Origin of the sequence: Mesorhizobium sp. CA16, from assembly GCF_020165175.1 — a bacterium.
In the GTDB taxonomy this organism is placed as follows: domain Bacteria; phylum Pseudomonadota; class Alphaproteobacteria; order Rhizobiales; family Rhizobiaceae; genus Mesorhizobium.
In genome coordinates this window covers 1-57041 of sequence record NZ_JAIUHP010000001.1, presented here as the reverse complement: position 1 = coordinate 57041, position 57041 = coordinate 1, and the positions used below count along the sequence as shown (strand labels likewise).

The window sequence follows — 57041 nt, the reverse complement described above, 5'->3', positions numbered from 1 at the left end:
TCGGAGCATCGGGCCCGAACTGGTAGAGCATCTGGTTGGCCGAGAACACGACCGCCAGCGAACGCGCCACGGACAGCATCCCGAGGGTGACCACGAAGGACGGCATTCCGACATAAGCAACAAAGAACCCGTTGACCGCGCCGCAGGCCAGACCGGAGAAAAGGCCGATGGCGAAGGCGACGTACCAAGGATAGTGCCAGGTCAGGAACAGGCCGGCGACAATGGCCACCAGGCCCATGATCGAGCCAACCGACAGATCGATGCCACCGGTGATGATCACCACCGTCATGCCGAGCGCCATGAGGCCGAAAGGTGCGAAGTTGCGCGTGACGTTGGCGACGTTTTCGGAGGTGCCGAAGCTCGGCTCGATGGCCGTCATCAACATGACGAGAGCAATGAGCGCGATTGTCACCCAGAATGGCTGACTTGAAACCACACGCTGCAGTGCCGTCTTCTCCTTGGTCGGGATGAAGTCCGCCATGGCCGGGCGGCTGGTTTCCACGAGCGACTCCCTGACGCTAACCGACTGCCGAGCACTATTCGCCACGGATGGCCCCCGTTATTAGTCCGGTGATTTCCTCGGGCGAGGTGTTGTCGACCTGCTTGTCGGCAACCTTCGAACCTCGCCTCAGCACGATGATACGATCTGCGACGGCGAAAACGTCAGGCATGCGGTGGCTGATCAACATGACCCCGACCCCTTGCGCCTTGAGGCGTCGGATCAGTTCGAGCACTTCCGCCACCTGGCGTACGGAGATTGCGGCGGTCGGCTCGTCCATCAACACCAGCTTGGCGTTCGAAAGCCGGGTTCGTGCGATGGCTACCGCTTGGCGCTGCCCACCCGACATCTTCCTGACCAGGTCGCGCGGTCGGGTTTCCGATTTGAGTTCTTCGAACAGCGCTGCCGAGCGGTCGATCATCGCCTGCTTATTGAGCACCCTGATCGGCCAGAAGCCCTTCTTGATCTCACGGCCAAGAAAGACGTTCTGCGCGGCCGTTAGATTGTCGGCGAGCGCCAGGTCCTGATAGACGACTTCGATTCCTTTGGCACGCGCCTGGACGGGTTTGTGGAATTGACAAACCTCGCCGTCCACTACGATTTCGCCGTCGTTCGGCGGGAAGTTCCCGGCCACTGTCTTGACTATCGTCGACTTGCCGGCGCCGTTGTCCCCCATGAGACCCACGACTTCGCCCCGCTCTACCTGGAAGCTGACGTCGGTCAGGGCCTGGATGGCTCCAAAGTTCTTGGAAACATGGCGAACTTCAAGCACCGGCATCGCGGTCCTCCCCGGACAACATTGCCAACCTTATCCCGGACTTATGCAAGACAGCTAATCAGCGAAACGCATTCAACACAATCATTATTAGATCAGGATTTCGGGGGGCGTTGGAGCAAGGGTGCGACTTGCGGCGCAATAGGATCTTTGATACCGCCGGCTCGACTCTGCTTTGTGCGCAACGAACGGACTCCGGGCGTGCACCGGCCAGCATGCCGTTGAGAATAGCGCAACCGATGGCAATCCGGCTTTCGGGCGACAAGGCGCGGACTCGTAGACGTCGGCCGATGTGTCCCTTATAGCGCCGAAGACGAGCACGTCTTCAATCTGCTCGCCTTTTCTTATCTCGAAGATCGAAGGAGCAGTTTACAACGGCTGCCTGAGTTTGGCGCCCAGCCTTGCGCCTGATGTCGGCCATTCAAGCAGCGCTTTTTGCCTTCGCCCGGAAGCGGGCATCGCAGGGTGAAAATGCCGGATGTCGTACGCCAGAGGCAGACGAGGCGAAATCGAATCCGCCACCCTCAGTGCGCTTGGTTCGGCGCCTCCCTACTGGTGACGCGGAGACGGATGCGTGCGCCCTGCGGATCGACCCTCAGGACGGCTTGTCGTCCGGATGGCCGAGCTCGCAGAACCAGCCGCCGAGATATTTCACTGACGGTCTTTTCGGATCGGGAACCGGCGTCTTCGCCTCGACAGCGGCGCGGAATGGCTCGGCGCTGTCCTGTGGGATAAATCCCAGATGGTTCGCGCCGCTGTTGTCGACCATCTTCAGCTTGTTGTCGGAAATGCCGTAAGAGATGGTGTGGCCGACGCGCGGCGCGGTCAGCGATGCCTCGACCAGACGCACGCAATCGGCGAAGGAGAGGTACGACCACAGCATGCGGCGGTCGGCCGGTTCAGGGAAGGACGAGAAGATGCGCAGGCATACCGTCTCGATGCCGAACTTGTCCCAATAGAGCCGGCTGAGACTCTCGACAAAGTTTTTCGACACGCCGTAGAGGCTGTCGGGACGCACCGGCGCGTCGACACCGATATGCGCCTCGACCTCGTGATAGCCGATGGCATGCACCGATGAGGCATAGATGACACGCTTCACGCCGTGTTTCCGCGCGCCTTCGTAAATGTGGTAGGAGCCCCGGATGCTGGAATCGAGGATGGTCTGCCATTCGCATTCGAGCGGCGCGCCGCCGAAATGCACGATCGCGTCGCAGTCCTTGGTCGCCGCGATCGTGGCTTCCATGTCGGCGAGATCGAAAACCGCTTCCTCTTCGTGAGGCGCGAGATCGCCGAACGGGTGGCGCCCCGCCAGGCGAATCGTCTTGGCCAGCGGCACCAGCCCCTTGCGCAGCTCCGATCCAAGCCGGCCGGCGGCGCCGGTGATCAGGATACGTTCGTAATGCGGCATCGTTTACTCCACTTGCGAGACGGCGGTATTGATCCGCGAGATCGCCTCGGCCAGCACCTCTTCGCTGGTCGCGGTCGAGATGCGGAAATAGGGTGACAGTCCGTAGGCGACACCGGGCACCGACGCTACCCGGCCTTCACTCAGCAGGTAATTCGCAACCGCGGTATCGTCTTCCAGCACGATGCCCTTCGGGGTCTTGCGGCCGATCAGGCTGGCGCAGCCGATATAGGCATAGAAGGCACCTTCCGGCGGCGACAGCGTCAGCCCGTTGATCTTCCTGATGCCGTTGACGACCAGATCGCGGCGCCTCTCGAAAGCCTGGCGGAAGCGCGCGACTTCGTCCTGCGGACCGTTGAGCGCGGCTACGGTCGCGGCCTGCGCGATCGAGCACACCGAGGTGCAGGACTGGCTCTGGATCGTCGACATCGCCTTGACGAGCGGCGCGGGTGCCGCCGCGTAACCGACGCGCCACCCGGTCATCGCGTAGGATTTCGAGACGCCGTTGACGATCAGCGTGCGGTCCTTGAGCTCGGGGCAGGCCTTGCCGAAGGAAACGAACTCGCGCCCGTCGAACAGGATGTGCTCGTAGATCTCGTCGGAGAGGACGAGCACTTGCGGGTGCATGGCTAAAATGGCGCCGAGTGCGCGCAAATCCGACTCCGAATAGACCGCGCCGGATGGATTACCCGGCATGTTGAGGAAGAGCCATTTCGTCCTCGGCGTGATTGCCTTTTCCAAGAGCGCTGGCGTCAGCCGGAAACCGGTGGTCTCCGGGCATTCGACGACGACCGGCGTGCCGCCGAGCAGCTTCACCATTTCGGGATAGGAGACGAAGTAGGGCGCCGGCAGGATTGCTTCGTCGCCCGTGTCCAGCGTTGCCATCAGCGCGTTGAAGATGATCTGCTTGGCGCCGTTGGCCACCACGATGTCATCGGCCGTGTAGTCCAGGCCGTTCTCGCGTCGGAATTTGCCGGCCACAGCCTGGCGCACCTCGGCCGTGCCGGCAGCGGCGGTGTAGAGGGTTTGTCCCGCTTTCGCTGCGAAATGCGCGGCATCGATGATGTGGAGGGGCGTCGGAAAGTCGGGCTCGCCCAGGCCGAGATCGATCACGTCCACACCCCTGGCGCGTAGCGCCTTGGCGGCCTGCGAAGCGGCCATCGAGGCCGAAGGCTTCACCACCGAAAGGCGCGAGGCAATATAGCTCATCAGTCGTTCTCCGTGATGTAACCCTTGGACCGATCATTGGCTCGTGCGGCCGCACGGCGTTTGGCCGGATCGCCATAGCCGCCGCCGCCTGGCAGTTCGAGGATCAGCCGGCGTCCCGCCGGCACATGCTGCCAGCCCTTGGGCCGCATCCTGGTGCCATCGTCGAGCTTGACCACGCCGGCAGTGCCCGGCTTGCCGCCGTTACGGCCGTGGGCCGGATGATTGACGCGGTCAAACATGGCCGAGAAGTCGAATTCGTGGCCGTCGGTCGCTGCGATCTCGATGATCTGGCCGAGGCCGCCGCGGAATTCGCCGTCGCCGCCGGAGTTCGGCCGCAGCTCCTTGCGCCAGATGACGATCGGGCCGGTATGCTCGGTGGCCTCGATCGGCATGGTGTGGACGCCGGACGGGAAGGCTGTCGCCGACAAGCCGTCTAGCCCGGGGCGTGCGCCCATGCCGCCGGAGTTGAACATCAGCACTTCCGCCCGGCGACCGGACGCGCCTGCGACAGGACGCGCAGAAATGTGGATGTTCCAGAGAGCACCGGCGCCTTCAGCGAGGATCTTGCCAGGCAGCGCCTTGGCGAAGGCGCCCAGCACCAGATCGGGGACCATGTGGCCGAAAATATGCCTGAGGGCCACCGGCGCCGGTCGCACGGCGTTCAGGATGTTGACCGGTGACGATACGGTGAAGAAGGCAAGCGAGGCGGCGTTGTTCGGGATGTCGGGCGCCACCATGCATTTCAGCGCATAGCAGGCATAGGCCTTGCTGTAGATGATCGGGCAGTTGATGCCCCAGCGGCTCATCGGATCTGTGCCGGTGAAATCGACCTCGACATGGTCGTCGCGGACCGAGACGGTGGCCGCAAGCTTGATCGGCTCGTCATAACCGTCGGTCACCAGCTCGTTCGACCAGCTTCCCTTGGGCAGCGCCTCGATGCGTTCGAGCATCGCGTCGCGGGTGCGCGAGAAGATGAAGTCGCCGAGCCCGTCGAGCGAGGTGAGGCCGATCTCCTTCATCATGTCGACGAGGCGGCGATGGCCGACCTCGTTGCAGGCTGCAAGCGAATAGAAATCGCCGACGACCTGGTTGGGCTCGCGGACATTGGCGCGCAGGATGCGGACCAAGTCAAGGTTGACCTTGCCCTTCTCGGCAAACTTCATGATCGGGATCTGGATGCCTTCCTCATAGACCGATTTGCCGTCGGCGCCGAAGCCGCGGCCGCCGACATCGACGACATGTGCGGTACAGGCGAAGAAGGCGACGAGCTTGCCATTGAGGAAGGACGGCGAGACCATGGTGATGTCGTGCAGGTGGCCGGTGCCGAGCCAGGGATCGTTGGTGACGTAAGTGTCGCCCTCGAACATTTGATCGCGCGGGATCTCGTTCATGAAATGCAGCACGGCTTCGGCCATGGTGTTGACGTGGCCGGGCGTGCCGGTCACCGCCTGCGCCAGCATTTGGCCGCGCGGATCGAACACGCCGGCCGACAGGTCGCCGGATTCGCGCACCGAGGTCGAGAAGGCGGTGCGCAAAAGCGTGAGCGCCTGCTCCTCGACCACCGAGATCAACCGGTTCCACATGACCTGCATGCGGATTTCGCCAATATCGCTCATGCCTGGCTGCCTTTGCGGGTCAGGAGGATCGCGCCGTCGCTCTGGATGACGGCGTCGAAGCTGGTGGTGACAACGGTCGATGTCTCGCGCTCGACGATGACGGCCGGGCCAGCGATGCGATCGCCGGGGCACAGCGCCTCGCGTTCGACGATGCCGTAGCTCTGCGGCGCCCCCGTTGCCGGATCGAAGACCGCGCGGGTCGTCGTCGGTTGGCTGGTCTTCTTGCCTGCGGTGAGCTCGTGCCTGGTGCCGGCCGGACGAATATCGGTCGCCTTCACCGACCAGGTGACGATCTCAATCTCCAGCCCGTCGAGCCCGTCGATGGCGCGGCCGAAGAAGCGCTGATAGCTGGTCTCGAACAGCGCCTTGAGCCTGGCGGCCGCATCGTCGCCGAACGGCTCGTCCGATACCGGCACGGGGATTTCCCAGCCCTGGCCGGCATAGCGCATGAAGGCGGTGATCTCGCAGACGATCTGGCCACTGGCGCCGGTGCGGACAAAGCCTTCGGCGGAGGCTTTGAGATCGGAGAGCAGGGCGTTGACTTCGGCCGGCTTGAAGCGCGAAAGGCGCGTCAGTTTCGAGGCCAGCGCCTCGTAGCCGAACGGCGCCTTGAGGAAACCGATCGCCGATCCAACGCCGGCGCCGCGCGGCACGATGCACTGATCGATGCCGAGCTTTTCGCAAAGCCTTGCCGCATGCAGAGGCGCTGCGCCGCCAAAGGCGATCATCAGATTGTCGGAAATGTTCTTGCCGTTCTCAACGGCGTGTACGCGGGCGGCGTTGGCCATGTTCTCGTCCACCACCTCGCAGATGCCGAAGGCGGTCGACATGGCATTCAGCGACAGGCGCTCGCCGACATCGCGCAGGATCGCCTGCTCGGAAGCGGAGATGTCGAGCTTGATCGCGCCGCCGGCGAAATTGTGCGGATCAAGCTTGCCGAGCACCAGGTCGGCGTCGGTGATCGCCGGGCGTTTGCCGCCGCGGCCGTAGCAGGCCGGGCCGGGTTCCGAGCCCGCGCTTTCCGGCCCGGTCTGGATACGGCCCATAGCGTCCACCCACGCGATCGAGCCGCCGCCGGCGCCGATCTCGATCATCTCGATCACGGGGATCGAGATCGGCATGCCGGAGCCCTTGGAGAAGCGATAGGTGCGCGCCACTTCGAAGGTTCTCGCCGTGCGCGGCGCAAAATCCTCGATCAGGCAGATCTTGGCGGTGGTTCCGCCCATGTCATAGGAGACGACCTTCTCCAGGCCGAAGCGCCGAGCGATGTCGGCGGCAAAAATGGCGCCGCCCGCGGGACCGGACTCGACCAGCCGGACAGGGAATTCAGAAGCAGTTTCCACCGAGATCAGGCCGCCGCCGGAATGGATCATGAAGACCGGGCACTCGGCGCCCATGTCCTTGAGGCGCGTCTGCAGGCGGGCGAGATAGTCGGCCATCTGCGGCCGCACATAGGCGTTGGCGCAGACCGTGTTGAAGCGCTCGAACTCGCGCATCTGCGGCGAGACCTCGGCGCTGATCGAGATCGGGATGGTGAGCTTGCGAGCGAGGATCTGGCGCGTCCGGCGCTCGTGGTCGGGGTTGGCGTAAGCGTGGATGAAGCCGATCGCCACCGAGCCGAAATTGCCGGCCAAGATCCGCTCGGCGATTGCTTCCAGCGCCGCTTCGTCGAGCGGCTGCAGTTCCTGGCCCTCGGCGCCGATGCGGCCCTTGACGGTGAAACGATCTTCACGCGGGATCAGCGGTGTCGGCAGCTGCAGGTTCAGATCATACTGCTCGAACCGGTTCTCCGTCCGCATCTCGATCACATCGCGAAAACCTTCGGTCGTGACCAGTGCGGTCCTGGCGCCGCGCCGCTCGATCAGCGCATTGGTGGCGAGCGTGGTGCCGTGGATGATGATGCCTATCTCGGCTGCCGAAATTCCGGCATCGCGGATCACCACCTCAATACCGTCGAGGATCGCCTGCTCGGGCGCCGAATAATTGGTCAGCACCTTGGTCGAAAACATCGTTCCCCTGACATCGAGCGCGATGTCGGTGAAGGTGCCGCCAATGTCCGCGCCGAGACGGATGTCGTCTGATCTGGAGGTCATGCCTTGGCCTTCTGCGAAGCGAGTGCTGCGTCGCGCATCTGGGATAGGGTCTGCCGGGGCGTGAGCGCTTCGGGCGAGATGGCGATGTCGAGAACGGCGCCGGTCGCAGACTGCTGGGCCCGCCGGAACGCCGCCGCGAAATGCCCGGTGCTTTCGACGCGCTCGGCGTGAAAACCATAGGCCCTTGCCAGCGCCACGAAGTCCGGGTTTTCCAGCGAGGTGCCGGAGACGCGGGCCGGATAGTTGCGTTCCTGATGCGCGCGGATCGTGCCGTATATGCCGTTGTTGATGATGAGCACGATTGGCTGCGCGCCGGCCTGCATAGCCGTGCCGAGCTCCTGGCAGTTCATCTGGAAGTCGCCGTCGCCGGCAAAGCATACGACGGTGCGCTGCGGAAACGCGACTTTCGCGGCGATGGCAGCAGGCAGGCCATAGCCCATGGCGCCAGACTGCGGGGCAAGCAGCCGCGCGTCCGGCCCGAACTTGAAGAACTTGTTCGGCCACACCGTGAAATTGCCGGCGCCGTTGGTGAGGATGACGTCGGCCGGCAAGGTCTCGCGCAACCAGGCGGTGACCGTGACCATGTCGACCGGGCCGGGCTGGACGGGTGCCGCGAATGTGGCTTCATAGGCCTTGCGCGCCGCCGCGCGCCAGTTGGCCCAGCCACCTTTCACCGGCGTCAGCGCCTTGGCGAAAGCGTTCGGGCCGGCATGGACGCCGATCGCGGGCACGTAGATCTTGCCGATTTCGCGGTCGGAGCCGTGCACATGGATCAGCTTCTGGCGCGGCACCGGAACGTCGAGCAGCGTGTAGCCGTCGGTCGTCATCTCGCCGAAGCGGACATTGACAGCCAAGATCACGTCAGCATCGCGGATCAGCGTCTTGACATGCGCCACCATGCCGACGCCGGCTTCGCCAACGAAGACTGGCGAATGGTTGTCGAACTGGTCCTGGTAGCGGAAGGCGGCAATGACGGGGATGTCGGAAGCCTCGGCGAAGGCCTGGAGCGCGGCGCGTCCATTTGTCGTCCAGTTGGCCCCGCCTATCAGCAGCACCGGCCTCTCGGCCGCAGCCAGCATCTCAAGCGCCGACGAAAGGGCATCCTGCGACGGAGCGGCTTCGAAAATCGAAGCAGGGCCGCTGAGCGGCGCGGCCTCGGTCGAGGTCGTCAGCATGTCTTCGGGCAGCGCGACGACGACGGGGCCGGGCCGGCCGGTCACGGCGGTGGTCCAGGCGCGCGCCAAGATTTCAGGCAGACGCTCAACGTCGTCGATCTCGACCGCCCATTTGGCGACGGTGCCGTAGACGGCGCGGTAGTCGATCTCCTGGAAGGCCTCGCGGCCCTTCATATCGGTGCCGACCTGACCGACGAAGAGGATCATCGGCGAACTATCCTGCATCGCGGTGTGGATGCCGATGCTGGCATTGGTCACGCCTGGGCCGCGGGTCACTAAGCAGATGCCGGGCGATCCCGTCAGCTTGCCGTAGGCCGAGGCCATGAACGCCGCGCCGCCTTCATTGCGGCAAAGCACATAGTCCAGCCTCCCCTTGGTGTCGTGCAGCGCGTCGAGAACGGCGAGATAGCTTTCGCCGGGCACGCCAAAGCTCTTGGTCGCGCCCAAGGCGATCAGGCATTCGACAAGAAGGCGACCGCCATTGCGGGCCATGCTTCGACATCCTCTTAAGCCGGTGGCAAGCGGACCGAGCCTGCCTTTCGGATTTATACCTGCACTGCGGCCGGTCGACGCGAAATCAAGAAATGCGATCCATACGAAAGTTTTTCTTTCGCTATGCAATCCGCACCAAAACACTGGGGTTCATCATGCCCGACGGGTCGAATGCATCCTTCAGCCGTGCCATGAGCTCCCGCTCCACCGGACTTCTGTTCCGGTCGGCCATGGCGATCTTGGCGCGGCCGAGCCCATGCTCGGCGGCGAAGCTCCCGCCCATGTCGGTGGCTGAAGCGGCCAGCGCCTCAGCGAATACCGCGGCTTTCCCATCGAAATCGGCGCGGCCCGCCGGCGGCGACAGATTGTAGTGGATGTTGCCGTCGCCGAGATGGCCGAACGGGTTGACCCGCACGCCCGGAAGAATCTCGTGGCATAGTTTCGCGCCCGCCTCGATGAAGCGCGCGATCGCGCCCGGCGGCACGGAGATGTCGTGCTTGAGCTGCTCGCCCTCCAGCCGCTGGCCTTCCGGCTGCTCCTCGCGCAGGCGCCAGAACTGCGCCCGCTGCGCGCCCGAATTGGCCAGTGCGCCATCGACGACCAGGCCTTGCTCCATGCCCCATTCCAGCGCCGAACCCAGGATGTCGTCGAGGGCAACGCGCGTCGAGCCCGACGCCATCTCGACGAGCAGATAGACGTCGCCCCGCGTCTCCAGCTGATAGGCGAGGTCTGGAAGATGCTTGAGCGCGAGCGTCAGGCCGACATCCGAAAAGAATTCAAGGCCGGTAAGGAACTCTCCGGCCTCGCCACGCAGAAACGCGCCGAACGACACGGCGGCGGCGAAGTCGGACATCACCAGGAGGGCGCTCGCCCGCTGCTTTGGCGAGGGATAGAGCCTGAGGATTGCTCGCGTCACGATGCCGAGCGTGCCTTCCGAACCGCAGAACAGCTTGCGCAGCTGATAGCCTGCATTGTCCTTCTGTACCGCGCGCATTCCGTCCCACACCGTGCCGTCCGCCATGACGACCTCGAGGCCGAGGACCAGATCCTGCATCATGCCGAAGCGGAAGGCCTGGCTGCCGCCGGCATTGGTGCCGATCAGACCGCCGATCCTGGCGCTGCCTTCGGCCCCAAGATGCATCGGGAACATCAGGCCATGCGGCTCCAGTGCCTCGTGCAGCGCGGCGAGCACGACGCCTGCCTCAACCGCGATCGAGCCGCTCTCCGGATCCGGCTCGCCGATTGCGGTCATGCGCGACAGCGAGACGATCACCGCGTCGGGCTGCTCGGCGACGGCCCCACCACACAGGCCGGTATTGCCGCCTTGCGGCACGACTGCCAATCCTGCCTGCCGGCAAGCCTTGATGACCGCGGCCACCTCCGCGGTGTTGGCGGGGCGGGCGATGCCCACGGGCCGGACGCCGTAGCGGTTGAGCCAATCGCGCTGGTAAGGTTGGGCATCATCGCCCGAAAGCCAGCCTTTCGGTCCGAGTATCCCGCGCAGGGCGACTATAGGATCGGTCATTGAAATTCCTGCTGATGTGCGCGCGAACGTTGCATCTCCCGGGATGCTGTTCAATGACCCAGCACCTGCGACAGGAACTGACGGGTTCGCTCGTTTCGGGAGGACGTGAAGAACACCTCCGGCGGCGCCTCTTCGACGATCTCGCCGCCGTCCATGAAGATGACCCGGTCGGCGACGCGACGGGCGAAGCCCATTTCGTGGGTCACGCAGATCATCGTCATGCCTTCGGAAGCGAGCGTCACCATGACATCCAGCACCTCGGCGATCATCTCCGGGTCGAGCGCCGAGGTCGGCTCGTCGAACAGCATGATCTGCGGCTGCATGCAGAGCGCGCGGGCGATCGCGACGCGCTGCTGCTGGCCGCCGGAAAGCTGGCTCGGAAACTTCATCGCCTGCTCAGGGATTCGCACCTTCTCCAGAAAGCGCCTGGCCGTCGTCTCGGCTTCCGCGCGCGGCCGCTTGCGGACGATCATTGGCGCGATCATGCAGTTCTCCAGCACCGTCATGTGCGGGAACAGATTGAAGTGCTGGAACACCATGCCGACTTCGCGCCTGATCCCGTCGATATTGCCGACGTCGTCGTTGAGCTCGGTGCCGAGCACGGCGATGCGGCCGCCGTCATGCTGTTCGAGCCGGTTGATGCAGCGGATCAGGGTGGATTTGCCGGAGCCTGACGGACCGCAGATGACGATCCTTTCGCCGCGCCCGACGGAGAGGTTTATCTTTCGCAGCGCGTGGAACGACCCGTAATGTTTGTCGAGGCCTTCGATATGCACGGCCGGGCCGGACGGGAGCGTGGAATCCATGCGCGCCTCCTACCGCTCGCCGACCGCCATGCGGCGCTCGAGGTAAGCGCCGTAGCGGGACAGGCTGAAGACGAAGACGAAATAGATGAAGGCAATGAAGGCATAGACCTCGACATAGGCGAAGCGCCATTCGCCGGTGCCATAGGCGGCGTTGCCGGAGGCCAGGATCTCGAAGAAGCCGACGATGACCACCAGCGAGGTCTCCTTGAACGAGATGACGAACTGGTTGATCGTGGCCGGCAGCGCGTTGCGCATCGCCTGCGGCAGAAGGACGCGGCCGATACGCTGCCAATAGCTCATGCCGAGCGCCATGGCGGCTTCTTCCTGCCCGGCCGGGACGCCCTGCATGCCGCCTCTGACGATCTCGGCCTGATAGGCGGAGAAGAACAAGGCGGAACCCAGGATCACCCGGTAGAGCTTGTCGCCCGCCAGCCACTGCGGCAAGGCGAAAGGCAGGACGATGGCGAAGGTGAACAGGATCGAGATCAGCGGCAACGACCGGACCCCATCGATGATGAGACCGGTGGTCCTGGATATCCATGGCAGCTCGGAGCGGCGCAGCAGCGCCAGGCAGACCGCCAGCGGGAAGCCGATCAGACAGGTGGTCACGAAGATGAAGAGGGTGAGCGCCAGCCCGCCCCAGGCTTCCTCGCCGACATAGGAAAGGCCGAGCACGCCGCCTTTCATCAGCACGTAGTACGACGCTGCTCCTGCTCCCCACACCAGCGCGATCCGGCGTCCGGTCCAGAAGGCCGGAATACAGCTCAGCACCGTCATCACCACCACGGTCAGGCAGGCGAGCGCGGAGCGCCATTGCTCCTCGAAGGGATAGAGGCCGAACAGGATGATCCGCCACCGGGCAGCGATGACCGACCAGCAGGCTCCCGCCGCCGCCTGGCACGCATCGGGTCCACCGCTGGTCGAGAACACGGCAGAAAAGACTGCCCAGTTGAGCAGTTTCCAGACGATAGAGACCATGATCGCCAGGGAGATCAGCGACAGCAGCGCCTGGAGCGGCGTCGCGAAGAAGCGGCGCTTCAGGTCTTCGAGCCTGCCCGGGGCAGGGGGGGCGACAATGACCATCTCCATCTCTGTCATCCCCTCAGTTGATTGCCCTTGAGGGCAATGGCCTTGTTGATGCGGTTGAAGACGGCGGCGAGGCTGAGATTGATGGCGAGGAAGCCTCCCATCAGGATGCCGATCACTTCCAGGGTCTGGCCGGAATGATTGATGGTCAACGCCACGATCATGAAGAAGTCGGTGAAGCCGACGGCAATGCCCATGGTCGTCGCCTTCATCAGCCAGACATACTGGTTGGCAAGGATCGGCAGCATGGCCCGCAACGCCAGCGGCAGACGCACCAGCGTGAAGACGCGCCATGGGCTCAAACCGAGCGAGAGTGCAGCTTCCATCTGGCCCATGCCGACAGATTTGAAGCCGCCGCGCACGATTTCTGCGATGTAGGAGCCGCCATAGATGGCGATTGCGATAGCCAAGGCGGAGAATTCCGGCGGAACGCGCAGGCCGCCCCTCAGGTTGAGGCCTTCCAGGGCCGGGAAATCGAGCAGCGGTGCGTCAGGCAGACGTCCTACCATCAAAACGATGGCCGCGCAGGCCAGCGCCGCAGCAGCACCGGCAAGCTGAATGGTGGCACGCTGGCCGAACGGCTGGCTGAGCCGTGACGTCCTGCCCAGCCAGACCGGCAGCGCGATGGCGGCGATCACGGCCGATGTGGCCAGCGCCATTGCCACCCCGCCGACATTCGGCGCCGGCACGTAGAGGCCGCGGCTGGTCAGCAGAAAGCCCCAGGCTTCGTGCGCAGCGCGCGGCGTCGGCAGGTGCGTGATCAAAGCGTACCAGAAGAAGACCTGGAGGATCAGCGGGATGTTGCGGAAGATGTCGACATAGGTGCGGCCGAGCAATTGCGCCAGTTCGTTGGACGAGGTCCGCGCCAGGCCGACGATCGTCCCGACTAGCGTTGCCAGGATCAGCCCCGTGCAGCCCAGGAACAGCGTGTTGATGATGCCGATAAGGAAGAACCACCAATAGGGATCATTGGCCGTGGCCGGCAGCAACGAGAAGTTCACGTCCCAGCCCGTCGACTTGTAGAGGAAATCGAATCCCGAGGTGATCCCTTGCTCCGCGAGATTCCGCCGCGCGATGATGATGCCTGCGAGCACCAGGGCCGCAAGCGAACCGACATAGACGACCTGCAACAGCGCGCTGCGGACCTTCTGATTTCTCAGCAGGCTGACCATTGACCAATCCTTCTCGAATTGCCGCCGGCTCCGCCCGGCCGAAGCCAGGCGGGAGCCTTGAGCGGTAACACCGTCAGACGTGGATCAGTCGATCACCAGCGGGAACAGGACGCCGCCATTGTTCCAGAGGTTGGTTAGCTCGCGATCCATCTTGTAGGGCGAGTCCTTGCCTAGGTCGCGATCGAAGATCTCGCCGTAATTGCCGACCTTCTTGATCACGTTGTAGGCCCAATCGTCGGAGAGTCCGAGGCCCTTGCCCATGCCGGGCGTCACGCCAAGGAACTTCGCCACCTGCGGCGAGGTCGGCTTGGCCTTGATCTCGTCGACGTTCTTGGAGGTGATACCTTCCTGCTCGGCGAAGATCAGTGTGCTCAGCGTCCAGTTAGCGATGTCGACCCAATTGTCGTCGCCCTGGCGCATGATCATGACTTCCGGCTCTACCGCGAGCACGTCGGGCAGGATGACATGGTCTTCGACCTTGCTCTTGGCGATGCGGGCGATGGCCAATGTCGGACCCCACTGCGCATAAAGATCGCAACGGCCGGAGAAGTAGGCCTGCTCCAACTCTTCCGTCTTTTCGATCAGCACCGGCTCGAGCTTGATGCCGAGCTTCTGGGCGTAGGCGGCGACCTGCTGTTCCTGCGAGGTGCCGGCGGGAATGCAGATCGTGCCGCCATTGGCATCCTTGAGCGATTTCAGGTTGAGCTCCTTATGCGCCATCACCTTGGTGGTGCCGAGATAGTAGGACATCGAGAATTGCAGGCCGAGCTCGGTGTCGCGGCTGAGCGTGCCGCCCGAGGCCTTGATGATGATGTCGACATCGCCCGACTGAAGCGAGGGCCAGCGCTGCGCCCAGCTGATCGGCACGACCTTCAGCTTCGCCGGATCGCCGAACACGGCGGTCGCCACCGCCTTGCAGAGGTCGATGTCCATGCCCTTCCAGTTGCCCTTGTCGTCCACTTCGGCGAAGCCGAGATAGGAGCCGTCATGGCCGGTGCAGTTGAGCACGCCGCGGGCCTTCACGGTCTCCAGCGTCTTGCCGCCGGCGGCTTCAGCCGGCGCCGCCAGATGCGCGAGGCCCAGGGCCATGGCGGCGGCCCCCCATTTGATCATTTTCATAGTTGTTGTCTCCACTGTTGAGGTTGTTCCGTTTCTTGTTGTTGGAGCCCCGCAAGATGTCTTCGGGACTCGGTCTCGAAGCCGCCTCTCAGTCGGAAAGCGGGGTCGGTTTCGGCAAGGAGAGTTTCAGGTCGCTCCGCCAATCCTCCTGGGCCAGCCACCGATGGAGCGCCGCCACCGCCTTCACGCGCAGATGCCCGCGCGGAACGACGAGGTAGAAACCAGGCACTTCCTCCGGCTTCATATCGGCAATGGCGTCGCGGCCGATCGGCGCTACCAGCGCGCCGGAGCGGAAATCTTCCTCGGCATCGATCACGGAAACCAGGCCGACGCCGATGCCTTGCAGGGTCGCCCGACGCATGGTCGCGGCATCGTCGAAGCTGATGCTGCGGTCACCATCCGTCAGCTCGACGCCAAGGTGCCGCAGAATATCCGGCCACAGGCGCTTCGACTTGACGGTGTCGAGCAGCGTGAACTTCGTGAGATCGTGCGCCGACTTTATCTTTTCGCCGATCGCCGGCGTGCAGCAAATGATCTTCGGATCCGGCACCAAGAGCGTGGTTTCGTAGTCCGGCCAGTTGCCGTAGCCCCACTGCACGGTCATATCGATGTCGTCGCGCCCGAAGTCAGGCAGGTCGACCATCGTCGTCAGGCGCAGATCGGCGCCCGGCAGCATCTCGCGGAAGAGCGAGAGCCTGGGCAGCAAATAGTGCGTGGCGAAGTAGGGGCTGGCATTGAGGTTGATGCGGTCGCGGTAGTTCGACTTGGTGACGCGGCGGACACCTTCGGAAAACTCCTCGAAGCCGGCCTTGACGTAGTGCGAGAGCAAAATGGCGGATTCGGTCAGCTCGATCGAACGACCCTTGCGCTCGAACAGCGTCACCTGGAGCGTGTCCTCCAGGAGCTTGATCTGCTGCCCGACCGCTTGCGGCGTCACCAGCAATTCGTCGGCTGCCTGCCTAAAACTCTTGTGCTGCGCGACGGCGTGGAAAACGCGCAGCGCATTGAGCGATGGGAGGCGAAGCTTGCCGGTCATGGGAATTCCGCCTCCTTTCGTTCGAGACTCCGTCGATCATGCACTGCTGAATGTCAGCCGGGCCGGGCTGATGAAGTTGGTTCAGGCGTAGATGTAACCACCTGAGACAATGACGTTTTCGCCGGTCATGTAGGTATTCTTGGGTCCGCCGGTCATGAGCACCCATTCGGCGATTTCGGCCGGCTCGGCGCCGCGGCCGAGCGGGCTCGCCTTGGCCAATTCCTCGAGGAAGCCGAGCGCTTTCGCTTTCTCCGTGGCCATACCGGCCGGTGCCACGGAGTTCACCAGGATGCCGTCCTTGGCGACATAATGCGCAAAGGACCGCGTCAGGCTGACGACCGCTGCCTTCGTCGCTGCGTAATGGGCGTTCTGCGGATGCGCCTTAAAAGCGTCGACAGATGTCAGGTTGACGATGCGGCCACGCACTTGGGCTTTCGGCTCTTGCGCCTGCATGTGGCGAACCGCGGCCACCATCATGTGATAGGTGCCCTTGATGTTGATGCCGTTGGAGGCGTCCCAATCGGCGTCCGTGATTTCGAGCAGCGGACGGCGCGGATAGATGGCGGCGCAATTGATCAGCGTGTCGATGCGGCCGAGCTTCGAAACGATGGCGTCGAAAGCGGCATGGCACTGCGGGCCGACCTGGATGTCGCAAGTCGCCGCTGCGGTCGGCAGGCTCTTGGCCTTTGCCGGATCGAGCGCGCTCTGCGCTGCTTCCTGGTTGATGTCGATGACACCGATCTTTGTCGCCCCGGCCTCCACGGCCATGCGGGCGAGAAGAGCGCCGAGGCCTGCGCCGCCGCCAACGATCAGAACGGAAAGGTCTTTCATCGTGTTTCCCTTACTTGGTGCCGCTCGGCGAGGTTGGCCAGGTCGGCATGATGTCAAAACGGGTAACGTCGGCCCATGCGGGGAGCGCGAGAACCGCGGTCACCATCTTGGCCACGTCATCCGGCTGCACCACTTTGCTGGCGTACATGGCCTCGCGTGCCTTGGCGTCGAGGATGTCTTCATAGAGCTGCGTCTCGACACGGCCGGCAACGATCTCGGTGACGCGTATGCCGGACGCAGAGAGGTCGGCGCGCAGCGCCCCGGCAAAGCCGGAGATCGCCGCCTTGGTGGCCGCGTAGACGGCGATGTTGGAGAATGCCGTGTGGCCGGCGACGGAACCGGTGAACAAGATGTGGCCCGACTGCCGCTCGCGCATCTGCGGCACGACGAGGCGGGTGAGCAGGATCGCGGCGCTAAGGTTCACCTCGAGCGTGGTGTCGATGTCGGCGATGTTCATATCGGCGAAATTGCCGAGCGGCGGCATGATGCCGGCATTGTTGATCAAGACGTCGACGGTGAGATCGGCCAGCACCGATTCCAGCGCCTCGCGGTCGGTAACGTCGGCGGCGATCGGCACGATGCCCGGACGCTCGGCCTGTAGCTCCTTGAGCGCGGCCTGGCTGCGGCCGACCGCATAGACGTCGTAGCCGGCGTCGCTCAGCGCAATTGCCATCGCCCGCCCTATGCCGCTCGTCGCTCCTGTTATGAAGGCTGTCGTCACCTGGGCTTCCCCGATTGCTTGGACTTCAGTTTGCGGCCTGGGCCGATGCCGCGAAACCAAGAAAAGCAGCAAAAAGGAAAGATAAAATTTCGAATGCCTTTCGGCGGCTGGAATATTTCGGCGTGCCTATGCGGCGACAAATGCTGCTATCCCAAGGAAAACAATGTCCTCAACCCGCGAAGGCGGATTTCCGATCGCCAGCTGAGAAAAAACATGGCTTTCGTAAACAACCGGCCGCCCGCGCGGGCGACAGAGGCGAACGACGTCGAAGTCGGCGAACCTACCCAGCGGTCGGCAAAGGCTTTTTCAGCTTGGTGAAAAGCGAGGCCGCCGCGGCCTTCTGCTCGGCCTCGGTTGCCTCGACGCCCGAGGCTTTGGCAAGCGCGCGCACACGTCCCAAACTGTTCTGCAGATGCTTGCGCATCGCCTGTCGGGCTTTGCTTCCGTCCTGCCTTTCGATGGCATCGACGATGGCTTTGTGCTCGCTGTGGATACGCGCGTAGTAGCTGTCCTTGAGGGCAGGCTCGACGACATAACCGAGCTGGAATCTCGGCACGATCATCGGCCCGAGATAGGCAAGGAAGCCGTGGATGAATTCGTTGCGCGCCGCCTTGGCGATCGCGAGGTGGAAGTCATAATCGTAATGGATCTGGACCGCGGCGGGGTCGGCCTGCTGCGCGTCGATGTCATCCATTATGGCGCGGATGCCGCTTGCTTCCTTGTCGGTGCGGCGTTCCGCGCAGAGCCCGGCGGATTCCACCTCGACGCTCAGTCTGAGTTCAAGTAAGGCGATGGTTTCCGGCAGGGTCCTGAGTGCCTCGTCCGGGATCGAGAAACTGCGCGGGGTCGGCGTCTCGCTGACGAACATGCCGCGCCCCTGCTGCGGAACCACCATACCCTCGGAGCGCAGCCGCGCCACTGCTTCGCGCACGACGGTGCGGCTGACGTCGTATTCGGCGCAAAGCTCCGCCTCGGTCGGCAGTTGCGCGCCGGGCTGCAATTGACCGGAGCGGATCTTTTCGGCCAAGCTCTCCGCCACCAGGGTGGAAAGCGGCTTGCGTTTCGTCATTGAGGTCCTTCCGTTCAAATCAGATCAGGGCCGTTCAAGTTCAGATTCGGGATGATGCCCGAACCGGCAGGACCATTCAAACCGCCGCGGTGACGATCAGCTCGACCAGCATGCCGGGCTTGGCCATGCGGCCCTCGCCGGAGGAGCGGGCCGGCGCGTGCTCCTTCGGCATCCAGGCATCCCAGACCGTGTTGACCTCGTCGAAATCGCGCACGTCGTCCAGCCACATTTGCACGTGAAGGATGCGGGTCTTGTCGGTGCCGGCCGTGGCGAGCAAGGCATCGATCTTGCCGAGCACCTCGCGCATCTGATCGGCCGCCGACTGGCCAGGCCGCGCGACTTGGCCGGTCAGGTAAAGCGTGCCGTTGTGGATGACGCCGTGATGAACGCGGGTGTCGAAGTCGAAGCGCTGGATGTCGGTCACGGTTCTCTCTCAGGTAGCCGGCGTCAGCCGGATGGGATTGCCTTGCAGATACTGCGCGTAGGGCGCCTGGACGAGCCAGCCGGCATCGACGGGCAGGGTCACGCCGGTTATCGAGGCAGCGCGGTCGGAGCACAGGAACAGCGCGGCCTCGGCAACGTCGCGCGGCTCGACGAAGCGGCGCAGAGCCGTGGTCGCCTGGATGGCTTCGGGGTTGCGCTCGCCCTTGGCGATCTTTGCTTTCAGCCCGTCCGACAGCGTGTAACCCGGAGCCACGGCATTGACGCGTACTCCGTGCGGACCGAGCTCGGCGGCCAACACTTGGGTGAGGGCCAGCACCGCATGTTTTCCCGGCGTATAGGCCGGCAGCGACAGCGGCGCGAAAGAGGCAAGCGAGCCGACATTGAGGATCGCCCCGCGCCCGGCCGCCGACATCAGCCGGCCGAACACCTGGCAGCCGAGCAGGGTGCCGCGATAGTTGATGCGCCACATCTTTTCGTCTTCGGCGAGATCCTGGTCGAGCACATGCTTGCCGCTCTGCAGGATGCCGGCGCAGTTGACCAGGATGTGCGGCGTGCCGAACGCGCTCACGACTTCCGTCGCCAGAGCCTCGACCGAGGAGGGGGCAGCGACGTCGGTCTGCACGAAGAGCGCACGCGGCGCGCCGGCGCTCTTGCTGGCGCCGGCCACTTCCTTGCCCCGGATGGCATCGCGGCCGGCGACCACCACCCGAAAGCCGTCCTCGGCGAAGCGCTCCGCGATGGCGCGGCCGATGCCGGACGTACCGCCGATTACGACGGCGGTCAGCGCGTCAGCCATGGTGGCGGTCCTTCCGCTCGATGTCGAAGAACGCGGCCATGGCCTCGACCTGGAAATCCATCATCGGGCGTCCGGGTTGGATGCGGCAGCCGATCGCCTTCGCCGCCTTGAGCAGGGCGGTCTCGGCCGGCTCCATGATGATGTCGACCACCGTCATGTTCGGGGTCAGCTTGCTAACATCCATCGGCAGCGGGTCGCCGGCTTTCAGGCCGGACGGCGTCGCGTTGATCGCCATGTCCATGCCGGATGGGTCGGGATCTGCGACCTCGATGCGGCAATCGGGAAAGGACTTGTTGACCAGCAAAGCGAGCTTTTGGGCGCGGTCGTTGTCGACATCGGTGAGACGGATCTCGGCCGCGCCTTCTTCAGCAAGGCAATAGGTCAGCGACGACCCCGCGCCGCCGGCGCCGACCTGGAGGATGCGCTTGCCGGCGATCTGGTGTCCGCCTGCCTTCAAGCCATCGATGAAGCCGACGCCGTCGAAATTGTCGGCATACCAGCTGCCGTCCGCCTGCCGGCGCACCGAGTTGGCGCTCTGCACGCGCGCGGCGCGGTCGTGAGCGGCCGCGCATTTGTGGTAGACCGGGACCTTATAGGGCACGGAGATGATCACACCCCTGATGTTCTCAGCCGCCGTGATGCCGGCCCAGAAAGTGTCGAAATCTTCCGGACGGCAGCTCAGCGGCACCATCAGGCTGTCGAGCCCCTTCTGCTCGAAGATCTCGTTGAATATGCCGGGGCTCTTCGCATGGCCCACGGGATGGGCCAGCATGACGAAGATGTCGGCCTTGCCGGTTCCGCGCATCGGTTATTCCTTTCCGTTTGAAAGTTCGTGATCACTCAGGATTTCGAGCGCCCGCACGAGTGACGAATGGTCGGCGTCCGCGCCGGCGGTTCGCGCTGAGCAGGCATTCATCAGCTGCTGCGCCGTTGCCGTGCCCGGCAATGCAACGCCAAGCGCGCGAGCACTTTCCAGCGCAAGACCGAGATCCTTCTGGTGCAGCCGGATGCGGAAACCCGGCGCGAAGGCGCGGGCGATCATGCGCTCGCCATGCACTTCAAGCACGCGCGATGAGGCGAAGCCGCCCATCAGGGCACTGCGCACTTTCGCCGGATCGCAGCCGGCCTTGCCGGCAAAGACCAGCGCTTCGGCAACCGCCTCGATGTTGAGCGCGACGATGATCTGGTTGGCGATCTTGCAGGTCTGGCCGGCGCCGTTCTTTTCGCTGATCAGCGTGATGTTGTTGCCGAGCTTCTCAAAGATCGGCAGCGCGCGCTCGAACTCGGCGGCCGGTCCGCCGACCATGATGGTGAGGCTCGCCGCCTTGGCGCCGACCTCGCCGCCGGAGACCGGCGCGTCGAGATAGCCGACCCCCGCTTCCGTGATTTTCGCCGCAAATTGGGCGGTGGCGATCGGGCTGATCGAGCTCATGTCGATCACCAGCTTGCCGGCGGATATCCCTTCAAGCACGCCGTTCTGGCCAAACAGGACGCGCTCCACGTCAGGCGTGTCGGGCAGCATCGTGATGACGATCTCCGCGGTCCGCGCCACCTCAGCGGCGGAGGCGACGACCGATGCTCGCAGATCTGCAGGCAGAGGCGAGCGGTTGAGCACCGTGACGACCTCATGCCCCGCGTCGGCGAGATGCCTTGCCATCGGCGCCCCCATGACGCCCAGTCCGATAAAGCCAATCTTCATTTGCAACTCCGTTGCGGCCAGAGCCATCTTGCAGGCCAAGCTTGCCATATGATATAGGACATCATACAAATTTCAATGCACCTTCTTCTCATTGGAGACCGATCGCAAAATGCAGGAGCGCATCAATTCCCTGAAGGCGGCCGTTCAGGCCGGCCGGGCTCATATCGGCATCTGGTGTTCGCTGGCTTCGGCGCTGACCACCGAGGTCGTCGCCGGCTCCGGGACGGGCTGGCTGCTGATCGACGGCGAACACAGCCCGAACGATCTGCGCAGCATCATGGCGCAGCTGCAGGTCGCGGCAGCGTTTCCTTGTGAGGCAGTGGTGCGCCTGCCGTCCGATGATGCCAACCTCATGAAGCAGGCTTTGGATGTCGGGGCCCGTAGCTTGATGATCCCGAACGTGCGCACGGCGGAACAGGCGCGTACAATCGTCGCCGCGATGACCTACGCGCCTGGCGGCTTCCGTGGCTTCTCGGTCGGTCACCGCGCCAACGCGTTTGGCCGCATCGCCGGCTATCACGCCAAGGCACGCGAGCAGCAGCTGCTGGCCGTGCAGATCGAGGACGAAACTGGCGTCGCCAATGCGGCCGAGATCGCAGCGGTCGAGGGCGTCGATGTTCTCTTCGTGGGGCCAGGCGACCTTTCAACGAACATGGGCGCGATGGGCAATCCAGGCGCTGCACATGTGCAGGAGGCGATCGCTTCGGTGCGCAAGGCCGCGGCCGCCGCTGGCAAGGCCAGCGGCATCCTGGCGCAGGTCAAGGCCGACGCCGACCGCTATGTCGCCGACGGCTTCACCATGATTGCGGTGGGCTCGGATCTCGGTTTGCTGGCGCGGGGCTCGGATGCCCTGATCGCTTCGTTCAGGCAGTAGGAAAGCCATGGCAATTCCTCCTTACAAGGCGCCTTCCCGGAACGCCTACGACATCGTCATCGTCGGTGGCGCGGTGATCGGTTCGTCGACCGCTTACTGGCTGAGCCAGGCGCTGGGCAGCGGCGCGTCGATCCTCGTGGTCGAACGCGACTCAAGCTACGAGTTCTCCTCGACGGCGCTCTCCACCAGCGCAATCCGCCAGCAGTATTCCAACCCGATCAATGTGAAGATCAGCCAGTTCGGCATCGAGATCATCCGCGGTTTTCAGGAGCGGATGGCGCCGTTCTACACCAATGAGCCCGCGCCTGATCTCGGCTTCAAGGAACATGGATATCTCTACTGCTGCTCGCCCGAAGGTGTGGACGCGGCGCGTGAGCGGGTTGAGCTGCAGCGCAGCCTCGGCGCCCACACCGTCTTCCTCGAACCCGGCGCGTTGAAGGAACGTTTTCCGTGGCTGAATGTCGACGACCTCGGCGGCGGTTCGTGGGGTTCGCGCGAAGAGGGCTGGTTCGACTCCATGGGCTTGCTTAATGGGTTCCGCCGCGCGGCGCGAGCGAGCGGCGTCGAATATATCGACAACGCCGTGACGGCGCTGGACGTCCTTGACGGTCGGGTCGTCGCGGCGCGACTTGCGACCGGCGAGACGGTCGCCTGCGGAACCCTAGTCAACGCCGCCGGTCCACGCGCACAGCAGGTCGCCGCCATGGCCGGCCTTTCCATCCCGGTCGCGCCCTACAAGCGCTACAGTTTTGTTTTCGCCAGTGCCAATCCCATCCCCGGGCGGATGCCCAATGTCATCGATCTTTCCGGCACATTCGTACGCCCCGAAGGCGAGCTCTTCCTCACCGGCAACACGCCGCAGGGCGACGGGCCGGCCGACTATGACGACTTCGAGATGCATTTTGAAGAGTTCGACGACTACATCTGGCCGGCGCTCTGGCACCGCATTCCAGCTTTCGACGCATTGAAGGTGCAGACCAGTTGGACCGGCCATTACGAATACAACATGCTCGACCACAACGGTATCGTCGGCTTCCACCCGGAGGTGACCAACTTCATGTTCGCCAACGGTTTCTCCGGCCATGGCCTGCAGCAGTCGCCTGCCGTCGGCCGGGCGGTCTCGGAGCTGATTGTCCACGGGGCTTTTCAGACGCTCGACCTGTCGCCGTTCAGCTACGAGCGCATACCGCGCAATGAACCGTTTCTCGAAGAAGCGGTGATTTGAGCCGTGTCAAACTGAGCCGACCAGCGCTCCCAATTTGATTTTAGGGAAAACGGAAACGAAGATCCTTGTGCCCGTGAAGCGGGTTGTGGACGCCAACGTCAAGGTCCGGGTGAAGGCCGACGGACTGGGCGTCGAGCTTGCCAACGTCAAGATGGCGATGAACCCGTTCGACGAGATCGCGGTCGAGGAAGCGATCCGCATCAAGGAAGCCGGCAAGGCGGAAGAAATCATCGTCGTGTCGATCGGCCCGCAGCAGGCGCAGGAGACGCTGCGCACCGCGCTCGCCATTGCCGACCGTGCCATCCTGGTCAAGACCGACAAGCAGACCGAGCCGCTGGGCGTCGCCAATTGGCTCCAAAGAGCGTCGAACAGCTCGAAAAATGGCTTCAATGACAGCGCGGAGCCGATCTGCGTCGAGATGTTCCATCGGTGTGTCGCGTCAGGTCAGAGGGTACTCTGGGTCGACCTTCAGGCTTAGAAATCGTTCGATCGATCATGCATTCTTCTGTTGCGTCGCACTGTCAAAGTCGAGCCACCCCATCGTGTCCTCAAGCCGTCTCGCTGCATGAGAAAAGGTCTTCGCCAGCGCTCGAGCTGGCAGGTCGATGACTGCAGCTTTTCGAAGCGAAGTTGAGCAACTCATTCGTAGACGAAGTTGCCGGAACTGCGCCAACGGACTCTGCCGTCCAAGTGAGTGGAACCTTCCGATCGATGCTGCCTTATCTTCATGTTTGAAGAAGCAGCGAGAGGAAGCAATTGAGCAGCATTGCCTGGCGGAGTCTGCTTTTACTGCCGGTGCTTGCACTGGCGCTGGCCTCCTGCTCCTCATCTGAAACCGTCGAACAGCAATCGAAGCTTGCCGCCTCGACGGCGGAGGCGGCGGTATTGGTGATCGATGCCTGGCTTTCGGGCGCCGCACCGCCGCACTATGCATCTGCGGCCCTGCAATCCTTTGCCGGCACGCTTGGTGACGCCGACCGGCAAGTTCAATCGGCCCCCTCATCCGATATCGCAAGGCGGGACGCGCTGAAGTCGGCGGTCGGCCGGGTGACGATCGCAGCAGCCGCGGCCGAGCGCGCCGTTAAGGCTGAACAGCAGATCCAGGCCAGACAGGCGCGGCAGGATCTTCGCGCCGCGCAAGCGGATCTCGCCGCGGCCTATCGCCAGTATTTTGCGCAGCAGCAATGAAGAAGCTGCTTGAAATTTCACTCGGTGTCGTGACCAGCGTCGGCGGCTTCCTGGAGGTCGGCTCGATGGCGACGGCGGCGCAGGCCGGTGCATTGTTCGGCTACCAGCTCATCTGGGCGGTGGTGCTCGGTACCATCTGCATCATCTTCCTGGTCGAGATGGCCGGCCGCTTCGCCGCGGTCAGCCATCACACCATCGCTGACGGCATCCGCGAGAGGTTCGGCTTCAATGCGTTCATCTGGCCGCTGCTTGCAGTCTTGCTGGTCAACTTCCTGGTGCTTTCCGCCGAGATAGGCGGTGTTGCCGTCGCTGCCGAGCTTGCCACGGGGATCAGCTTCCAGTGGTGGGCCTTGCCGGTCGCTTTCCTGGCGTGGCTGCTGCTGTGGAAGGGCACGTTCGGCCTCATCGAGAAAGGGGTGTCGATGCTTGGCCTCGTCACCCTCTGTTTCGTCGTCGCGGCCTTGATGCTGCGCCCTGAATGGAAAGAGGTGGCGGTCGGGGCCGTGCCCAGCCTGCCGCAGCACGACACGGCGACCTACTGGTTCATGGCCGTCAGCATTCTCGGCGCATCGATCTCGCCTTACCTTTTCATGTTCTATTCGTCGGGCGCGATCGAGGACCAATGGGACAAGAGTTACCTCGGCACCAATCGAGCGATTGCCGGCCTCGGCATGAGCTTCGGTGGCACGATCTCCGTGGGCGTGCTCATCGTGGCCGCGCTCGTGCTGGGCGCTCATGGCGTGAACCAGGTGGATGACTATAACCAGCTTCCGCTGATGCTGATCCCGATCTTCGGCTTCTGGGGCTTCGTCCTTTTCGTTGCTTCGCTAGGCATTGCCTGTTTCGGAGCCGCTCTCGAAGTGGCGCTGCAGCAGGCCTATCTCGTCGCGCAGGGATTCGGTTGGACCTGGGGCGAGAATCTGAAGCCGCGCGACGATCCCGGATTCAGCCTCGTCTACACATTGACGCTCTTCCTCGCCGCCGTCCCGATAGCGCTCGGTCTAGACCCGTTGAAACTCACCATCTTCTCGATGGCGCTGACCGCGGCCAGCCTGCCGCTGACGGTCGTTCCATTCCTTTTCCTGCTGAACGACGACCGCTATGTCGGCAAGCATCGCAACGGTGTCATTTCGAACGCGGCCGTGATCTTCGTCATCGCGCTCGGCTTCGTGCTGGCGGTGGTGACCATTCCGCTGCAGATATTCGGAGGCACATGATGCAGCTGCTGCGCGATATATTGGACAAGCAGGTCGTCGATCGCGAGCAGGTCAAGATCGGCAAGGTTGACGGTTTGGTTGCCGAGCTGAGGCAAGGCAAGCCGCCCAGGCTCGTTGCCGTCGAACTTGGCTCGATCGCATTGGCGCGCCGGCTTGGCGCGCAGCCAGGGCGGTGGACGGCGCGCCTCGCGGCAAAGCTTGGCGGCAAGCGCCAGGCCAGGCCGCATCGGATCGCATGGAACAAGGTGCGCGACATCGGCGTCGACATCGAATTCGATATCGACGTTCGCAGGACGAAGATCTTTGCCTGGCAGCACTGGTTGCGCGATCACGTCGTCGGCCGGATCCCGGGAGCCTGACGATGACGAATGTGAACCTCGAGCATCTGGCCGGCCGGCGCGTGTGCTCAGAAAGCGGCAAGAGCATCGGCTACATCGAGGAGATCATCGCCGAGCAGGATGGTGACGATCTCGTCGTCACCGAATTCCATATCGGCATCTTCGCGGCGTTCGAACGACTGTCCGCGTCGACCGTCGGCACCGCATTGCTCGATTTCTTCAGGCTGCGTCGCAGGTCGGGCCTCTATCGCATACCTTGGGACAAGCTCGACATTACCGATCCGGCGCACCCGCGGCTGCTCTGCTCCGATAACGAGCTTTCGGGATTAGAAGATATTGGCAATTCTCGCACAAGTCCCGCTCCCCTCCATCAGCGCGACAGTTGAGGCAGCGGTCTCCCGATGTCGTCCGAGACGCTTTGCACCGATCCGCGGGCGCGCCGTCTGTCCAGATGAGCCCGGACTTGCCGACGCCAAGGCCGCTACTCTTGCCATATTGCATTTATGCCCAAGGAAACTCCTCGTATCCGGAACGATCGAGTCCAACTGCCGTTACCGTCAAAAAGACAGGAGCGAGCAATGACTGGACGCACCACCCACGATCAGCAGATACGTGTCATCGAGAAGCGTGAGAATACGAAGAACGCGCCCAAGGAATTCGAGGCCAAAGCGGAGCTGAAGCGGTCGGCGGCGGAGCGCGAGGCACGGCGGAAGGGGTCGAGCCTCAGGGGCGATACGCCTGACCTGGTCGATCCAGACGATCGCAATATCCTTCGCGGCAAAAATCAAGAAAGTGCCCATAACAAGAATCGAGATTCCAAGTAGGACCGCCTTCCGCGGCAACCCCAGGGCCTCCCGGCCGCAATCGGTGCCTTCTCGATAATCTGTGGCAGCAGTCTTTTGCGCAACTTGCCCGGATTCTCGACGAATAACTGTGATCGGCTTCGACGTGTTCGACTGGAAAAGGTCTCCAGCCTGAATCACCGCCTTCGCTAGCGGTTGACCACCAAAAGACCGCAGCCCCGGCGCCCGCGGGAATGGAACCTCGCCCATCCTGCAAAGTTAAAGCGCGGGAGCGGTTGTCATGTCAGCAAACGCCGGCCTTCTGGTAGGCTTCGCATTTTGGTTTCTTGCCTATGCCAGCAACTGGGTCGCAGCCGAGGAACTCGGGCATCAACAAGCGAAGGTCGTCAAACCTCCGATCGAGCCCGTGATTCCGGCTGCGCCGCAATTCTCGAACCTAACCGCATCCCAAGACCCGACGGGCAGCGGGCTGTCGCTGTTCCTGAGCAACGGTTGTGGTGCATGCCATACCATAAGAGGCACCGAGGCCCGCGGGACGATTGGCCCGGACCTTTCCTATGTCGGATCGCGATCAGCGATTGGCGCCGGGGTCCTGCCTAACACCGAGGAAGCCATTGCACGTTTTGTCGCTCGCCCTGATCTGTTCAAGCCAGGCGTGAAAATGCCGGCGTTCAACATGCTGCCGCAAACCGAAATCCAGACGATCGCGCGATATTTGAAAGCCTTGCAATGACGCCTGGTTCTCGTACCGAATTCGGGACAGCGTCGTCCAATGCTACTGCCGAAGAAGACGCCGTTCGCGTGGCGAACCAGCCGATGATGATCCGCGTGAAGCATGTCGTATTCGGCGCCATCGGTTTGCCTGTCGTCCTATTGCTTGGGGCATGGATCGGCTTTTTCAACGTCGGCGCCAGCAGCGGCCATTGGAAGGTGACGGCCTGGTTCCTTCAACTCGCCATGCGCTCGGCTGTACGCACCTATGCATTGGCCGTGGACGCGCCGAAAACGCTCGACCGGCGGGGGCTCCCGGCGGCAGCCGGACATTTCGCGCGAGGCTGCGCGATCTGCCACGGCGCACCCGGCGAGCTCCGCTCGCCGGCGGTGCTGCGGATGCTTCCGCAACCGCCGGATCTTGCACTCACGGTCGGAGATTGGACCGACGCCCAGCTTTTTCGGATCGTCAAGCATGGAATACGGTTCACCGGCATGCCCGCCTGGCCGGCCCGCGACCGCGATGACGAGGTCTGGGCAATGGTTGCTTTCCTGCGGGAACTTCCAAAGCTCAATCCGAATGAATTTCGAGCGCTTGCCTTCAATGGCAGCGATGCTACCAGCAGCGATCGGCAACCCGCCACCCCGGATGTTCTCTCCGACTGCATGCGCTGCCACGCAGGCGACGGCGAGGGCAGGGGTGACGCCGTGCCCGTGCTGGCCGGGCAGAAAGAAGCTTACCTGCTCGCCAGCCTTCAGGCCTATGCCAAAGGCGATCGCACGAGCGGCTTCATGGCTCTGCCGGTGACTGGCGTCGACCCCGCCGATCTGGCTGCGCTTGCCCGGTATTTCGCGGCGCAGCCGCCGGTATCAGCGGACCGCGATCAAGTTTCGGCGGAGGTGATCAACAAGGGACAGCAAATCGCTGAGGCCGGAATTCCGGAGCGGAACGTGCCTGCCTGTTCCGGCTGCCATCTCGGCTCCGACAAAAATCCGGTTTATCCACGCCTTAACGGTCAGCGTGCTGCTTACCTGGAGCGGCAGCTGAAGCTGTTCCGGTCCGAGGACCGAGGCGGCACGCCGTTCTGGCATATCATGGCTACCGCGGCCCAACGCCTCACGGACGACGATATACAAGCCGTATCGGCCTATTTTTCCAGACGTGCTGAAGGTCCTCGGTGAGCACAATGCGCCTGCTGTACAAGGCGCCTCGAAATCGGTTCAAGGAACTTTATCCCATCCTGCCAGTTCCAACTCCGCACAGACGGCCTGAGCAGACAGCCGGCTGAAGCATCCTTTGCGGGTGAACCAGGCTGAATGCACTTCCGGCGGCGCCACGAGACATGGAATTTCGGGACTGCAGCCTGTCCCGGCCTCCTGTCGCAGCTATGGCGCGTAGATGCCGCAGAACAGAAGAACGCCGCCGATCAGGCAGAAGGCGAGGAGTGTCGCAACGTAGAACCCGTGTTCGCGAAAAATCCTGGTATCGCGTTTCAGACTCAAGGTTCGGCCCCTTCGGCACTCTACGAAGCCCACAACACGGAACGGGACCGGCGAGTTCCGGATGCTCTGTTTCCTCTGTTTCTAAGAGGAGCCCCCAATTGGCGGGCGTTGGCCGGCCTCGCGGCTGTCGCAAGCGGATCCGCTCTCGCCTCTGGCTGCACGGGTGTGCAGTCGGCCCTCGATCCACACGGCGAGCAGGCTGATGCTCTGGCTGTTCTGTTCTGGATATTCATGGCCGTGCTCGGACTTGTCTGGCTGGTCACCATGGCCGGGTTGTTCTTCGCGCTGACACGCCGGCGAGACAGTCGCGGCGAACCGGCGCAAGCGCGTCCAGCCGTCAAACGGCCGATGGGTGTCGCCTTTGCTGCGATGCTGACATCGACCGTCATCATTCTCTCCGGCTTGGCCGTGCTCAGCTTCGACGGACAAAGGGCGGTTTACGGAGACGGGGCCGGGGCGGCCATAACAATATCCGTCATAGGGCACCAATGGTGGTGGCAGGTCCGCTATGAGGGAAACAATGGTTTCGAAACGGCGAACGAGATTCGCATTCCGGTAGGCAGCGCGGTCGACGTCAAGCTCAGCACGGGTGACGTGATCCACTCGTTCTGGATACCGAGCCTCGCCGGCAAGCTCGATCTCATTCCAGGCAAAAGCAATGAGCTCCGTATCCAAGCGGATAAGCCCGGCGTGTACCGCGGCCAATGTGCCGAATTCTGCGGCCAGCAGCATGCGCATATGGCGATCTTCGTGGTGGCGCTGGAGCCGAGCGAATTCGAACGCTGGCGCGCAAAGCAGGCCGCGCCGGCAAGGCCGATGGCTCATCTTACGAAGCAACAAAATGTCTTTGCTTCCGCTGCATCGTCTCCATCCCCCGCCCTTTCGGAGCATTCGCGATGAGCCAGGCGGTCGAAGAACGTCACGAAACCCGTGACACCGATCTGGGTGACGAGGAGCTGCGCGCAAGGCTGAGCAAGACCTGGGGCACGGCGCGTGGTCTGATAGGCATTCTTTCGACAGTCGATCACAAGATCATCGGCATCCGCTATGCCGTCACTGCCTTCGTCTTCCTGTTGGCCGGCGGCATCATGGCGATCATCATGCGGCTGCAGCTCGCACGGCCGGACAGCCACTTCGTCGACGCCGAGCTCTACAACCAGCTTTTCACCATGCATGGCACAACGATGATGTTCCTGTTCGGGGTGCCGGTCGGCGAGGCGTTCGCCGTCTATCTGGTGCCGCTCATGGTCGGCACCCGCAACATCGCCTTTCCGCGTCTCAATGCCTTCTCCTACTATGTCTATCTGTTCGGCGGCCTGATGTTGTGGGGCGGCTTCGCGTTGAGTATCCGCCCTGATGTCGGGTGGTTCTCCTATGTGCCCCTCGCAAATCTGAATTTCACTCCAGGCAAGGGGCCGGACTATTGGGCGCAGATGATCACTTTTACCGAAGTCGCAGCGCTCGCAGTCTCGGTGGAGATCGTCGTCACAGTCCTGAAGCAGCGCGCGCCGGGCATGACGCTCGACCGCATTCCACTCTTCGTATGGACGATGCTCGTCCATTCCTTCATCATCATCTTCGCCATGCCGGCGATCATGCTCGCCTCGTCTATGCTGATCATGGAGCGGCTGGTCGGCACGCAGTTTTTCAATCCGGACGCGGGCGGCGATCCGCTGCTTTGGCAGCACCTTTTCTGGTTCTTTGGTCACCCCGAAGTCTACATCATCTTCCTGCCTGGAACCGCTTTCGTGTCGGCGATCGTGGCGACATTCTCCCGGCGGCCGGTCTTCGGCTATTTGCCGATGGTGCTGTCGCTGATCGCGATCGGCTTTTTGTCCTTTGGCTTGTGGGTTCACCACATGTTCGTGACGGGCCTGCCTGAAATCGGCGCCGCATTCTTCACCGCCTCCAGCATGGCTATAGCCATTCCAAACGGGGTCCAGATATTCTGCTGGATCGCGACGCTGTGGGACGGCAAGCCGGTGCTCAAGACGCCGTTGATCTTCGTGCTCGGTTTCTTCTTCATCTTTGTCGCCGGCGGGCTCTCCGGCGTGATGCTGGCGTCGGTGCCAATCGATACGCAGGTGCACGACACCTATTTCGTCGTCGCTCATTTCCATTACGTGCTTATAGGCGGCACCGTCTTTCCGCTTGTCGCGGCCGTCTACTACTGGTTCCCGAAAGTGACGGGCCGGCTCATGGATGAGCGGCTTGGCAGATGGCAGTTCGCCCTCGCCTTCACTGGTTTCAACGTCACGTTTTTTCCGATGCACCTGCTCGGCCTGCATGGCATGCCGCGCAGGGTCTACACTTACCCTGCGGAGATGGGCTGGGGCGGACTCAACCTGCTCGCCAGCGCCGGCGCGCTGCTGTTCTTCGCAAGCTTTCTACTCATGCTCTACAACATGATTGCCAGCGCCCGCTCGGGCGCCCTTGCCGGCGACAATCCTTGGGGCGCCGACACGTTGGAGTGGGCGACCAGCTCGCCGCCCCAGCCGCAGAACTTCGATCGCATTCCCTGCGTCACAAGCGGCTCGCCGCTATGGGATCAGGGCGACGACAAGGCGGTGGTCGGCGGCCTCAAGGTTGATGAGCGCGAACTGCTCGTGACGAGCGTCACGGAGGCCCGGCCTGACATTCGCGAGGAATCGCCGGCGCCCTCGATCTGGCCCTTTCTGGCGGCGTTTGCCACAGCCGTCGCGTTCATCGGCTCGATCTACACGCCCTGGGCGGTTACTTGGGGTTCGCCCGTCGTCGCCATCGTGCTGGTCGCCTGGTTCTGGCCGAAAACCATCGAGGAGAATGTCTAGATGGCCCGCAGCGTCATCGATGTCTCGGGTTTGCCGACCTATGCCTTCGGTTCGCGTGTCACCCCCTGGTGGGGGACCTTCTCGTTCTGCCTGCTGGAGGGAACTGGCTTCGCCCTCGGCATCGGAGGCTATCTCTACCTGGCCGTTACCAACAAGGACTGGGCGAAGGACGCGGTGCCTTTGAGCCTGCTCTGGTCGGCGCTCTTCACGCTCGTCCTTGTCGTCAGCGCACTGCCGAATTTCCTGATCAAGCGAGCAGCGATGCGGGAGAGCTTGCGCTCGGTCCGTCTGCTGCTGCTAATCATGAGCGCGATTGGGCTGGTGCTTATCGGGCTGCGCATCATGGAATTCTCGGCCTTGCCGGTACGCTGGAGCGACAATGCGTATGGCTCCTTTGTCTGGCTCCTTCTCGGCCTGCATGGCGTGCACGTGCTCACTGACGTCGCCGACACGTTGGTCCTGGCCGTGCTGATGTTTACGCGGCATGGAACGGGCAAACGCTTCAGCGATGCCGAAGACAATGCTTTCTACTGGTATTTCGTCGTGCTCTCATGGCTGCCCCTCTATGCCGTGCTCTATTGGCTGCCGAGATTGTGATGCGGATCGCCCGCTCCGTCGGCGAGGCATCTTTGCTCGCAGCATGTGTTTCGGCGCTGTGCACCATGCCGGCGCCCGCCGCATTCGCACATGGTGCAGGCCAAGGAACCGGCGGCTGGTCCATCACCGGCTTGACCGTTGTTCCGCTTGGCGTCGCGCTGCTTATCTACAGCGGTGGCATTGCGCGGCTGTGGCGGCGGGCGGGAGCGGGGCACGGCGTCGCGTGGTGGCAACTGGGCTGCTTCGCGACAGGCTGGTCAGCGCTTGCGGCGGCTCTGATGTCGCCGCTGCATGAATTGGGCGAGCGGCTCTTTACGGCGCATATGCTCGAACATGAGGTCCTGATGGTGGTCGCTGCTCCTGCGCTTGCCCTGTCGCGACCGCTCGGCGCCATGTTGTGGGCGTTCCCGCCCGTCATACGACGACGTCTGGCGCGCGCGGCGCGATGGCCGGTCGTGCGAATAACATGGCGAGGCCTGACCGAACCGGCCTCCGCAACGATCCTGCACGGCCTTGCCATCTGGTCATGGCACATGCCGGTTCTCTTCGATGCTGCACTCGCAAGCGAGCCGGTGCACTGGCTGCAGCACTTCAGCTTTCTGGCAAGCGCGCTGCTCTTCTGGTGGGCCTTACTCAATGGCCGGGCGCGCCGAAGAGGCTACGGCGCGTCGGTGTTCTATCTGTTCTTCACCTCGATGCATTGCGGGCTGCTCGGCGCGATTCTGGCCCTGTCAAAAAATGAGCTGTTCGTTCCGAGGAACTCAGTGGCGTCACAATGGGATCTGACCGTTCTCGAAGACCAGCAACTTGGTGGCTTGATCATGTGGGTGGGGGCCTCCGCCTTCTACTTGGCGGCCGCATTGATCCTGGCAGCTTTTTGGATCGGAAGCGGATCGTCCGCCACGAAGAAGGTCGCCGGCACTGCGAGTTCCATGCGAAATTAATTGTCATCCAGAAGCGTTGAAGGCAGCAGGGCCTCGTCCTCGGTCTCGTCTCCGGTAGAGATGCCGATCGGTGCGACTGGATTATCCGGTCCTCAAATCCTGCCCATGAGAGCCAGGACTATCAAGATGATAAGTATGACGCCGAAGAGGCTTGAAGGCCCGTAGCTCCAACCTGAGGAATACGGCCAAGCCGGGATCGCGCAGTTCTTCCGACGCCACGCACGACGCCTGATGACCGTCTACCTCCAGCGCTTCGCGCAACAAGTCGAGACCGTCGACATGGAGACGTTTCTCTCGGCCTGGACCTGAAGCTATGCGACGATCCTCACCGGCACCGACTTCGCCGCCGGGACGTGCGCTTTATGAGCCCTGTGCCACAGCGGAATCAAAGGATTGAGTTCGGGATAATAGCCAGCGCAGTTGCCGCTTGGTATGGAGTAAGGCGTGACCCGCAGGCCTCCCACCCGCCGCTCGACGCCATCATCGGCATGCGCCTCGAGAGCGACTTCCTGCCCGGCGCTGAGCCCCATCCGTCGGATGTCTTCCTCGTTCATCAGCAGGACCATTCGCGTTCCGATGATGCCGCGTAACCGATCGCGATAACCATACACGGTCGTGTTGAACTGGTCGTTCGACCGTACTGTGATCAGCGTCAGTACGTCCTCGCCCGACACATCGATGTCGGGGTCGGTTTCCAGCATGGTGGGCAGCTTGAAATTCGCCTTTTTGTTCGGCGTTTGCCAGACGCGCTTCGACGCCTTGATGTCGCGATGGAATCCACCCGGCGTGAGGAAGCGTTTGTTGAAATCCTTGAAATGTGCCGGGAAGCAGCGCTCGATCTCGTCGCGGATGCGGGAATAGTCAGCGACCCAGTCGTCCCAGGGAATCGAACTCATGCCGGCGACGGTCGCCTTGGCGAGTTCCGCCACAATGCTCGGCTCGGACATGAGATGCTCGCTCGGTTTTGGCCGCGACCCGAAGGAACCGTGAATGCAGGCGGTCGAATCCTCCATCGAGACCCATTGCGGCCCGCTGGCCTGAATGTCCTTCTCCAGCCGAGATAGGCATGGCAGCAGATACGTGACTTTCCCGGCGATCAAATGGCTGCGGTTGAGCTTGGTCGCGATCTCGACGTGCAGGTCGAGGTTCCGCCAGGCCTTCTCGACCAGTCCGGTTTCTGGAACGGCCCGCACGAAATTACCGCCGAGTCCGACGAAACCGCGAACCCGCCCGTCGATCACGCCCTCGCACGTCTCGACGGTATCGAGCCCCTTATCCCGCGGCGGCTCGAAGCCGTAGAAGTCGCGAAATTTGTCGAGCGGGACGAGCTCCGGCTTTTCGGAAATGCCGACCGTTCGCTGTCCCTGCACGTTGGAGTGTCCGCGCAACGGCGATATGCCGGCTCCGGGCTTGCCGATATTGCCGCGCATGAGCAGCAGGTTGCACAGCATCTGCACATTCTCGGTGCCGTGGCGATGCTGAGTGAGCCCCATGCCGTAATTGCCGATGACCGCATTGGCCGAACTGTATATTTCAGCGACATGTTCGAGATCAGCCCGCGAGATGCCGGAACGTCGAACGATGTCTTCCCAACCGGTCGCGCGCAGATAGGCTTCGAAGTCGGCAAAGCCGTATGTATGCTCCTCGATGAAAGCGGTATCGAGGACGCGTTTTCCGCCTCGCTCTCGGGCTGCGTCATCGAGCGCCAGTACAGCCTTGGCGATACCAGTCATGGCCGCAATATCCCCGCCCGCCCGGATCTGGAAGAAATCGCTCGACATTTTCGTTCCTGGCCCTGGCGACAGCATCTCGACCGGGTTCTGCGGATTCTTGAATCTCACCAAGCCCCGCTCCCGCAGAGGGTTGAAGGTGATCACCGGGACACCGCGCTGGCGAGCGTCCTCGATGGGGTGTAACAGGCGCGGCGCGGTGACACCGGTATTGTGGCCGAAGAAGAACATCATGTCGGATTTGGCGAAGTCCTCCAATTGCACCGTGCCGACAGGAGAGCCGATCGATTCCGGTAGGCCGACCGACGTCGACTCGTGACACATGTTCGAGGAATCGGGCAGGTTCGAAGAGCCGTAGATGCGGGCGAAGAGCTGATACATGAACGAGGCCTCGAGCGAGGCGCGTCCGGACGTGTAGAAGACCACGGACTTCGGGTCGAGGCGCCTGAGCTGAGCGCCCATATCGCCGAACGCGTCCGGCCACGCCACAGGCTCGTATTTGTCGGTGGCGCGGTTATAGCGCATCGGCTCCGTCAGGCGTCCCTGTTTCTCAAGATCGTGATCCGGCCAATCCAGGAGTTCGGTCACGCTATGGGTGGCAAAGAAGGACGGCTCGCAGCGCCTGCTGGTCTGCTCCCACATCGTTGCCTTGGCGCCGTTCTCGCAGAACTCGAAAGGCCGCGGCTCGGCCGGCTTCGCCCATGAGCAGGAGACGCACATGTAGCCGTCCGCCTTGTTCTGCTTCAGCAACGTGCTCCATATGTCGGACAGCAGCAGCCCCTGGTCCCGCGCGTTGCGGATCAAAGACTTGAGCGAGCCCCATCCGCCGGTCGGATGATTGTATTTCTTGATCTCGACGCGATCGGTGACAGCAGGTTCCATGTGAGTCGTCCAAAAAAGAGGAAAGCAAAGGGAAAACCGAAGCGGGCCTCAGTTGTTCCAGCTTGCCTCGCCAGTGACTCATCGTAGGCCGCCAGTGCTCGGGCTCGCTAACGGTAGCGCACGGTCGTGTCGGATGGCTCAATTGTATCCACAGAGGCGCTGCCGATCTCCACCAAGACTCCCGAAGGGCGATGCCGGACAGCCTTGAACCTAGCGGACGATTGAGGTGGTGCCCGTCTATCATCAGGAGAGATCGTGCTCACGCCCGGCGACAAGCGCGGCGAGGTCCATGCCGAGCTATGCGGCGAGCTGCTCGGCATTCTCAAACTCGTCAACCCTTCATGCGCCAGGGGTATGGTACGACCTGAGCTCAGATGTCGGGTTATAGCGCCCGGGCGAGCGACACTATGGTTCGAAAGGCTCTCCCAGCGAAGCCACGCCGTTGAGCTTGAGCAGACGCCGGTTCGAAGAAATGATGCCCAGCACGACGATTGTCACGAGATAAGGTAGGCTCGATAGAAGTTGCGAGGAAACGTCGAGCCCAGTTGTCTGGGCCGCGAGGCTTGCGAGGGACACGGCGCCGAAGAGGCAAGCACCAAGGAAGATACGGCTGGCAAGCCAAGTGCCGAAGACGACGAGCGCGATCGCTATCCAGCCGCGCCCGGCGATCATGCCATCGGCCCAGAGCGGAGTGTAGACCACGGCCGCGTAGGCACCGGCAAAACCCGCCAACGCGCCGCCGAAAGCGACCGCGGCGAAGCGCACGGCGATTACCGGATAGCCGAGCGCACGGGCCGCCTTGGGATTCTCGCCGACGGCGCGGATGACGAGGCCGGTCTTGGTGTAGGCGAACACCGCCCAAATGCCGGCGGTCGCAACGAGCGAAAGCCACACGACAATGTCTTGGCTGAACAGGCCGCCGATGACCGGGATATCTGAAAGCCAGGGCAATGAGAGCTTCGGAAGCCCTTTGACCGTGAGGCTCTCAAAACTCTTGCCGAACAGCGCCGACAGGCCCTGGCCGAGGATGCCTATGGCGAGGCCCGTCGCAACCTGGTTCGCCCGGAATCCCAGCGCTACGACCGCAAAGACAAGGGAAAGAGCGGCGCTGGCGAGACCAGCGGCGAGGAAACCCAGGAGATGCCCGCCGCCTTGATAGACGATGATGAAGGCTATGACTGCGCCGAGGGCCATCAGGCCCTCCACACCGAGATTGAGGACCCCGGCGCGCTCTGCCACCAGTTCGCCGAGCGCCGCCAGAAGGAACGGCGTAGCCGCCGCCAACATCCCGGCGATGATGAACTCCACGGCGTTCATGGCGTGCTTGCGTGGGCGGCATGGCGCCATTCGAGCCGATAGCGGACGAAGGCGATGGCGACAAGATAGGCAAGCAGCAGGCTGCCCTGGAAGACCCTGACCGCAGCGACCGGCAGATTTGCCGAGACCATGGCGTTATCGCCACCGATATAGAGGGCCGCCATGAGCAACGCGGAAAAGACGATACCGACGGGGTGAAGGCCTCCGAGATAGGCGACGATGATGGCGGCATAGCCGTAGCCGGTCGAGATGGAGCGCTGCAACTGTCCGAGCGGCCCGGCGACCTCGGCCGCTCCGGCGAGGCCTGCCGCGAAGCCACCGACGAGGAGCGAAAGCCAGATCGCGCGTCCTTCGTTGAAGCCAGCGTATCCGGCGGCGCGCGGCGCGAGGCCGCCGACCTGCAGCTTGTACCCCGCGAAACTCCTCTGCATGAACACCCAGGCGCCGAGGGAGAAGGCGCAGGCGACAAGCAGCGAGACGTTGACGCGGGTGCCGGGGATCAGGATCGGCACCATCGCGTCGTACTGGAACATCACCGATTGCGGGAAGTTGAAGCCATTCGGATCCTTCCAGGGGCCGAGAAGCAGATAATTGAGCAATTGCGCGGCAACGAGCGCCAGCATGAGCGACACGAGAATCTCGTTTGCGTTGAGCTTCACGCGCCAGAAGGCCGTTAGCGACGCCCACAGCGCGCCGCCCAGCGCGCCGATGACCAGCATCGATGGCCAGATCCACTGGCCCGTTGCCTGCGGGAACCAGACGGGAATGGCGGATGCGAAGATCGCGCCGAGGATGAACTGACCCTCGGCGCCGATGTTGAAGACCTTCGCGCGAAAGCCGATCGCAAGCCCCTGCGCGACCAGCAGGAGCGGCCCCGTCTTCAGCAGAACTTCCGAGAACGAGGCCCAGGACAGGAAAGGCTCCAGAAGCATCGCGTGGAAAATAGCGACCGGATCGCGGCCCATCAGGAGGTAGAGGCCGAGATTAAGCAGCGTCGCCAGGGCGAGCGCGACGGGCGGGGCGATCAATTTGACGGGAAGCGAGGCATGCTCCCGGCGAACCAGAAGGGGAAGGAACGGACCGGAGAGAGCGCTCATGCCGGGACCTTCCTGGCCATCGATTGCGCGCCGATCATGTAGCGGCCGATCTCCTCGGGTCTGGTATCGCGCGTCACCAGCGGCGGGCTCAGCCGGCCCTGATGGATCACCTGGATCGAATCGCAGAGTTCGAACAGTTCCTCCAGCTCCTCCGAGATGACGAGGATGCCCATGCCTTCATTGCGCAGGGCGACAAGGCGCCGGCGGATGGCGGAGGCCGCGCCGATGTCCACGCCCCAGGTGGGTTGCGCCACGAACAGCAATTTCGGGGACAGCATGATCTCGCGGCCGACGATGAACTTTTGCAGATTGCCCCCCGAAAGCGCGCCGGCCTCCGCTTCGGAACCGGGCGTGCGCACGTCGTATTGCCGGATGCAGTTCTCGGTGAAAGCCTTCGCCCGGGCTGTGTCGACAAGGCCGCGTTTCAGCAGGCCGAACGGATGGGCGGTCAGAAGGCTGTTGAGGACGAGCGACATTTCCGGCACCGCGCCGCGGCCGAGCCGTTCCTCCGGAACGAAAGCGAAGCCCAGCCGGCGGCGGGCGGCCGTATCGAGCGCGCCGACATCCTTTCCCATCATGTAGATGCAATCGGACTTTTGGCGCGGCAGCACCGTTTCGCCAGAGATCAGCGCCGCGAGTTCGCTCTGCCCGTTGCCCGATATGCCCGCTATGCCGAGGATCTCACCGGCACGCACCGTCAGATTGACGTCGCAAAGCGGCACGGCGAAGGGATCATCGGGCTGATGGTCCAGGCCCACGATTTCCAGGCGCTTTTCGCCGCCGGAATGCGCCAACGCCGGCATGGGCTGCGGCATGTCGCGGCCGATCATCATGCGGGCGAGGTCGTGCGCGTCATGGTCGCGCGGGTCCACGTGGCCGGTGACGCGCCCGCCGCGCAGGATGGTCGCTCGGTCGCAGACCGCCCGGATCTCCTCCAGCTTGTGCGAGATGAACAGGATCGAAACGCCGCCGTCGCGCAGCCGCCGCAAAGTCTCGAACAGCTTGTCCACCGATTGCGGCGGCAGGACAGAGGTCGGTTCGTCGAGGATCAGAAGCTGGGGTTCGGTCATCAGGCAGCGAATGATCTCCACCCGCTGCCGTTCTCCCACCGACAGCGCGTGCACATGGGCAAGCGGATCGACCTCGAGTCCGAAGTCGCGGCCGAGCGCACGGATGTGTTCCGCGATTTCCGATTTGCCCTTGGGCACGACCAGGCGGATGTTCTCCATCACCGTCAGTGTTTCGAACAAGGAGAAATGCTGGAAGACCATGCCGATCCCCTTGCGCCTCGCATCCGCGGGGGAAGCGAGGGCCAGGGGGTCTCCTTTCCAGGTCGCCATTCCGGCGTCCGGCTGCTCGACGCCGTAGATCAGCTTCATCAGCGTCGACTTGCCCGCTCCATTTTCCCCGAGGATCGCATGGATCGAGCGCGGAGCCACATCCAGATCGATGTCTCGATTGGCATGGATCTGGCCGTAGCTCTTGGAGATGCCGCGCAGCGACAGGAGCGGGATGGTCACGGTCACTTGGGCAGCGGCGTGGTGACGCCTTTGACGTGCCAGTCCATGGCAACGATCTCGGCCACGGTCATCGTCTTGCCGGCGGGCACGCCCTCGCTGCCGTCGGCCTTGACGATCGGACCGGTAAAGGGCGAGAAGCTGCCGTCGGCGATCTTGGCTTCAACGTCCTTGATCCTGGCCATCATGTCGGCCGGGATTCCCGGGTTCCAGTCAACGACCTCGACCACCTTGTCGCCCACACCCAGGAAAGCGTTTGCGCCCTTGAAGGTGCCGGCGATGTGGGCGTCGACCGAGGCCTTGAAGAAGGGCGACCAGTCGGTCGCCACGCAGCCGAGATAGGTTTTGGGCGCGTATTTCTTCATCGACGAGTTGAGGTTGAAGGCGGGGACGCCGGCCTCTTCGCAGGCCGAGACGACGGAGGGGGTGTCCTGCGCGTTGGAGAAGATCACGTCGCATTTCTGCGCCAGCAGCGCCTTGGCGGCCTCCTGTTCCTTGGCCGGATCGAACCAGGAGTTCACCCATACGACCGAAACCTCGACATCGGGCTTCACCGCCTGCGCTCCCAGCGCGAAAGCGTTGATGGAGGTGATCAGCTCGGGAATGGCGAAGGCAGAGACCGAGCCGAGCTTGCCAGTCTTCGAAAGCGCGGCTGCCGCCATGCCCATAAGGTAGGTACCCTGGGAATATTGGGCCGCGAAGGGCGAGAAGTTCGGCGCCACCTGGAAACCGGAAGCGTGCAGCACGGTTACATCGGGATTGCGGCGCGCGATCTGCAGGGCGCCGTTCTGATAGCCGAAGGAGCCGGCGACCAGGAACTTGTTCCCGTCGGCGACCGCCTTGTTCATGATCCGGTCGGCATCGGGTCCTTCCTGTATGTTCTCGATGATGGTCACCTTCACCTTGTCGCCGTAGGCTGCCTTCACAGGCTCAAGCCCGTCGGCGAGCGCACGGCCCCAGCCGACATCGCCGACCGGCGACGGGACCACGAGCACGATGCCCAGAGGTTCGTCGGCGGCGAGCGCGCGGCCGCCCACCGCCACGACGAGCCCAGAGGCGGCCGCGCCTTTCATCAATGTTCTGCGGGTAAGATTTGTCAGCATGTCGGTTCCCCTTGTTTTGGTTTCTAAAATTCTACCGTCGCAAGCGCCGCCTCGGCTTGCGCGAACAGCGTGGCCTCGTCGAGCCCCGGGAATTCGCCTTTGGCCCAGACAATGCGGCCGTTGATCATGGTCATGTCGGTCGGCGCGCCGATGCCCACCTTGGCCAGCAAGCTCAGCGGATCGTGCCGCGTGCCGACATAGTCCATGCGCCGCGTGTCGATGGCGAAAAGGTCGGCGGCCATGCGGGGCGCCAGCCTGCCGATGTCGCTGCGACCGAGCAATGCCGCGCCTCCGGTCGTCGCATAGCCGAGAAAATCGGCCGGCGGCGGCACCGGATGGTCGCGCGTCGACGCCGACAGGCACTGCAGCATGTAGGCGGAATGGATGCAGTGCATCAGGTTGGAATTGTCGTTTGAGGCGGCCCCGTCGCAGCCCAGACCCACACGGAGGCCGAAGGCCGACATCGCCGGAATGTCGGTGATTTCGGCGCCGACGAGATAGACCGGTTCCGGGCAGTGGGCGACGCCGGTGCCGCTCGCGGCCATCTTGCGCAGCTCGTCGTGGGTCAGTTCCCAGCAATGGGCATAGAAGGTATCCGGCCCGCAGAAGCCGATGTCCGCGCAATAGTCCACCGTGCGCATGCCGTGACGGGCCTCGATTACCGGGCTTTCGCCCTCGCCGACATGGGTATGCATGCGCACCCCACGGTCGCGCGCCAGCGCCACCGATTCCACGAAGGTGTCGCGATAGCAGTTGACTGGCTGGCAAGGCGCGACGACGACCTGCCGCATGCCGAAGGGACCGGCATCATGGTAGGCGTCGATCAGCCGGGCGCAGTCGGCGATGAATTCGTCGGTCGTTTCCAGCATGGCGTCGGGGATGGTCGAGCCTTCCGATTTGGGCAGCGTGTTGCCGCCACGTCCGGCATGGAAGCGCATGCCGAGCAGTTCGGCTGCTTGGAACTGCCGGTCGATCAGCCGCTTGCCCGCCTGCCGCGGAAAGCAATACTGATGGTCGAATGCCGTCGTGCAGCCGTGCTTTATCAGCTCGGCCATCGCCGTGACCGATGCATGGTAGAAGCATTCCTCAGTCAGCCGCGAGAAAATGGGATAGATGCGGTCGAGCCATTCGATGACCGACAGCTTCGTCCAGTCCAGATCGGCGCGGTTGCGCACGAAGCATTGAAAGAAGTGGTGGTGGGTGTTGACGAGGCCGGGATAGACGAACCAGCCAGCGGCGTCCTGCGTGATTGTTCCAACGGGCAGCTCTGCCTTGTCCAGGCCTGCGCCGATGGCCCGTATTGCCGGGCCGTCGGTCAAGACATCGACATTGCGTCGGATGTCCGGACCGTTGCCCTCGTCCACGATGGCCGCAGCGCAGCCCTTCAGCAAATAGCCCGCCACGTCAGGCCTCGCCGACTTCGAGGACGGGCGCGGGTGTCAGTTCGTGCAGCCGGTGGATGCCCGGCATCTCGATGAAACCCTCGAGACTGCGGACCGCCCGTGACCAGAGCCGGATTGCCGGATAGGGGTCGAGCGAAACGCCGCCGTCCGGCGCCAGCGCAACATAGGGAAAACAGGCAATGTCGGCGATCGTCGGTCGATCCGACGCGAGGAAGCGCTGGCCGCGGATATGCTGTTCGACGAGGCCGGTTTCCAGCTCCCGCAGGGCCGCTATTCCCTGCTCCCGAAGGGCGGCGATATTGCCCGGACGCAGCAGCATCTCGTGCAAGCGCGCCGCCCCAAGGCTCGCGGTCAGCCGGTGCGAGAAGGAGAGCCATTGCTGGACGCGCGCCGCCCGCCCGACCGTATCATTGCCCAGCCATTGGGGTGCCGCCTTCGCGGCGAGATAGACCAGCATGGCCGAGGATTCGGTCAGCACGAGGTCGCCATCCTCCAAGATCGGGATCGAACCGGCCGGATTGAGCGCCATGAGCTCAGGACCGCGATGCTCGCGACCGGGATGGAAGTCGACAGGACGGATGTCGAGCGTCACCCCGATCAGCGCAGCCATGAGGCGCACCTTGTAGCAGCTCGGCGACAGCACGTAGTCGTAGAGCTTCATTGCGCCACCAGTTGCGCGCCGTAGGTGTAGCCGTGGCGTTTCAGCCAGCGCCGGTAGGCAACCGAGGTAAGGTCGGCGCGCGTGGGAATCTCCATGCCGGGATCGAGCGGGAGCAGCGTCGGAATTTGGTTTTCGAGGATCGATCGGTCCTGAACGAAGATCGTCTGCTGGAAATGGATCAGGTCGGCCATCGGTGTTTCGTCATCGAACAGCGCCATCCATGGCCAGACGTCGCATAGGTCTTCGGCAAGTGGCTGCACGAAAAGTGTGATGACGTCCCATTCCGCCGGGCGAGGCGGGCAGGTCTTGTAGAGCACCGAGCAGGTCGGCGCGGGCACGCGGTACATGTATTCCGTGGTGATGCCACCTTCCGCCGACTTGGCGGCCTGCGGCTGGTAGAACTTCACCTGAGTGGCCCAAACCTCGTCTTCGTCCTCTCGGATCTCGACCTTGTAGTTCTGCACCTCCGTATGCGGCTCGGCCCCCAGTATGTCGGTATGCACGAAAGGAAAATGCGCGATGTCCAGGAAGTTCTCCACCGCACGCAATGGCGAGCAGCGCACGCGCACCACCCCGACATCGACGAGCCGGCGGCCCGGCTGATCGGCCTCGGGGATCGCAAACAGCGGCTTTTGTGGATTGCCGAGCGATGACCAGACATGGCCATAGCGGATGCAGGCCGGCAGGTCACGTCCGTTGCCGCCCGTGATCTTCGCGTTTCCATCTTCGCCGCGCCTCACCGCGATCGGCTCGCCCATCAGGGCCGTCCTGCGCCCATGCGCATCGAGCTGGCTAGCAAGGCCGACAGGGTACCATCCGTCGATCATCGTGTTGCGGGTCATCGGGCGATCCCGGCGCGTGCAATATCCTCGGCCGCCAGCCGCAGCGCCTCGGCGGCCCTCGACGCGGCGATACGCTCGTCCGGATTGCTGTCCTCGTCCACCAAAACATGCATCAGCGTGCGCGCCTGCCCATCGGGAGCAAGCAGCAGCCGGACGGCCCGGTCATCATAGGTGTAGTCGAGCAGGTCTCCAGCGGCCGTCGTGCCCGCGGCTGCCTCCAGCGCCGCGATGCCCGCTTCCACCACCATGGAGCGGAGCGGCGCAAGGCCCTCGAACCGCGGCGGCCCGGCGGCGGGTTCGCCAACCGAAATCCATATGATGCCGCCGCCATCCTCGACGTGCTGCGTTGCGACACGAATCGTGTCCGGCGGCGTCAATGCCGGATGGGCCGGAATGCGCTGGCAGTTTCCCGCCTTGGCGTAGCTCCAGCCGTGATAGATGCAGGCCAGGGTCTCACCGCGTACGAAGCCGTGGGAAAGGCGCATGCCGCGATGAGGGCATCTGTCGGCGAAGGCCGCCGCACGGCCGGAGCGGGTTCGCCAAAGGGCAACCGGTCCGGCCGGGGATTGCGCCGGCATAACGGTTCCCGCCGGCAAGTCCGCGGAGAGGGCAACAGGCATCCATGAGCCGGTGGGATAAGACGGCATGCATCAACTTTCAAAACGGCACCAGCATCTTCCCGAGCGAAGCTTCGCGGTCAAGGATATGCTAATACGCCGGGTTACGTTTGCACAACATTTCCTCACTGGCAATAATGCCTAAAAAAAGTGCATCACACCTCCGCAGGCAGAGGCCGCAGGCCCAGAAACTTAGCCCGATTCGCTCTCGATCGGCGACCGGCGGATGGTCTCGACCCAGACATCGATTGGTCCAAGAGAGCACCCCATCTCCATCATGTCGATGAGTTCGACCGGACCGGCAATGTCGAGTTCAATGCGGTCGGGACCGGCAACGCATATCGCATGCGCGAGCCCGAGCTTGGCGGCATGACGCTCGATCCACGGAAGAAAGGATGCCACCTCGACATCGCCGAAGATCGTCATGCGCTCCCGCCAGGAACATCGATTTTGCTCGTTCATAGAAAACCTCGGCAATGAAGCTGATATTCTATCTATCTATCTACATCGTGCTCAATCGCTGAAGCATCTGCTTTGAGAGCGTCGTCACGCCAGACCTGAAGTCGAAGACTGCTATGTGCGAGTTGATCCTCAAGATCGACAGACAGGTTTCGGTCCAACTAGTCGCGCTCACGACCTGGTTGATATGCCTTCGACGACGCGCCACGGGATTGAGGGATCGTATAGGCCGCTGGCTTCCCAGCGCGACCTATCCTGGCGGATCGAGGGCGCCGACGGTCGCGAAACACTCAAGAAGCTTTTCACGATTTCTCCCTACGGGTCCAAGGAGCAGCGCGTGCTCAACCGCCTCTGGACCCAGATCAAGACCGGAAGCTAAACGGAATATGGCGGCTCAAACCTTTTTCGAGCGGCGCCTCGGCGTGGAGGCCTGCCGCCGCGTCGTAGCCATGCGACAGAGGAATGGCAGAGGGACATGGCGAAATCTCTGGGGTCGGTAAAGAGCATATTCACGCTCAGGGCCGACCAGAATGACTCCCGCGATCTCCAGCACGCCGCAGCCAAGGGCGCTTTCTCGCGCCGGCAGGATATGGTCGGGCGCCCGTGACGGGCGCAAGTCGGTGGCGATCTGGCCAATTGCCAGTTCCGCCGCGTTAACGAACTGGCTGTCTCTGATACTACCCGCCTCGCGATCGTTTGAGCCTTTCCGACCCGATCAGATCGAGCGTAGCTGCGATCACGTTCGCGTGGCCGCGTTCACAGGACAGCAATGAATGCTCAAGCCCGCATGGCCTTCCACAATTTTCGGGCGCGCCATGGTATCCGCGCAGGCGGAGTTCATGGTTGCCGCGACCACGAAGACCGCCAGTCCCAATCTCTTCAGCATCTCAGTGCTCCTCATGAGGCTTGATCGCCGGGCGTCGGAGTTGGCCTCCTGCTTTGCAATGCTGAGAGACGGTTGAGCAGGTTTAAGGTGATCCTCCCCACGTCGTTCATTGCTTTGCCGGCAGGCAGCGCGCCGCACCAGGCGACCGAACTTGCTGAAAAGATCAGGCCGCCCGCAGCAAGATTTCGTAAGGTCATTTCGGCGCAGCGACGCCCGGCGCGCTCTTCATCCCCGCCCGCGTACCAGCGTGAGGGATCCTGGAAGAAGCCGGCCGGAAAGTCCGTCGCGCGGGCGATCACGACGGTGTCGGCCGACGTGCCCAGGGCCGGGTTCGTCGCATCCACCTCGTAACCCGCGGCGGCACCCAATACGATGCCTTCCGAACCGAAGGTTTCGTCCTCGATGCCTTCAAACAGCCATGCGCATTCCGGCGCGTGGCTTTCGGGCGTTCGCGTGAACGGGCGCGCGCCGTCGAAACCCATCAGCGAAATCGCGCCGCCGACCAGTGAAAACTCGCCGCGGCCCCGGGAGCGAAGGTGGCCGCCAGGCTCGTTGGTTATCGACAGATATTGTTCGCTGACCGGACCATCCCAAGTGCGGCCAGGTTCCAGGGGCGAGCGGCGCAATTCCATCAGGTCGTCCTTGAAGGCGACCGTTCCGGCAAAGCCGTTTCCGCCGAGATAGGCGATGCTGCCGCCCTCGGCCGCGAATTGCCGCAGCGCCCCTTCCATCTCGGTCGACATGTATTCCGGGTGGCTTCCGGTCACGACGGCCCGATACCCGCGGAGAGCCTCGATCCCCTGCCGATGCAGATCGTGATCGGTGACGATATCGAGCGCTATGCCGTTCTCGTTGCAGAATCTGAGGAAATGCAGATCGACCGGCAAGTTGTGAGGGCAGCCGCATAGCGGGTAGTTGTAGTCGTCCCGCAATGTCACTTTGGGTTTGCGATAGGAGCAGATCGACACGCCGCTGAGATCGGAGTGATAGTCGTAGAGCGACTTGAGGCTGTTTGCGGTGGCAAAGCCGTGTCCGCGATCGTCGCACTTCCATTCATAGAGATGGTCGGGGAGATACTCGTCCGCGTAAGCGAGATAGGTCGCGGTCGGCAGCAGATAAAGCAGTGGTGAGGAGGCACGCGCGGAGGTGACGAAGAACACGATGCGCTCGTAGCCGCCGTCCCATTCCACCTGGAAAGCGTATACGCCCGGTTTCGCATTCTCGGGCACCGCGGCGCGGTGGGAAGCGGGCCAATCGAGCGGTCCCATGTCATCGTCATGGCAATGGACGGCATCGTAGTGCGAAGGCACGAGCCGGGGGTCGAAGCTCGATCCGTCCCAGCGCGCCGATGTCACGCAGAATGTAGGCTGATTTATCACATCGAGCGCCAGCGGAACCGGTCCGCGTGACGACAGGATCGGTCCCGTCGGCAGCAGAGTCGGGAAATCCCAGGTGATTGGCCCCTGAGAACTCTCCAGCCGAATAGCTGCAAATCTCGCATTGAGAGTGAGCTCGCTTCGAGAGCCGCTCGCGCCGAAGAGGATGTCGCGCCCTTGCGGATGCCATTCGGCGTCGCGCAGGCGTCGCTTGAATTCGTAAGGGGCGAGGAGGTCGTGAGATTTCAGTTTGAAGAACGGCTCGTCCTCATGCAGGCCGAGCTCGACGGTCAGCCAAACCCCTTGCGGAACCGGCGCAGACAACAGACGATCATTCCGCATCTCCAGGGTGATCGCCCCATCGCGAAGGCTCAGCAGAAAGGACCCCGCTTCCAGGATCGTGCGCGGCCCGGTATTGCGGGTGAGAAACAGCTCAAAGCGGATGCCCTTGAGGGCAGGCGCTTTTGCAAGCTCCTCGGCACGCAGGCGAAGGTATGATCCTTGATCGAAGCTGCGATGGGCGTCCGGCTCGGATGTCGCCTCGATTGGCCAATCCACAAAATCCGCGGCTTGCGTGTCCAGCCGGCATATCCGCACGCTCTCCACTGGCCGGCTGCAGGAGAGGCCAAGTTCCACCCGCTGGCCGGGCCTTACGCTCCAGGGCGTGGCATAACCGGCAGCGCTCATCGCTCCATGGTCAACCAAGCGGCGCATCGATCGTGCCTCTCAAATCCATGAATGACGGAGCGACTTCGCGGTCTTGGTTCCAGATCGACCGGTTGTCGCGCATGCCCTCAACCACTACCGCAACCCAGTTGATTTGTATATGCTTGTATAGGTAAGTTCGATCCATTAGGCTCAGGGCGAGATCGCCAAGCCGGCCGTGCCAAGGAGGATCGCATGCGCAACGCTCCGCTCTTCGACCTGTCGGGCCGGAAAGCACTTGTCACCGGCGCAAGCCGCGGCATCGGGCGTTCCATTGCCGAGGCACTGAGCGCGGCCGGCGCCGATGTCGCCGTCACGGCACGCAGCCTTGCCTCGCTTGGGGAGACGACGGCAGCCATCCGCGCCGCCGGCCGGGTGGCGCATGCCATCGCCCTGGACGTCACCGATGTCGGCCGCTGCAGGGCGGCGACGGCCGAAGCCGCCGGCCTGCTCGGCGGTCTCGATATTCTCGTCAACAATGCCGGGATGGAGGAAGTCCACCCCTCGCTCGATGTCGACGAAGCGCTTTGGGACAGGATCGTCGACACGAATCTCAAAGGCGCATTCTTCTGCGCCCAAGCCGCCGCGCAGCACATGAAGGACGCCGGTCGGCCCGGCGTCATCATCAATCTTTGCTCGCTCACCTCCGAAGTCGGGATTCCGACGGCTGTGCCCTATGGCTCGTCGAAGTCGGGCCTGCTCGGCATGACGCGCGCTCTGGCGGCCGAGTGGGCGGATCTGGGGATCAGGGTCAACGCCATCGCCCCCGGCTATTTCAGGACGGCAATGACGGAAGTGTTCTACGGCAATGAGGCATGGCGGCAATCGATGCTCGCCAAAATCCCGCAGCATCGCTTCGGCGACCTGTCGGACCTGCACGGGATTGCGGTATTCCTCGCCTCCGATGCCTCGGCCTACATCACCGGTCAGTCCATCCCCGTCGATGGCGGCTTTCTCGCGTCGATCTGAGATGGCCTCTCATCAGCTGAGCTCGAGTTGGCTGGGCGCAGAAAATGCTGGCAACTGTTATACGTACATGTATATACTTTATAGGCTGGCAATTGTTCTATCTGCGGTCCTTGCCCCGTATTGCCGGTCTCAAAGGTCTTCCAGGCGTGTGACCGGCCATCGCCAACCGCCACTGCGTTCCAGGAGAAGGAGCAGCCATGTCCGATATCAGCTTCCACGACCTGTCGACCCTCGATGCCGACCGGCGGGCCAGCCTGTTGAGGCGCGCCGAAGCCGATCTTTCGGCCTTCATCGAAAAAGCCCGTCCGATCGTCGAGGCGGTCAGGACCGAAGGTGATGCGGCCCTGCTTCGGTTCGCGCGCGAGCTCGACAAGGCCGATGTGGCCGATGGCGGGCTCAAGGTCTCGGAAGCGGAGTTCGACGCGGCATTCGACAAGGTCGAAAAGGATGTCGTGGAGAGCATCCGGTTCGGTATCGAGAACATCAGGCATTTCCACGAGGAGCAGCGTCCGGAAACGATGTGGCTGAAGGAAGTCCGGCCGGGCGCCTATGCGGGTGACAGATACACCCCGATCGCCTCCGTGGCGCTTTACGTTCCGCGCGGCAAGGGCGCCTTCCCGTCGGTGACGATGATGACCTCGGTCCCGGCTGTGATTGCCGGCGTGCCCCAGATAGCGATCGTGACGCCGCCGACTTCCGATGGATCCGTCGATGCCGCGACCCTGGTTGCCGCACGCCTCGCCGGCGTCGAGACCGTGTACAAATGCGGTGGCGCCCAGGCGGTCGCTGCTGTCGCCTATGGCACCGAGACGGTGAAGCCCGCCGTCAAGATCGTCGGGCCGGGCAGTCCCTGGGTGGTGGCGGCAAAGAGCCTGCTGTCCTCGGTCATCAACACCGGCCTTCCGGCTGGCCCGTCCGAAGCCATCATCTTTGCCGATGACAGCGTCGACGGCGGCCTTGCCGCGCTGGACCTTTTGATCGAAGCCGAGCACGGGCCGGATTCCTCGGCCTATCTGGTGACGCACAGCCGCAAGGTCGCCGAGGCCGCGCTTGCCGCGCTGCCGCAGCATTGGTCTCGCATGACCGAACAGCGCATCGAATTCTCGCGCGCTGTGCTGACCGGAAAGCGCGGCGGCATCGTGCTGACCGCGTCCCTGGAAGACAGCTATCGCTTCATCAACGACTACGCTCCGGAGCATCTTGAGATCCTGTCGAAGGAACCGTTCGCGCATCTCGGGCACATCACCGAAGCGGCTGAGATCCTCATGGGTCCGCATACGCCGGTGACGCTCGCCAACTTTGTCCTCGGGCCCAATGCCGTGTTGCCGACCAGCCGGTGGGCGCGCACCTATGGGCCGCTGTCGGTCACGGATTTCGTCAAGCGCTCGTCGGTCGGTTATGTGACGTCGGCGGCCTATCCGGAACTCGCCCGGCATGCGCGCAGGCTCGCCCGCTACGAAGGCTTCAGCTCGCATGAAAACGCGGTGTCGGAAATCCGCAGCCGCTATCTCTCGGTCTGAGCGGAAGCGAAGACGATGAAGGCCGCGCGACTTTACGGACCCGGCGACTTGCGCGTTGAGGATATCGCCGCCCCGGGCGTCCCCGATGCGGGCTGGGTGAAGCTCAAGGTGGACGCCGCGGGCATCTGCGGTTCCGACCTGCACAATTTCCGCACCGGTCAATGGATAAGCCGCTCGCCTTCGACGGCCGGCCATGAATTGACGGGCACGGTGATCGCCGTCGGAGAGGGCGTCGACACCATCGCCATTGGCGACCGGGTGGTCGCCGATTCACGCTTCTGGTGCGGAGAGTGCGCGCAATGCCGTGCCGGCAGGCGCCATCTCTGCACCTCGCTCGGCTTCGTCGGCGAAATATGCGACGGCGGATTTGCCGAACTGGCCGTGCTCCCCGCGCGCCTGTTGCATAGCGTCGATGCCGCGCTTGATGCACGGGTAGCGGCGATGGCCGAGCCGCTCGCCGTTGCGCTGCACGCGGTGCGGCGCCTGCCGAAAACAGCAGGCTCGGTGCTTGTCCTCGGCTGCGGGACCATCGGCGGGCTTGCCGCCTTGCTGCTGTCGCGGACGTTCGCGGGCACCGTATTGATCGCCGACCGCAACCAAGGCCGCTGCGCTCGCGTCGCGCGCGTGACCGGCGCCACGATCGTCGACCTTGACGCGGACGCCATTGCCTCAGCGACCGGGGATGCCCCCTTGCTGGCGGCCGTCGAGGCGACAGGCAGCATCGCCGCGCTCAGTCAGTTGCTGGGTGTTCTCGGCCCGGGCGGCACCATTGCGATGGTCGGCATCTTCCACGGCCGGCTCGACATCGACCCCAACATGCTGGTCGAGCGGGAGATCGCGTTGCTGGGCTGCCACGCCTTCGCCGACGAGCTTCCCGATGCCATCCGGATGCTGGGTGAGCTGAGCGAGCCGCTGATCAGCCTGATCGACCGCGAGATCGGCCTGGATGACGTCCCCGCGGCCTACCGGCGGCTGTTGGCAGGCCAGGGCGACGGCTTGAAAACAATCATCCGAATGCGGCAACCCCTTGAGCATTCCTGATTTCCGATGCTTGCCGGAAAGGACATCTGAAATGAACACTCTGCCCGATACGGCCAGCCCCCTCTACGAGAAGGTCAAGGACTACATCCTGACGAACATCGGAACCGGCCGCTGGAGCAAGGACCGCAAGCTGCCGTCCGAAAATGAATTCGTGGCAGCGCTTGGCGTCTCCAGGATGACGATCCACCGTGCCTTGCGGGAACTGACCTCGGCGGGATTTCTGATCCGGCTGCAGGGCGTGGGAACATTCATTGCGCCGCCGCGGCCGCAATCGGCCCTGATCGAGATCAACAATATCGCGGCCGAGATCCTGGCACGCGGCAACAAGCATCGTTCCGAGGTTCTCGTCCTCGAAAAAATCATGCCGGAAAAGGAGCTTGCGCTGTCCTTCGAGTTCGCCAGGCGTTCGTCGGTCTACCACTCCGTCGTCGTCAATTTCGAGAACGATCTGCCTGTGCAACTGGAAGAGCGCTTCGTCAATCCGAGCCTGATACCCGACTACGACAAGCAGGATTTTTCCAAGACCGCGACCTACGACTATCTGATGCAGAAAACACCGGTGACCGAGGTCGAGCACATCATCTCGGCCATCCCAGCCGATGCCGAGACGGCGCGGCATCTAGGCATCGATGCCGGCAGCTGCTGCCTGCTTCTGCACCGCCGGACGTGGACGGGAGCGATCGTCGCCACCATCAGCAAGCTGACCTATGTCGGCAGCCGCTATTCGCTCGGCAGCCGGTACTCTCCGTCCAAAAGCGGCTGATCGCGGCAAGGCGAGCCTTGTTCCGGCGCAAATCGCGTGACGGACTTCCTGGATGCGATCGATCGAACGCCATGCGGCGAACGGATGCGGCCCGATGTCATGGAAGCCGCGGATTCGAGCTTCTCCAGCTTGTATATGCATGTATGTATTTTCGCCTTGACATTCACCGCCGCTGACGTTGAGTATCCTTGCGCTTCCGTTGAAGCGGCAGGTAAGACGCCGAGGCAGAGTGCCGCAAGAGCATAAGCCCGCATTCTCATCCAGGCCGGATATGCAGTTCAAAGAGCGGCGCGATCATAAAGGGGAACAGAGATGATGCGTAACCTAGCAGGACAATTTCGTGCACTCGTCGCGGCTGCCGTCATCGGGTTCGCCCCGGCGGCCTTTGCCGCCGACGCGGCCATTCCCGCGACGCCTGAAGCGGGCACCTTCAAGATCGGCATCGAGCCATGGCTCGGCTATGGCCAGTGGCACGTCGCCGAGGCCAAGGGCCTGTTCAAGGCAAGCGGGTTGTCGGATGTCCAAATCGTCAACTTCGCCGAGGACAAGGACATCAATGCCGCGCTCGCGAGCGGCCAGCTCGATGCCGCCAACATCGCGACCCATACCGCGATGGGTATGGTTGCGGCGGGCCTGCCGGTGAAAATCGTGCTCCTGCTCGATGTCAGCATGACGGCCGACGCCATGATCGCCGGCAAGGATATTTCCTCCGTCGCCGACCTCAAGGGCAAGCAGGTCGCGTTCGAGGAGGGCACGACCAGCGACATCCTGCTCAAATACGCCCTTGCCAAGAACGGCATGTCCATCGCCGATGTGCAGCCGGTGCCGATGCCGGCGGCCGACGCCGGCAGCGCGCTGATTGCCGGACAGGTCCCGGTCGCGGTCACCTACGAACCTTATCTCACCGCGGCCAGGGCGCAGAACAAGGACGTCAAGCTGCTCTTCACCGCCGGCGAGGATCCCGGGTTGATCAGCGACGTGCTTGTGGTGCGCGACGAGGTGATCAAGTCGCGACCCGGCCAGGTGCTTGCCATGATCAAGACCTGGGATGCGGCCCTGAAGGACTACAACGGCGATACCGCGGGTGGCCGCGCCATCATTTCCAAGGCCGTCGGTTCCAGTGTCGAGGACCTCAACACGGCCTTCGACGGCGTGCGCTATTATTCTCTCGCCGAGAACAAGAGCGCTCTGACCGGCGAGTTCTCCACCAAGACATTCGCCGATGTCGAAGCCGCCGCCAAGAATGCCGGGCTGCTCCAGGCCGACGTGACGCCGGAGCAGATGATAGACCCGTCATTCGTCAAGGCCGCGGAATGATGAAGACTGCCTCTCGGTGGTAGCGCGGATGTCCGAGCAGCGTGCCGCCAAAACGAGCCAGTCCGGCCCCTCGCAAGGACCGGCTGCGCGACCGGTGCCGCGCCGCCGATCCTCCGGAATCGGCGCGCCCATCACGCGGTCGCGTTTCCTGATGATCGCCGTGGCCGTTTTTGCCGGCCTCGGCCTTGCCTGGTGGGCGGCAACGGGCCTGGAGCTGGTGAAGCCCATCTTCCTGCCTTCGCCGGAAAGCGTGGCGGGACAGCTCGGCAAGCTCTGGAGCGACGGCACGCTGTGGCTGGACCTCAAGGCCTCGATATACCGCATCTCCATCGGCTTCCTGATCGCCTCGGCACTGGCGATTCCGATCGGCGTGCTGATCGGCAGCTTCAGGGTCTGGGAAGCCGCCGTCGAGCCGCTGGTGGATTTCATCCGCTATATGCCGGTGGTCGCCTTCGTGCCGCTTTCCATCCTCTGGTCGGGCACCGGCGACGCCCAGAAGTTCCTGATCATCTTCATCGGCACCTTCTTTCAGCAGGTCCTGATGATCATGGACAATGTGAAGCGGGTGCCGACGGATTTCGTCGGCCTCGGCAGGACGCTCGGCCTGCCGGACCGCAAGATCCTGACGCGCATTGTGGTGCCCAGCGCCCTGCCGGGCATCTGGGACACGCTGCGCATCAGCCTGGGCTGGGCGTGGACCTGGCTCGTGCTGGCTGAGCTCGTCGCGGCGACATCCGGCCTCGGCTACCGCATCACCGTGTCGCAGCGTTATTTCCAGACAAACACCATCATCGGCTACATCTTGCTCTTGGGCATGCTCGGTCTCATCACCGACCAGGTGATGAAGGCGCTGGGAAAGGTGCTGTTCCGGCAGGAAGGCCACGCGCAATGAGGTCCGCCCGATGAGTGTGCCCAAACTGCGCATCGAAGGCCTCCACAAGAGCTTTGGCACCGGGGAGCGGCGCACGCAGGTGCTGCGCGACATCAATCTCGATCTTGCCGACAACGAGTTCGTCTCGCTGGTGGGCACGTCGGGTTGCGGCAAGAGCACGCTGCTGTCGATCGTTGCCGGGCTGCAGGATTTCGACGTGGGCGAGCTCGACATCGACGGCTCGCCGATCCTCAAGCCCGGCCTCGACCGCGGCGTCGTCTTCCAGTCCTACACGCTGCTGCCTTGGCTGACGGCGCAGCAGAACATAGAATTTGCCCTCAAGGCCGCCGGCTATGATCGCTCGACCTGCCGCAGGATCGCGCGCGAGCATCTCGACCTCGTCAAGCTTCCGCACTGCGCCGACCTCTACCCGTCTGAACTGTCGGGCGGCATGAAGCAGCGCGTCGCCATTGCGCGGGCGCTGTCCTATCGGCCCAAGATGCTGCTCATGGACGAGCCCTTCGGCGCGCTCGACGCCTTGACCAGGCACCAGATGCAGGAGCTGCTGACGCAGATCTGGGAAGAGCACCGGCTGACCGTGCTCTTCGTCACCCATGACGTGGAGGAGGCCGTCTATCTGTCCGACCGCATCGTCGTCATGGGGATCGGCCCGGGACGCATCATGCGAACCTTCAACGTCGACATAGAGCGCCCGCGCCGGGAAGAGGTCATGGAAAGCGCGGAGTTCATGGACCTGCAGCGCAATGTCCACAAGGCGATCCGCGAAGCTTCAAGACGTCCAGAGATGGCATGAGGCGAGCCGGCCTTGCCGGGCCGCCTGCGGAATCGCCCCTCTGCGACTAACATAATCCTTATCCGTCAATAGCTTACGAAGCGGTCCGCCAAAGTTGACAAGAGCCCGCGGGCGGCGGTGTCGCAGCTTCCGATTGGGCTGAATACGCCAAGCAATTCCAAGGCAAAGCAAGCCAAATAACGGGCGAGCCTTCGCGCTTTTTTAAGCGTTTGCCGGCGTGCGGATGAGATTCGATCTGCGTGTCGGAACAAATTGGCGCCTACCACGTTGTGGAGCTTGCGGTGAATTGTATACCTCGCCGCGAGGGCGGGACTTCATCTGATCATCAGTTCTTCACAAACAGGTGGATTGGGGAGTGGCACTGTGAGCGTGCAGGCATCAAGGGCGCAACTAGATCGTCGTCAAATTCTCAATTCCTTAAAGGCCTTCAGGCGAGGCGACTTTTCCATCCGGATCGACAACATCTATGAGGGGATCGATTCCGATATTGCCGATGCCTTCAACCAGATCGTCGAACTCAACGATCAGGTGACGAAGGAGTTTGAGCGGCTGAGCAGGGTCGTCGGCAAGGACGGGAGAATTGGCGAGCGGGGTCATGTCCGCAATGCTACGGGTAGCTGGGAATCAAGCGTCAGGTCGGTCAACGACCTGATCGAAGACATGGTTCAACCGACCGCCGAAGTGGCCCGCGTCATCGGGGCAGTGGCCAAAGGCGACCTTTCCCAGACAATGATGGTCGAAATCGACGGCCGCCCGCTGCGCGGGGAGTTCCTGCGCATAGGCAAGATCGTCAACACGATGGTGGGGCAACTGGCTTCCTTCGCCTCCGAAGTGACACGTGTCGCGCGTGAGGTTGGGACGGAGGGGAAGCTCGGCGGACAAGCGCGGGTGAAGGGCGTAGCCGGCACGTGGAAGGACCTGACCGACAACGTCAATGCCATGGCCACCAACCTTACCGGCCAGGTGCGCAACATCGCCGAGGTGACCACTGCGGTGGCGTCCGGCGATTTGTCGAAGAAGATCACCGTCGACGTGAAGGGCGAGATCCTCGAGCTCAAGAACACCATCAACACGATGGTCGATCAGTTGAACTCGTTCGCATCGGAGGTGACGCGCGTCGCGCGCGAGGTCGGCACGGAAGGCAAGCTCGGGGGCCAGGCGCGAGTCGAAGGCGTCGGCGGCACGTGGAAGGACCTCACCGACAATGTGAACTCCATGGCCGAGAATTTGACCGGCCAGGTCCGCAACATCGCCGAGGTGACGACGGCGGTTGCGCTGGGCGATCTCTCCAAGAAAATCACCGTCGACGTGAAGGGCGAGATCCTCGAGCTCAAGAACACCATCAACACGATGGTCGATCAGTTGAACTCGTT

The 57041-nt window shown here is 63.1% G+C and carries 55 protein-coding genes and 2 pseudogenes (1 of these 57 running past the window's edge); 23 read left to right on the top strand and 34 right to left on the bottom strand.

What is annotated here, in order from left to right:
* The 20 genes from LB525_RS00280 to LB525_RS00185 all read right to left on the bottom strand — a co-directional run.
* Window positions 1–481 carry the 5' portion of an ABC transporter permease gene (locus LB525_RS00280; protein WP_140839519.1) on the bottom strand. Its footprint begins 581 nt before the window's first position, so 481 of the gene's 1062 nt are visible here — the first part of the coding sequence; its start codon is at window positions 479–481; its stop codon lies off the left edge, out of view.
* Window positions 482–536: 55 nt separating this feature from the next.
* Window positions 537–1277, bottom strand: a complete 741-nt coding sequence (locus LB525_RS00275; protein ID WP_140839132.1) for an ATP-binding cassette domain-containing protein — start codon at window positions 1275–1277, stop codon at window positions 537–539.
* 592 nt (window positions 1278–1869) lie between these two features.
* A complete protein-coding gene (locus LB525_RS00270) occupies window positions 1870–2682 on the bottom strand; it encodes an NAD-dependent epimerase/dehydratase family protein (protein ID WP_224542954.1) in 813 nt (270 codons plus the stop codon).
* A 3-nt stretch (window positions 2683–2685) separates the two neighbouring features.
* Complete coding sequence (locus LB525_RS00265) at window positions 2686–3888, bottom strand: pyridoxal phosphate-dependent aminotransferase (protein ID WP_224542953.1); 1203 nt, start codon at window positions 3886–3888, stop codon at window positions 2686–2688.
* On the bottom strand, window positions 3888–5504 hold the full coding sequence (locus LB525_RS00260) for a hydantoinase B/oxoprolinase family protein (protein ID WP_224542952.1): 1617 nt from the start codon (window positions 5502–5504) through the stop codon (window positions 3888–3890). Before LB525_RS00260 ends, LB525_RS00265 begins: the two co-directional genes overlap by 1 nt.
* The gene (locus LB525_RS00255; protein WP_224542951.1) at window positions 5501–7597 is read right to left on the bottom strand and encodes a hydantoinase/oxoprolinase family protein; all 2097 of its coding nucleotides are present in this window, start codon (window positions 7595–7597) and stop codon (window positions 5501–5503) included. Before LB525_RS00255 ends, LB525_RS00260 begins: the two co-directional genes overlap by 4 nt.
* A complete protein-coding gene (locus tag LB525_RS00250; RefSeq protein ID WP_224542950.1) occupies window positions 7594–9264 on the bottom strand; it encodes a thiamine pyrophosphate-binding protein in 1671 nt (556 codons plus the stop codon). Before LB525_RS00250 ends, LB525_RS00255 begins: the two co-directional genes overlap by 4 nt.
* Window positions 9265–9385: 121 nt before the next feature.
* A complete protein-coding gene (locus LB525_RS00245; protein ID WP_224542949.1) occupies window positions 9386–10789 on the bottom strand; it encodes an FAD-binding oxidoreductase in 1404 nt (467 codons plus the stop codon).
* 50 nt (window positions 10790–10839) lie between these two features.
* On the bottom strand, window positions 10840–11595 hold the full coding sequence (locus tag LB525_RS00240) for an amino acid ABC transporter ATP-binding protein (protein ID WP_224542948.1): 756 nt from the start codon (window positions 11593–11595) through the stop codon (window positions 10840–10842).
* 9 nt (window positions 11596–11604) lie between these two features.
* Complete coding sequence (locus tag LB525_RS00235; protein ID WP_224542947.1) at window positions 11605–12678, bottom strand: amino acid ABC transporter permease; 1074 nt, start codon at window positions 12676–12678, stop codon at window positions 11605–11607.
* A gap of 11 nt (window positions 12679–12689) precedes the next feature.
* The gene (locus LB525_RS00230; RefSeq protein WP_224542946.1) at window positions 12690–13853 is read right to left on the bottom strand and encodes an ABC transporter permease subunit; all 1164 of its coding nucleotides are present in this window, start codon (window positions 13851–13853) and stop codon (window positions 12690–12692) included.
* Between the two features lie 84 nt (window positions 13854–13937).
* Window positions 13938–14972 (bottom strand): amino acid ABC transporter substrate-binding protein, encoded by a 1035-nt coding sequence (locus LB525_RS00225; protein WP_224542945.1) that lies wholly within the window; start codon window positions 14970–14972, stop codon window positions 13938–13940.
* An 88-nt stretch (window positions 14973–15060) separates the two neighbouring features.
* Window positions 15061–16008 (bottom strand): LysR substrate-binding domain-containing protein, encoded by a 948-nt coding sequence (locus LB525_RS00220; RefSeq protein WP_224523045.1) that lies wholly within the window; start codon window positions 16006–16008, stop codon window positions 15061–15063.
* Between the two features lie 81 nt (window positions 16009–16089).
* Window positions 16090–16839, bottom strand: a complete 750-nt coding sequence (locus LB525_RS00215) for an SDR family NAD(P)-dependent oxidoreductase (protein ID WP_224542944.1) — start codon at window positions 16837–16839, stop codon at window positions 16090–16092.
* 10 nt (window positions 16840–16849) lie between these two features.
* On the bottom strand, window positions 16850–17560 hold the full coding sequence (locus LB525_RS00210; RefSeq protein ID WP_224542943.1) for an SDR family oxidoreductase: 711 nt from the start codon (window positions 17558–17560) through the stop codon (window positions 16850–16852).
* Between the two features lie 280 nt (window positions 17561–17840).
* Window positions 17841–18629: a FadR/GntR family transcriptional regulator gene (locus LB525_RS00205; protein ID WP_224542942.1), complete on the bottom strand. Its 789-nt coding sequence runs from the start codon at window positions 18627–18629 to the stop codon at window positions 17841–17843.
* 76 nt (window positions 18630–18705) lie between these two features.
* Window positions 18706–19053: a RidA family protein gene (locus tag LB525_RS00200; RefSeq protein ID WP_224542941.1), complete on the bottom strand. Its 348-nt coding sequence runs from the start codon at window positions 19051–19053 to the stop codon at window positions 18706–18708.
* A 9-nt stretch (window positions 19054–19062) separates the two neighbouring features.
* Window positions 19063–19869 carry an SDR family NAD(P)-dependent oxidoreductase gene (locus tag LB525_RS00195; RefSeq protein ID WP_224542940.1) on the bottom strand — a complete coding sequence of 269 codons (807 nt, stop codon included), beginning with the start codon at window positions 19867–19869 and terminating at the stop codon, window positions 19063–19065.
* Window positions 19862–20674: a shikimate dehydrogenase family protein gene (locus LB525_RS00190; protein WP_224542939.1), complete on the bottom strand. Its 813-nt coding sequence runs from the start codon at window positions 20672–20674 to the stop codon at window positions 19862–19864. The genes LB525_RS00195 and LB525_RS00190 overlap by 8 nt, the downstream gene beginning before the upstream one ends.
* Window positions 20675–20677: 3 nt before the next feature.
* Complete coding sequence (locus LB525_RS00185; protein ID WP_224542938.1) at window positions 20678–21568, bottom strand: 2-hydroxy-3-oxopropionate reductase; 891 nt, start codon at window positions 21566–21568, stop codon at window positions 20678–20680.
* A 109-nt stretch (window positions 21569–21677) separates the two neighbouring features.
* Here LB525_RS00185 and LB525_RS00180 point away from each other — a divergent pair, with 109 nt between their 5' ends.
* From LB525_RS00180 to LB525_RS00115, 14 genes and pseudogenes are all read left to right on the top strand, one after another.
* Window positions 21678–22442: an HpcH/HpaI aldolase family protein gene (locus LB525_RS00180; RefSeq protein WP_224542937.1), complete on the top strand. Its 765-nt coding sequence runs from the start codon at window positions 21678–21680 to the stop codon at window positions 22440–22442.
* A gap of 7 nt (window positions 22443–22449) precedes the next feature.
* A complete protein-coding gene (locus LB525_RS00175) occupies window positions 22450–23667 on the top strand; it encodes an NAD(P)/FAD-dependent oxidoreductase (protein WP_224542936.1) in 1218 nt (405 codons plus the stop codon).
* Window positions 23668–23704: 37 nt separating this feature from the next.
* Window positions 23705–24052 (top strand): annotated as a pseudogene (locus LB525_RS00170) (electron transfer flavoprotein subunit beta/FixA family protein); the annotation flags it as partial.
* Between the two features lie 371 nt (window positions 24053–24423).
* Complete coding sequence (locus LB525_RS00165; protein ID WP_141245390.1) at window positions 24424–24855, top strand: hypothetical protein; 432 nt, start codon at window positions 24424–24426, stop codon at window positions 24853–24855.
* Window positions 24852–26072 carry an NRAMP family divalent metal transporter gene (locus LB525_RS00160; RefSeq protein ID WP_224542935.1) on the top strand — a complete coding sequence of 407 codons (1221 nt, stop codon included), beginning with the start codon at window positions 24852–24854 and terminating at the stop codon, window positions 26070–26072. The genes LB525_RS00165 and LB525_RS00160 overlap by 4 nt, the downstream gene beginning before the upstream one ends.
* Entirely contained in the window at window positions 26069–26431 is a 363-nt protein-coding gene (locus LB525_RS00155) for a hypothetical protein (RefSeq protein ID WP_224542934.1), read from the top strand. Before LB525_RS00160 ends, LB525_RS00155 begins: the two co-directional genes overlap by 4 nt.
* Before the next feature lie 2 nt (window positions 26432–26433).
* Window positions 26434–26796 carry a hypothetical protein gene (locus tag LB525_RS00150; RefSeq protein WP_224542933.1) on the top strand — a complete coding sequence of 121 codons (363 nt, stop codon included), beginning with the start codon at window positions 26434–26436 and terminating at the stop codon, window positions 26794–26796.
* Window positions 26797–26988: 192 nt separating this feature from the next.
* Window positions 26989–27234 (top strand): hypothetical protein, encoded by a 246-nt coding sequence (locus tag LB525_RS00145; protein ID WP_224523015.1) that lies wholly within the window; start codon window positions 26989–26991, stop codon window positions 27232–27234.
* Window positions 27235–27493: 259 nt separating this feature from the next.
* Entirely contained in the window at window positions 27494–27946 is a 453-nt protein-coding gene (locus tag LB525_RS00140) for a c-type cytochrome (RefSeq protein ID WP_224542932.1), read from the top strand.
* Window positions 27943–29106, top strand: a complete 1164-nt coding sequence (locus tag LB525_RS00135; protein ID WP_224542931.1) for a c-type cytochrome — start codon at window positions 27943–27945, stop codon at window positions 29104–29106. Before LB525_RS00140 ends, LB525_RS00135 begins: the two co-directional genes overlap by 4 nt.
* Window positions 29107–29241: 135 nt before the next feature.
* Window positions 29242–30327: a cytochrome c oxidase subunit II gene (coxB, locus tag LB525_RS00130; protein WP_224542930.1), complete on the top strand. Its 1086-nt coding sequence runs from the start codon at window positions 29242–29244 to the stop codon at window positions 30325–30327.
* Complete coding sequence (gene ctaD, locus LB525_RS00125) at window positions 30324–32237, top strand: cytochrome c oxidase subunit I (RefSeq protein WP_224542929.1); 1914 nt, start codon at window positions 30324–30326, stop codon at window positions 32235–32237. Before coxB ends, ctaD begins: the two co-directional genes overlap by 4 nt.
* Complete coding sequence (locus LB525_RS00120; RefSeq protein WP_095768617.1) at window positions 32238–32834, top strand: heme-copper oxidase subunit III; 597 nt, start codon at window positions 32238–32240, stop codon at window positions 32832–32834. It begins immediately after the preceding gene.
* Window positions 32834–33778, top strand: a complete 945-nt coding sequence (locus LB525_RS00115; RefSeq protein ID WP_224542928.1) for a cytochrome c oxidase assembly protein — start codon at window positions 32834–32836, stop codon at window positions 33776–33778. The genes LB525_RS00120 and LB525_RS00115 overlap by 1 nt, the downstream gene beginning before the upstream one ends.
* A 92-nt stretch (window positions 33779–33870) precedes the next feature.
* On the opposite strand, the gene LB525_RS00110 is transcribed toward LB525_RS00115, so the two are convergent.
* The gene (locus tag LB525_RS00110; RefSeq protein WP_224543513.1) at window positions 33871–33975 is read right to left on the bottom strand and encodes a DUF3309 family protein; all 105 of its coding nucleotides are present in this window, start codon (window positions 33973–33975) and stop codon (window positions 33871–33873) included.
* Between the two features lie 5 nt (window positions 33976–33980).
* On the opposite strand from LB525_RS00110, the pseudogene LB525_RS00105 reads away from it, so the two are divergent.
* Window positions 33981–34087, top strand: a pseudogene (locus LB525_RS00105) (cysteine hydrolase); the annotation flags it as partial.
* A 2-nt stretch (window positions 34088–34089) separates the two neighbouring features.
* Here the strand turns inward: LB525_RS00105 and LB525_RS00100 are convergent.
* The 12 genes from LB525_RS00100 to LB525_RS00045 form a co-directional block, all read right to left on the bottom strand.
* Window positions 34090–36390 carry an FdhF/YdeP family oxidoreductase gene (locus LB525_RS00100; RefSeq protein ID WP_224542927.1) on the bottom strand — a complete coding sequence of 767 codons (2301 nt, stop codon included), beginning with the start codon at window positions 36388–36390 and terminating at the stop codon, window positions 34090–34092.
* Window positions 36391–36795: 405 nt separating this feature from the next.
* Complete coding sequence (locus LB525_RS00095) at window positions 36796–37707, bottom strand: ABC transporter permease (protein ID WP_224542926.1); 912 nt, start codon at window positions 37705–37707, stop codon at window positions 36796–36798.
* On the bottom strand, window positions 37704–38804 hold the full coding sequence (locus LB525_RS00090) for an ABC transporter permease (RefSeq protein ID WP_224542925.1): 1101 nt from the start codon (window positions 38802–38804) through the stop codon (window positions 37704–37706). The genes LB525_RS00095 and LB525_RS00090 overlap by 4 nt, the downstream gene beginning before the upstream one ends.
* Window positions 38801–40324, bottom strand: coding sequence for an ABC transporter ATP-binding protein (locus LB525_RS00085; RefSeq protein ID WP_224543511.1), 1524 nt, complete (start codon window positions 40322–40324; stop codon window positions 38801–38803). The genes LB525_RS00090 and LB525_RS00085 overlap by 4 nt, the downstream gene beginning before the upstream one ends.
* A gap of 2 nt (window positions 40325–40326) precedes the next feature.
* Window positions 40327–41421 (bottom strand): BMP family ABC transporter substrate-binding protein, encoded by a 1095-nt coding sequence (locus LB525_RS00080; protein WP_224543509.1) that lies wholly within the window; start codon window positions 41419–41421, stop codon window positions 40327–40329.
* A gap of 26 nt (window positions 41422–41447) precedes the next feature.
* Complete coding sequence (locus LB525_RS00075; protein ID WP_224542924.1) at window positions 41448–42827, bottom strand: amidohydrolase; 1380 nt, start codon at window positions 42825–42827, stop codon at window positions 41448–41450.
* A gap of 1 nt (window position 42828) precedes the next feature.
* Entirely contained in the window at window positions 42829–43488 is a 660-nt protein-coding gene (locus LB525_RS00070) for a glutathione S-transferase family protein (protein ID WP_224542923.1), read from the bottom strand.
* Window positions 43485–44330: an aromatic ring-hydroxylating oxygenase subunit alpha gene (locus LB525_RS00065; RefSeq protein ID WP_224542922.1), complete on the bottom strand. Its 846-nt coding sequence runs from the start codon at window positions 44328–44330 to the stop codon at window positions 43485–43487. Before LB525_RS00065 ends, LB525_RS00070 begins: the two co-directional genes overlap by 4 nt.
* Window positions 44327–44977 (bottom strand): Rieske 2Fe-2S domain-containing protein, encoded by a 651-nt coding sequence (locus LB525_RS00060; RefSeq protein ID WP_224542921.1) that lies wholly within the window; start codon window positions 44975–44977, stop codon window positions 44327–44329. Before LB525_RS00060 ends, LB525_RS00065 begins: the two co-directional genes overlap by 4 nt.
* A 162-nt stretch (window positions 44978–45139) precedes the next feature.
* Window positions 45140–45409, bottom strand: a complete 270-nt coding sequence (locus tag LB525_RS00055) for an acylphosphatase (RefSeq protein WP_411970993.1) — start codon at window positions 45407–45409, stop codon at window positions 45140–45142.
* Between the two features lie 733 nt (window positions 45410–46142).
* Entirely contained in the window at window positions 46143–46292 is a 150-nt protein-coding gene (locus tag LB525_RS00050; protein WP_224542919.1) for a hypothetical protein, read from the bottom strand.
* Between the two features lie 11 nt (window positions 46293–46303).
* The gene (locus LB525_RS00045) at window positions 46304–48355 is read right to left on the bottom strand and encodes a N,N-dimethylformamidase beta subunit family domain-containing protein (RefSeq protein WP_224542918.1); all 2052 of its coding nucleotides are present in this window, start codon (window positions 48353–48355) and stop codon (window positions 46304–46306) included.
* A 213-nt stretch (window positions 48356–48568) separates the two neighbouring features.
* Between LB525_RS00045 and LB525_RS00040 the strand changes: the two genes are divergently transcribed.
* The 7 genes from LB525_RS00040 (at window position 48569) to LB525_RS00010 (ending at window position 55668) form a co-directional block, all read left to right on the top strand.
* Window positions 48569–49342, top strand: a complete 774-nt coding sequence (locus tag LB525_RS00040) for an SDR family NAD(P)-dependent oxidoreductase (RefSeq protein ID WP_224542917.1) — start codon at window positions 48569–48571, stop codon at window positions 49340–49342.
* A 197-nt stretch (window positions 49343–49539) separates the two neighbouring features.
* On the top strand, window positions 49540–50862 hold the full coding sequence (gene hisD / locus LB525_RS00035; RefSeq protein ID WP_224542916.1) for a histidinol dehydrogenase: 1323 nt from the start codon (window positions 49540–49542) through the stop codon (window positions 50860–50862).
* Window positions 50863–50877: 15 nt separating this feature from the next.
* On the top strand, window positions 50878–51903 hold the full coding sequence (locus LB525_RS00030) for a zinc-dependent alcohol dehydrogenase (RefSeq protein WP_224542915.1): 1026 nt from the start codon (window positions 50878–50880) through the stop codon (window positions 51901–51903).
* A gap of 31 nt (window positions 51904–51934) precedes the next feature.
* Window positions 51935–52666 carry a histidine utilization repressor gene (hutC, locus tag LB525_RS00025; protein WP_095768633.1) on the top strand — a complete coding sequence of 244 codons (732 nt, stop codon included), beginning with the start codon at window positions 51935–51937 and terminating at the stop codon, window positions 52664–52666.
* A 315-nt stretch (window positions 52667–52981) separates the two neighbouring features.
* On the top strand, window positions 52982–53983 hold the full coding sequence (locus LB525_RS00020) for an ABC transporter substrate-binding protein (RefSeq protein ID WP_095768689.1): 1002 nt from the start codon (window positions 52982–52984) through the stop codon (window positions 53981–53983).
* Window positions 53984–54011: 28 nt separating this feature from the next.
* Window positions 54012–54875: an ABC transporter permease gene (locus LB525_RS00015; protein ID WP_224542914.1), complete on the top strand. Its 864-nt coding sequence runs from the start codon at window positions 54012–54014 to the stop codon at window positions 54873–54875.
* A 10-nt stretch (window positions 54876–54885) separates the two neighbouring features.
* The gene (locus LB525_RS00010; protein ID WP_224542913.1) at window positions 54886–55668 is read left to right on the top strand and encodes an ABC transporter ATP-binding protein; all 783 of its coding nucleotides are present in this window, start codon (window positions 54886–54888) and stop codon (window positions 55666–55668) included.
* Window positions 55669–56085: 417 nt separating this feature from the next.
* Here the strand turns inward: LB525_RS00010 and LB525_RS28625 are convergent, their stop codons facing one another.
* The gene (locus LB525_RS28625) at window positions 56086–56265 is read right to left on the bottom strand and encodes a hypothetical protein (protein ID WP_318012379.1); all 180 of its coding nucleotides are present in this window, start codon (window positions 56263–56265) and stop codon (window positions 56086–56088) included.
* A 63-nt stretch (window positions 56266–56328) separates the two neighbouring features.
* Here LB525_RS28625 and LB525_RS00005 point away from each other — a divergent pair.
* A partial coding sequence (locus LB525_RS00005; RefSeq protein ID WP_318012378.1) for a HAMP domain-containing protein occupies window positions 56329–57041 on the top strand: 713 nt, incomplete at its 3' end.

Excerpts from the sequence above, each read along its gene's own strand:
- LB525_RS00275 (WP_140839132.1), bottom strand. The coding sequence starts at position 1,277 with ATGCCGGTGCTTGAAGTTCGCCATGTTTCCAAGAACTTTGGAGCCATC.
- LB525_RS00270 (WP_224542954.1), bottom strand. The coding sequence starts at position 2,682 with ATGCCGCATTACGAACGTATCCTGATCACCGGCGCCGCCGGCCGGCTT.
- LB525_RS00265 (WP_224542953.1), bottom strand. The coding sequence starts at position 3,888 with ATGAGCTATATTGCCTCGCGCCTTTCGGTGGTGAAGCCTTCGGCCTCG.
- LB525_RS00260 (WP_224542952.1), bottom strand. The coding sequence starts at position 5,504 with ATGAGCGATATTGGCGAAATCCGCATGCAGGTCATGTGGAACCGGTTG.
- LB525_RS00255 (WP_224542951.1), bottom strand. The coding sequence starts at position 7,597 with ATGACCTCCAGATCAGACGACATCCGTCTCGGCGCGGACATTGGCGGC.
- LB525_RS00250 (WP_224542950.1), bottom strand. The coding sequence starts at position 9,264 with ATGGCCCGCAATGGCGGTCGCCTTCTTGTCGAATGCCTGATCGCCTTG.
- LB525_RS00245 (WP_224542949.1), bottom strand. The coding sequence starts at position 10,789 with ATGACCGATCCTATAGTCGCCCTGCGCGGGATACTCGGACCGAAAGGC.
- LB525_RS00240 (WP_224542948.1), bottom strand. The coding sequence starts at position 11,595 with ATGGATTCCACGCTCCCGTCCGGCCCGGCCGTGCATATCGAAGGCCTC.
- LB525_RS00235 (WP_224542947.1), bottom strand. The coding sequence starts at position 12,678 with ATGGTCATTGTCGCCCCCCCTGCCCCGGGCAGGCTCGAAGACCTGAAG.
- LB525_RS00230 (WP_224542946.1), bottom strand. The coding sequence starts at position 13,853 with ATGGTCAGCCTGCTGAGAAATCAGAAGGTCCGCAGCGCGCTGTTGCAG.
- LB525_RS00225 (WP_224542945.1), bottom strand. The coding sequence starts at position 14,972 with ATGAAAATGATCAAATGGGGGGCCGCCGCCATGGCCCTGGGCCTCGCG.
- LB525_RS00220 (WP_224523045.1), bottom strand. The coding sequence starts at position 16,008 with ATGACCGGCAAGCTTCGCCTCCCATCGCTCAATGCGCTGCGCGTTTTC.
- LB525_RS00215 (WP_224542944.1), bottom strand. The coding sequence starts at position 16,839 with ATGAAAGACCTTTCCGTTCTGATCGTTGGCGGCGGCGCAGGCCTCGGC.
- LB525_RS00205 (WP_224542942.1), bottom strand. The coding sequence starts at position 18,629 with ATGACGAAACGCAAGCCGCTTTCCACCCTGGTGGCGGAGAGCTTGGCC.
- LB525_RS00195 (WP_224542940.1), bottom strand. The coding sequence starts at position 19,869 with ATGGCTGACGCGCTGACCGCCGTCGTAATCGGCGGTACGTCCGGCATC.
- LB525_RS00190 (WP_224542939.1), bottom strand. The coding sequence starts at position 20,674 with ATGCGCGGAACCGGCAAGGCCGACATCTTCGTCATGCTGGCCCATCCC.
- LB525_RS00185 (WP_224542938.1), bottom strand. The coding sequence starts at position 21,568 with ATGAAGATTGGCTTTATCGGACTGGGCGTCATGGGGGCGCCGATGGCA.
- LB525_RS00180 (WP_224542937.1), top strand. The coding sequence starts at position 21,678 with ATGCAGGAGCGCATCAATTCCCTGAAGGCGGCCGTTCAGGCCGGCCGG.
- LB525_RS00175 (WP_224542936.1), top strand. The coding sequence starts at position 22,450 with ATGGCAATTCCTCCTTACAAGGCGCCTTCCCGGAACGCCTACGACATC.
- LB525_RS00160 (WP_224542935.1), top strand. The coding sequence starts at position 24,852 with ATGAAGAAGCTGCTTGAAATTTCACTCGGTGTCGTGACCAGCGTCGGC.
- LB525_RS00155 (WP_224542934.1), top strand. The coding sequence starts at position 26,069 with ATGATGCAGCTGCTGCGCGATATATTGGACAAGCAGGTCGTCGATCGC.
- LB525_RS00150 (WP_224542933.1), top strand. The coding sequence starts at position 26,434 with ATGACGAATGTGAACCTCGAGCATCTGGCCGGCCGGCGCGTGTGCTCA.
- LB525_RS00145 (WP_224523015.1), top strand. The coding sequence starts at position 26,989 with ATGACTGGACGCACCACCCACGATCAGCAGATACGTGTCATCGAGAAG.
- LB525_RS00140 (WP_224542932.1), top strand. The coding sequence starts at position 27,494 with ATGTCAGCAAACGCCGGCCTTCTGGTAGGCTTCGCATTTTGGTTTCTT.
- LB525_RS00135 (WP_224542931.1), top strand. The coding sequence starts at position 27,943 with ATGACGCCTGGTTCTCGTACCGAATTCGGGACAGCGTCGTCCAATGCT.
- coxB (WP_224542930.1), top strand. The coding sequence starts at position 29,242 with ATGCACTTCCGGCGGCGCCACGAGACATGGAATTTCGGGACTGCAGCC.
- ctaD (WP_224542929.1), top strand. The coding sequence starts at position 30,324 with ATGAGCCAGGCGGTCGAAGAACGTCACGAAACCCGTGACACCGATCTG.
- LB525_RS00120 (WP_095768617.1), top strand. The coding sequence starts at position 32,238 with ATGGCCCGCAGCGTCATCGATGTCTCGGGTTTGCCGACCTATGCCTTC.
- LB525_RS00115 (WP_224542928.1), top strand. The coding sequence starts at position 32,834 with ATGCGGATCGCCCGCTCCGTCGGCGAGGCATCTTTGCTCGCAGCATGT.
- LB525_RS00100 (WP_224542927.1), bottom strand. The coding sequence starts at position 36,390 with ATGGAACCTGCTGTCACCGATCGCGTCGAGATCAAGAAATACAATCAT.
- LB525_RS00095 (WP_224542926.1), bottom strand. The coding sequence starts at position 37,707 with ATGAACGCCGTGGAGTTCATCATCGCCGGGATGTTGGCGGCGGCTACG.
- LB525_RS00090 (WP_224542925.1), bottom strand. The coding sequence starts at position 38,804 with ATGAGCGCTCTCTCCGGTCCGTTCCTTCCCCTTCTGGTTCGCCGGGAG.
- LB525_RS00070 (WP_224542923.1), bottom strand. The coding sequence starts at position 43,488 with ATGAAGCTCTACGACTACGTGCTGTCGCCGAGCTGCTACAAGGTGCGC.
- LB525_RS00065 (WP_224542922.1), bottom strand. The coding sequence starts at position 44,330 with ATGACCCGCAACACGATGATCGACGGATGGTACCCTGTCGGCCTTGCT.
- LB525_RS00060 (WP_224542921.1), bottom strand. The coding sequence starts at position 44,977 with ATGCCGTCTTATCCCACCGGCTCATGGATGCCTGTTGCCCTCTCCGCG.
- LB525_RS00055 (WP_411970993.1), bottom strand. The coding sequence starts at position 45,409 with ATGAACGAGCAAAATCGATGTTCCTGGCGGGAGCGCATGACGATCTTC.
- LB525_RS00050 (WP_224542919.1), bottom strand. The coding sequence starts at position 46,292 with ATGCTGAAGAGATTGGGACTGGCGGTCTTCGTGGTCGCGGCAACCATG.
- LB525_RS00045 (WP_224542918.1), bottom strand. The coding sequence starts at position 48,355 with ATGAGCGCTGCCGGTTATGCCACGCCCTGGAGCGTAAGGCCCGGCCAG.
- LB525_RS00040 (WP_224542917.1), top strand. The coding sequence starts at position 48,569 with ATGCGCAACGCTCCGCTCTTCGACCTGTCGGGCCGGAAAGCACTTGTC.
- hisD (WP_224542916.1), top strand. The coding sequence starts at position 49,540 with ATGTCCGATATCAGCTTCCACGACCTGTCGACCCTCGATGCCGACCGG.
- LB525_RS00030 (WP_224542915.1), top strand. The coding sequence starts at position 50,878 with ATGAAGGCCGCGCGACTTTACGGACCCGGCGACTTGCGCGTTGAGGAT.
- hutC (WP_095768633.1), top strand. The coding sequence starts at position 51,935 with ATGAACACTCTGCCCGATACGGCCAGCCCCCTCTACGAGAAGGTCAAG.
- LB525_RS00020 (WP_095768689.1), top strand. The coding sequence starts at position 52,982 with ATGCGTAACCTAGCAGGACAATTTCGTGCACTCGTCGCGGCTGCCGTC.
- LB525_RS00015 (WP_224542914.1), top strand. The coding sequence starts at position 54,012 with ATGTCCGAGCAGCGTGCCGCCAAAACGAGCCAGTCCGGCCCCTCGCAA.
- LB525_RS00010 (WP_224542913.1), top strand. The coding sequence starts at position 54,886 with ATGAGTGTGCCCAAACTGCGCATCGAAGGCCTCCACAAGAGCTTTGGC.
- LB525_RS28625 (WP_318012379.1), bottom strand. The coding sequence starts at position 56,265 with ATGACCCCGCTCGCCAATTCTCCCGTCCTTGCCGACGACCCTGCTCAG.